The sequence below is a fragment of the Gemmiger qucibialis genome (genome assembly GCF_027689445.1).
In the GTDB taxonomy this organism is placed as follows: Bacteria; Bacillota; Clostridia; order Oscillospirales; family Ruminococcaceae; genus Gemmiger; species Gemmiger qucibialis.
This window is the reverse complement of sequence record NZ_JAQFEN010000008.1, coordinates 1-57,671: the sequence shown is the minus strand read 5'-3', so window position 1 is coordinate 57,671 and position 57,671 is coordinate 1. Positions and strand designations below refer to the sequence as shown.

Annotated in this window: 52 protein-coding genes and 1 pseudogene (1 of these 53 running past the window's edge); 19 read left to right on the top strand and 34 right to left on the bottom strand. The window is 55.0% G+C overall.

Features of this window, described 5'->3' with window-relative positions; genetic code table 11:
- From PG062_RS11680 to PG062_RS11655, 6 genes are all read right to left on the bottom strand, one after another.
- A protein-coding gene (locus PG062_RS11680; RefSeq protein WP_270752421.1) for a LacI family DNA-binding transcriptional regulator crosses the window boundary here: on the bottom strand, positions 1-559 show its 5' portion. It extends 446 nt beyond the left edge of the window; the window shows 559 of its 1,005 coding nt (coding positions 1-559); the start codon lies at positions 557-559; its stop codon lies beyond the left edge, outside the window.
- A 308-nt stretch (positions 560-867) separates the two neighbouring features.
- Positions 868-1,029: a hypothetical protein gene (locus tag PG062_RS11675; protein WP_270752420.1), complete on the bottom strand. Its 162-nt coding sequence runs from the start codon at positions 1,027-1,029 to the stop codon at positions 868-870.
- 177 nt (positions 1,030-1,206) lie between these two features.
- Positions 1,207-1,977 (bottom strand): tRNA threonylcarbamoyladenosine dehydratase, encoded by a 771-nt coding sequence (locus PG062_RS11670; protein ID WP_270752419.1) that lies wholly within the window; start codon positions 1,975-1,977, stop codon positions 1,207-1,209.
- Between the two features lie 163 nt (positions 1,978-2,140).
- Positions 2,141-3,469, bottom strand: coding sequence for a GH1 family beta-glucosidase (locus tag PG062_RS11665; RefSeq protein ID WP_270752418.1), 1,329 nt, complete (start codon positions 3,467-3,469; stop codon positions 2,141-2,143).
- A 261-nt stretch (positions 3,470-3,730) separates the two neighbouring features.
- Entirely contained in the window at positions 3,731-5,413 is a 1,683-nt protein-coding gene (locus tag PG062_RS11660) for a phospho-sugar mutase (protein WP_270752417.1), read from the bottom strand.
- 160 nt (positions 5,414-5,573) lie between these two features.
- Entirely contained in the window at positions 5,574-6,110 is a 537-nt protein-coding gene (locus tag PG062_RS11655; RefSeq protein WP_199488121.1) for an ECF transporter S component, read from the bottom strand.
- A 398-nt stretch (positions 6,111-6,508) separates the two neighbouring features.
- Between PG062_RS11655 and PG062_RS11650 the strand changes: the two genes are divergently transcribed.
- The 6 genes from PG062_RS11650 (at position 6,509) to PG062_RS11625 (ending at position 12,680) form a co-directional block, all read left to right on the top strand.
- Entirely contained in the window at positions 6,509-6,916 is a 408-nt protein-coding gene (locus PG062_RS11650) for a DUF3842 family protein (protein ID WP_114000918.1), read from the top strand.
- Between the two features lie 252 nt (positions 6,917-7,168).
- The gene (gene yfcE / locus PG062_RS11645) at positions 7,169-7,732 is read left to right on the top strand and encodes a phosphodiesterase (RefSeq protein WP_270752416.1); all 564 of its coding nucleotides are present in this window, start codon (positions 7,169-7,171) and stop codon (positions 7,730-7,732) included.
- 284 nt (positions 7,733-8,016) lie between these two features.
- Positions 8,017-9,324 (top strand): M18 family aminopeptidase, encoded by a 1,308-nt coding sequence (locus tag PG062_RS11640; protein ID WP_114000920.1) that lies wholly within the window; start codon positions 8,017-8,019, stop codon positions 9,322-9,324.
- Positions 9,321-10,265 (top strand): tRNA glutamyl-Q(34) synthetase GluQRS, encoded by a 945-nt coding sequence (gene gluQRS / locus PG062_RS11635; RefSeq protein WP_270752415.1) that lies wholly within the window; start codon positions 9,321-9,323, stop codon positions 10,263-10,265. The genes PG062_RS11640 and gluQRS overlap by 4 nt, the downstream gene beginning before the upstream one ends.
- 100 nt (positions 10,266-10,365) lie before the next feature.
- Positions 10,366-12,399: a heavy metal translocating P-type ATPase gene (locus PG062_RS11630; RefSeq protein WP_270752414.1), complete on the top strand. Its 2,034-nt coding sequence runs from the start codon at positions 10,366-10,368 to the stop codon at positions 12,397-12,399.
- Positions 12,396-12,680 (top strand): acylphosphatase, encoded by a 285-nt coding sequence (locus PG062_RS11625; protein WP_114000923.1) that lies wholly within the window; start codon positions 12,396-12,398, stop codon positions 12,678-12,680. The genes PG062_RS11630 and PG062_RS11625 overlap by 4 nt, the downstream gene beginning before the upstream one ends.
- Positions 12,681-13,236: 556 nt before the next feature.
- Here the strand turns inward: PG062_RS11625 and PG062_RS11620 are convergent.
- The 12 genes from PG062_RS11620 to PG062_RS11565 form a co-directional block, all read right to left on the bottom strand.
- The gene (locus PG062_RS11620; RefSeq protein WP_270752413.1) at positions 13,237-13,992 is read right to left on the bottom strand and encodes a LamB/YcsF family protein; all 756 of its coding nucleotides are present in this window, start codon (positions 13,990-13,992) and stop codon (positions 13,237-13,239) included.
- Positions 13,993-14,081: 89 nt separating this feature from the next.
- Positions 14,082-14,873, bottom strand: a complete 792-nt coding sequence (locus tag PG062_RS11615) for a putative hydro-lyase (RefSeq protein ID WP_114000818.1) — start codon at positions 14,871-14,873, stop codon at positions 14,082-14,084.
- A complete protein-coding gene (locus PG062_RS11610; protein WP_270752412.1) occupies positions 14,873-15,871 on the bottom strand; it encodes a 5-oxoprolinase subunit C family protein in 999 nt (332 codons plus the stop codon). The genes PG062_RS11615 and PG062_RS11610 overlap by 1 nt, the downstream gene beginning before the upstream one ends.
- Positions 15,868-16,563 (bottom strand): 5-oxoprolinase subunit PxpB, encoded by a 696-nt coding sequence (pxpB, locus tag PG062_RS11605; RefSeq protein ID WP_199488118.1) that lies wholly within the window; start codon positions 16,561-16,563, stop codon positions 15,868-15,870. The genes PG062_RS11610 and pxpB overlap by 4 nt, the downstream gene beginning before the upstream one ends.
- A 348-nt stretch (positions 16,564-16,911) precedes the next feature.
- Positions 16,912-17,982, bottom strand: a complete 1,071-nt coding sequence (locus PG062_RS11600; protein WP_158538902.1) for a DUF4392 domain-containing protein — start codon at positions 17,980-17,982, stop codon at positions 16,912-16,914.
- A 16-nt stretch (positions 17,983-17,998) separates the two neighbouring features.
- Entirely contained in the window at positions 17,999-18,856 is an 858-nt protein-coding gene (locus tag PG062_RS11595; protein ID WP_270752411.1) for an aminotransferase class IV, read from the bottom strand.
- 43 nt (positions 18,857-18,899) lie between these two features.
- Positions 18,900-19,547: a cytidylate kinase-like family protein gene (locus PG062_RS11590; protein WP_270752410.1), complete on the bottom strand. Its 648-nt coding sequence runs from the start codon at positions 19,545-19,547 to the stop codon at positions 18,900-18,902.
- Between the two features lie 13 nt (positions 19,548-19,560).
- Positions 19,561-20,259 carry an ABC transporter ATP-binding protein gene (locus PG062_RS11585; protein ID WP_114000813.1) on the bottom strand — a complete coding sequence of 233 codons (699 nt, stop codon included), beginning with the start codon at positions 20,257-20,259 and terminating at the stop codon, positions 19,561-19,563.
- Positions 20,252-21,046, bottom strand: coding sequence for an ABC transporter ATP-binding protein (locus PG062_RS11580; protein ID WP_114000812.1), 795 nt, complete (start codon positions 21,044-21,046; stop codon positions 20,252-20,254). Before PG062_RS11580 ends, PG062_RS11585 begins: the two co-directional genes overlap by 8 nt.
- Positions 21,047-21,049: 3 nt before the next feature.
- Complete coding sequence (locus PG062_RS11575) at positions 21,050-22,054, bottom strand: branched-chain amino acid ABC transporter permease (protein WP_270752409.1); 1,005 nt, start codon at positions 22,052-22,054, stop codon at positions 21,050-21,052.
- 16 nt (positions 22,055-22,070) lie between these two features.
- Positions 22,071-22,961 carry a branched-chain amino acid ABC transporter permease gene (locus PG062_RS11570; RefSeq protein WP_114000810.1) on the bottom strand — a complete coding sequence of 297 codons (891 nt, stop codon included), beginning with the start codon at positions 22,959-22,961 and terminating at the stop codon, positions 22,071-22,073.
- A 147-nt stretch (positions 22,962-23,108) separates the two neighbouring features.
- Positions 23,109-24,344: an ABC transporter substrate-binding protein gene (locus PG062_RS11565; protein ID WP_270752408.1), complete on the bottom strand. Its 1,236-nt coding sequence runs from the start codon at positions 24,342-24,344 to the stop codon at positions 23,109-23,111.
- Between the two features lie 1,032 nt (positions 24,345-25,376).
- On the opposite strand from PG062_RS11565, the gene PG062_RS11560 reads away from it, so the two are divergent.
- Positions 25,377-25,817 carry an Hsp20/alpha crystallin family protein gene (locus tag PG062_RS11560; protein ID WP_114001099.1) on the top strand — a complete coding sequence of 147 codons (441 nt, stop codon included), beginning with the start codon at positions 25,377-25,379 and terminating at the stop codon, positions 25,815-25,817.
- A 328-nt stretch (positions 25,818-26,145) separates the two neighbouring features.
- Entirely contained in the window at positions 26,146-28,620 is a 2,475-nt protein-coding gene (locus PG062_RS11555) for an excinuclease ABC subunit UvrA (protein WP_270752407.1), read from the top strand.
- 75 nt (positions 28,621-28,695) lie between these two features.
- Here the strand turns inward: PG062_RS11555 and PG062_RS11550 are convergent, their stop codons facing one another.
- From PG062_RS11550 to PG062_RS11495, 12 genes and pseudogenes are all read right to left on the bottom strand, one after another.
- Positions 28,696-29,601: a tRNA lysidine(34) synthetase gene (locus PG062_RS11550; RefSeq protein ID WP_114001101.1), complete on the bottom strand. Its 906-nt coding sequence runs from the start codon at positions 29,599-29,601 to the stop codon at positions 28,696-28,698.
- Between the two features lie 3 nt (positions 29,602-29,604).
- Positions 29,605-30,732, bottom strand: a complete 1,128-nt coding sequence (locus PG062_RS11545) for a cysteine desulfurase family protein (RefSeq protein WP_270752406.1) — start codon at positions 30,730-30,732, stop codon at positions 29,605-29,607.
- A gap of 276 nt (positions 30,733-31,008) precedes the next feature.
- Positions 31,009-31,686: an alpha/beta fold hydrolase gene (locus PG062_RS11540; protein ID WP_270752405.1), complete on the bottom strand. Its 678-nt coding sequence runs from the start codon at positions 31,684-31,686 to the stop codon at positions 31,009-31,011.
- Positions 31,687-31,916: 230 nt separating this feature from the next.
- A complete protein-coding gene (locus tag PG062_RS11535) occupies positions 31,917-33,218 on the bottom strand; it encodes an HlyC/CorC family transporter (protein WP_270752404.1) in 1,302 nt (433 codons plus the stop codon).
- Between the two features lie 660 nt (positions 33,219-33,878).
- Positions 33,879-34,109 (bottom strand): cysteine-rich KTR domain-containing protein, encoded by a 231-nt coding sequence (locus PG062_RS11530; protein ID WP_309439690.1) that lies wholly within the window; start codon positions 34,107-34,109, stop codon positions 33,879-33,881.
- Positions 34,110-34,766: a ribulose-phosphate 3-epimerase gene (locus PG062_RS11525; protein ID WP_270752403.1), complete on the bottom strand. Its 657-nt coding sequence runs from the start codon at positions 34,764-34,766 to the stop codon at positions 34,110-34,112.
- Positions 34,766-35,197 carry a ribose 5-phosphate isomerase B gene (gene rpiB, locus PG062_RS11520; protein ID WP_114000677.1) on the bottom strand — a complete coding sequence of 144 codons (432 nt, stop codon included), beginning with the start codon at positions 35,195-35,197 and terminating at the stop codon, positions 34,766-34,768. Before rpiB ends, PG062_RS11525 begins: the two co-directional genes overlap by 1 nt.
- Before the next feature lies 1 nt (position 35,198).
- A complete protein-coding gene (locus PG062_RS11515) occupies positions 35,199-36,137 on the bottom strand; it encodes a transketolase family protein (protein WP_270752402.1) in 939 nt (312 codons plus the stop codon).
- On the bottom strand, positions 36,134-36,985 hold the full coding sequence (locus PG062_RS11510) for a transketolase (protein ID WP_270752401.1): 852 nt from the start codon (positions 36,983-36,985) through the stop codon (positions 36,134-36,136). Before PG062_RS11510 ends, PG062_RS11515 begins: the two co-directional genes overlap by 4 nt.
- Position 36,986: 1 nt before the next feature.
- Complete coding sequence (fsa, locus tag PG062_RS11505; protein WP_114000680.1) at positions 36,987-37,646, bottom strand: fructose-6-phosphate aldolase; 660 nt, start codon at positions 37,644-37,646, stop codon at positions 36,987-36,989.
- A gap of 25 nt (positions 37,647-37,671) precedes the next feature.
- Positions 37,672-37,935: pseudogene (locus PG062_RS11500) on the bottom strand (fucose isomerase); the annotation flags it as partial.
- Positions 37,821-38,375 (bottom strand): FGGY family carbohydrate kinase, encoded by a 555-nt coding sequence (locus PG062_RS11495; protein ID WP_270752457.1) that lies wholly within the window; start codon positions 38,373-38,375, stop codon positions 37,821-37,823. The gene PG062_RS11495 and the pseudogene PG062_RS11500, both read right to left, overlap by 115 nt.
- 354 nt (positions 38,376-38,729) lie before the next feature.
- Here PG062_RS11495 and PG062_RS15930 point away from each other — a divergent pair, with 354 nt between their 5' ends.
- Genes PG062_RS15930 through PG062_RS11485 form a run of 3 tightly spaced genes read left to right on the top strand, consistent with a single transcriptional unit; the run spans position 38,730 to position 41,458 of the window.
- Positions 38,730-39,074: a winged helix-turn-helix transcriptional regulator gene (locus PG062_RS15930; RefSeq protein ID WP_408611415.1), complete on the top strand. Its 345-nt coding sequence runs from the start codon at positions 38,730-38,732 to the stop codon at positions 39,072-39,074.
- Positions 38,992-40,179, top strand: coding sequence for an ROK family protein (locus PG062_RS11490; protein WP_270752400.1), 1,188 nt, complete (start codon positions 38,992-38,994; stop codon positions 40,177-40,179). Before PG062_RS15930 ends, PG062_RS11490 begins: the two co-directional genes overlap by 83 nt.
- A 34-nt stretch (positions 40,180-40,213) precedes the next feature.
- The gene (locus PG062_RS11485; RefSeq protein ID WP_270752399.1) at positions 40,214-41,458 is read left to right on the top strand and encodes a cupin domain-containing protein; all 1,245 of its coding nucleotides are present in this window, start codon (positions 40,214-40,216) and stop codon (positions 41,456-41,458) included.
- Between the two features lie 529 nt (positions 41,459-41,987).
- Here the strand turns inward: PG062_RS11485 and PG062_RS11480 are convergent.
- The gene (locus PG062_RS11480) at positions 41,988-42,197 is read right to left on the bottom strand and encodes a hypothetical protein (protein WP_270752398.1); all 210 of its coding nucleotides are present in this window, start codon (positions 42,195-42,197) and stop codon (positions 41,988-41,990) included.
- Between the two features lie 91 nt (positions 42,198-42,288).
- On the opposite strand from PG062_RS11480, the gene PG062_RS11475 reads away from it, so the two are divergent.
- Together PG062_RS11475 and PG062_RS11470 are read left to right on the top strand one after the other, a co-directional pair.
- On the top strand, positions 42,289-43,449 hold the full coding sequence (locus tag PG062_RS11475) for a family 8 glycosyl hydrolase (protein WP_270752397.1): 1,161 nt from the start codon (positions 42,289-42,291) through the stop codon (positions 43,447-43,449).
- Positions 43,450-43,458: 9 nt separating this feature from the next.
- Positions 43,459-43,674: an alpha-L-arabinofuranosidase C-terminal domain-containing protein gene (locus PG062_RS11470; protein ID WP_270752396.1), complete on the top strand. Its 216-nt coding sequence runs from the start codon at positions 43,459-43,461 to the stop codon at positions 43,672-43,674.
- A 73-nt stretch (positions 43,675-43,747) separates the two neighbouring features.
- Here PG062_RS11470 and PG062_RS11465 read toward each other — a convergent pair whose 3' ends face one another.
- Entirely contained in the window at positions 43,748-44,440 is a 693-nt protein-coding gene (locus PG062_RS11465; RefSeq protein ID WP_178845307.1) for a YesL family protein, read from the bottom strand.
- Between the two features lie 186 nt (positions 44,441-44,626).
- Between PG062_RS11465 and PG062_RS11460 the strand changes: the two genes are divergently transcribed.
- The 6 genes from PG062_RS11460 (at position 44,627) to PG062_RS11435 (ending at position 53,685) form a co-directional block, all read left to right on the top strand.
- Positions 44,627-46,393: a sensor histidine kinase gene (locus tag PG062_RS11460; protein WP_270752395.1), complete on the top strand. Its 1,767-nt coding sequence runs from the start codon at positions 44,627-44,629 to the stop codon at positions 46,391-46,393.
- 1 nt (position 46,394) lies between these two features.
- On the top strand, positions 46,395-48,002 hold the full coding sequence (locus PG062_RS11455; RefSeq protein WP_270752394.1) for a response regulator: 1,608 nt from the start codon (positions 46,395-46,397) through the stop codon (positions 48,000-48,002).
- A 298-nt stretch (positions 48,003-48,300) separates the two neighbouring features.
- Positions 48,301-49,959, top strand: a complete 1,659-nt coding sequence (locus PG062_RS11450; RefSeq protein WP_270752393.1) for a type 2 periplasmic-binding domain-containing protein — start codon at positions 48,301-48,303, stop codon at positions 49,957-49,959.
- Positions 49,960-50,123: 164 nt separating this feature from the next.
- The gene (locus PG062_RS11445; RefSeq protein WP_270752392.1) at positions 50,124-51,047 is read left to right on the top strand and encodes an ABC transporter permease; all 924 of its coding nucleotides are present in this window, start codon (positions 50,124-50,126) and stop codon (positions 51,045-51,047) included.
- A 13-nt stretch (positions 51,048-51,060) separates the two neighbouring features.
- Entirely contained in the window at positions 51,061-51,948 is an 888-nt protein-coding gene (locus PG062_RS11440; protein ID WP_270752391.1) for a carbohydrate ABC transporter permease, read from the top strand.
- A gap of 174 nt (positions 51,949-52,122) precedes the next feature.
- Complete coding sequence (locus PG062_RS11435) at positions 52,123-53,685, top strand: glycoside hydrolase family 43 protein (protein WP_270752390.1); 1,563 nt, start codon at positions 52,123-52,125, stop codon at positions 53,683-53,685.
- Between the two features lie 681 nt (positions 53,686-54,366).
- On the opposite strand, the gene PG062_RS11430 is transcribed toward PG062_RS11435, so the two are convergent.
- Both PG062_RS11430 and PG062_RS11425 read right to left on the bottom strand, forming a co-directional pair.
- Positions 54,367-55,719, bottom strand: a complete 1,353-nt coding sequence (locus PG062_RS11430; protein WP_270752389.1) for an MATE family efflux transporter — start codon at positions 55,717-55,719, stop codon at positions 54,367-54,369.
- Between the two features lie 1,368 nt (positions 55,720-57,087).
- Positions 57,088-57,429 carry a DUF1648 domain-containing protein gene (locus tag PG062_RS11425; RefSeq protein WP_114000588.1) on the bottom strand — a complete coding sequence of 114 codons (342 nt, stop codon included), beginning with the start codon at positions 57,427-57,429 and terminating at the stop codon, positions 57,088-57,090.
- Positions 57,430-57,671 lie beyond the last annotated feature (242 nt).

The following is a 57,671-nucleotide window of genomic DNA, read 5'->3' as shown; positions in this document are numbered from 1 at the left end:
CAATGCGGCGCATGCCCAGCTGCAGCAGCAGGCGGGTCATCTCGGCAGACGCTCCTACCTGGTCGTTATCCACCTGGGGCACCTTATCGTCATCCACGCGGCCAATGGCCACAAAAGGCACATTGTGGCGCTGCAAAGTCTGCACACATTCATCGTGCAGCATCGTACGGGACAAAATCACGCCATCCACCTTGTGGGATTCCAGCTGGCGTTCCAGCTGGCCAACATCGGTTTCTCCCGCATAGCACAGCAGCAGGTCATACCCGCGCTGGGCTGCCATGTTCCACACACCGCCCATGCACTTGCGCAGGAACGGCAAGTCCAGCCGCATAAAATGCTTGGGGATCACCAGCGCAAGGTTGTTGGTTGGGCCCTGCTGCGCAGTGCGCAGCGGCGCAGTTGCATCCTGGCGGCCCTTGCCGATATAATCGAACACACGCGCGCGGGTAGCCTCGCTCACGCGGCCCTTGCCGGATATTGCGCGTGATACCGTTGTTTTTGATATATTCAATGCCTCCGCCACTTCCGCGATGGTCACTTCATCACGCTTACCCGCCATTCAGCACCCTCCTTTTCCCATGTTGCGCAGGCATTGCGCACTAATAACAGCATATGTGTTTGTTGTACATTTGTCAATCTGCAAACAGCACAAAAAAAGCCTGCCAGATTTGGCAGGCTTGCCGCGCAGTACAGCCGTTCCAAGCATAGGCGTATGGCCGCCGCCCGGAATCTCTCCCGAAATTTTTCGTGTATTAAAAATTCTGTTGGGAGCATAGGGGCGCACATTGTGCGCCCCACGCCTTGACATAGCAACGCATATTTATGTCATGCACATGGCAAACGTCCGTTGGTGAACACTGTTCACCCTTACGGAGCATCTTTGTTTTCCTGACGTTTTCGATAGGTGTTGTGCTGCTTATGGCAACACCGCACAATTCCCGCCTTGCGGCTTAAGCACCGCTCCGGCAGCTGCGGCACGGCATCTGCGTTGCCAAAATGCTCGATAATGTCGGGTTGCGGTACCCGCATCGTGCTTCGGGGGGCAAAAGCCCCTCGCACTCTGCGACCGCTGCCCCTGCTTCGGTTCGCTGTTTCCGCCACTGGCGGCGCTCACCTTTGCAGCATCCAGTATTATCTGCGCTTTTGGCTTGGCATCTGCCGCACCTCGCTCGCCGTATCGGCACTTAGAATTATACGGTGTTGCCCTTATTTTTTCTGCGGTTCGCCGTTGGCAATATCGCGCACAACCTCACCCGCAATGATCAGCCCCGCGGCGGCGGGCACAAAGGCGTTGCTGCCGGGAACCTGGCGGCGCTGGGTACATTTGCGGGCCGTGTTGGGCGGGCAGATGCAATGAGTGCGGCAGCTGATGGTCATATCTTCAATGGGGGTCAGTGCAGGCTCTTTGGAGTATACCACCTTCAGGTGCTTGACCCCGCGCTTGCGCAGCTCGGCGCGCATTACGCGGGCCAGCGGGCAGACGGAGGTATCGTAAATATCCGCAACCTCCAGGGCGGAAGCATCCAGCTTGTTGCCCGCGCCCATGCAGCTGATGATGGGCGTGCCCGTTGCCTGCGCCTGCATGACCAGTTCCAGCTTGCCCTTTACCGTGTCGATGGCATCGACCACATAGTCGTACTGGCTGAAATCGAACTGGTCGGCGGTGTCTGGCATGTAGAACGTCTTGTAGGTGTTCACCACGGCGTCCGGGTTGATATCATGGATGCGCTCTTCCGCCACATCCACCTTGTATTTGCCCACCGTTTTGCGGGTGGCCAGGATCTGGCGGTTCAGGTTGGTCAGGCAGACCTTGTCGTCATCAATCAGGTCCAGCGTGCCAATGCCGCTGCGTGCCAGTGCTTCCACCGTATAGCCTCCAACACCGCCAACGCCAAACACGGCCACACGGGCGTTGTACAGGCGCTCCATTGCCTCCTTGCCAAACAACAACTGCGTTCTTGAAAACTGATTCAGCATACTGCCTGCTCCCCCACGGTTTTGTAAATTAACAAACAAATGGGCGGGTTCGCGCCCGCCCAACCTATCAAATCGGTAGTCTTTTCAAATTATAAAGCGCAGCATACAAAAAGTCAAGGGGAAGCCCTGCGCAGAGCTTCCCCCCTGACATATGTTTTGCATTTTACAGCTCGCTGCCGTTTGTGGCGATCACATGGGCGTACCACGCAGCGGAATCCTTGGGGATGCGTTCCATGGTGCGGTAGTCCACATAAATCAGCCCAAAGCGCTTGCTGTAGCCTTCGGCCCACTCATAGTTATCCATGATCGACCAGTAGGTATAACCGATCAGCGGGTAGCCCTCCTGCAAGGCACGGCGGGCGGCCAGCAGGTGGCGGTGCACATAATCAATGCGCTGCGGGTCGTGCACTTTACCGTCCAGCATCACAAAATCTGTGTTGGCCATGCCGTTCTCGGTAATCAGGATGGGCCGGCCATACCGCTGGTTCAAAAAGCGGATGGCCCAATAGATGCAGTCCGGCGTGATGGGCCATTCCATCGCAGTGCGCGGGCTGCCCTGCCAGGTGTTGGCGGTATACTCGCTGCCCGGCTGCTGGGCCGCGCAGGCATTGTAGACGTTAAAGCCCAGGTAATCCAGCGGCTGGTGCAGCAGCTCCAGTTCCTGCGGGGTGAACACATCCGCCCCCAGGGCTTTGGCCATCGGTTCCGGCACCCTGCCCAGCAGAACGGGGTCGCACCACCAGCTGATGGAATAGCAGCCTTCCACCTCCATCGTCCGGCGGTAAGCTTCGGCGATGGCGGCTTCGCTTTCGTCCCCGCAGGGCGAAAACACCGGTCCGGTGGGAGCATACCCCACCTTAGGCGGCAGCTTTGCATACTGGCGGATGGTCTGTACCGCTTTGGCATGGGCCAAAAGTACATGGCGGGTCACGGGGCGCAGGCTGGCCGGTTCATCAAGGAACGGCGCATGCCGCCCCTGCAGATGGCCGATGCCCACAAAGCACTGCGGCTCGTTCAGGGTCATCCAATACTGTACCTGGTCAGACAGGGCTTCCACCACAATTTTGGTGTACGCTGCAAACCAATCCGGGATCTGCGGGTTTTTCCATCCGCCCTGCAAATACAGCGCATACGGCAAATCCCAATGGTACAGCGTTACCATCGGCTCAATGCCCGCGGCTTTCAGCTCCCGCACAAGGCTTTGATAGAACTCAATGCCTTTCTGGTTGATTTTTTCCGTGCCATCGGGCAGGATGCGGGACCAGCTGACCGAGAAGCGGTAGCTTTTCAGCCCCATCTTTTTCATCAGGACCACATCTTCACGGTAGCGGTGGTAGTGGTCACACGCCTGCAAAGGGCCCTCGTTATATTTGGTGTGGCCGGGGTACAGCATATCCCAGATGCTCGGTCCGCGGCCATCTTCATTCCAGGCGCCTTCCACCTGTGCCGCTGCCGATGCCGCACCCCACAAAAAGTCTTTCGGGAATTCCATTTTGTCACCTCTGTGGCTGAGATATTTTATCAATCTATTTTGTGTATCCTAGGGTGTATCTGAAAAAGTAAAAGCATCAAGAAGTCAAAAATTCATAGAGAAATCAGAAATCGCGAAAACCGCATTAGAAATTGTATTTAGGGCAACACCGCACAATTCCCGCCTGACGGCTTAAGCACCGCTCCGGCGGGAATTGTGCGGTGTTGCCCTAATTACTCATTCCTGATTTCTAATTTTTCCTTCCAACTCCTAACTTCCAACTCACTTCATGAGCATTTCCGCCGCCTTCGCCAGCTCCGCGTTTACCGCATCGGCTTCCGCTTCGCTCTTGCCCACGGCGGACAGATACACTTTGATTTTCGGCTCGGTGCCGGAGGGGCGCACCATCAGCTTGTGGCCGCCCGCCAGGTGGTATTCCAGCACGTTGGCGCGGGGCAGGCCGGTGCCATCGGTATCATAATCCGCAACACGCTCCACCGCATAGCCCGCAATCTCTTTGGGCGGGTCGGCGCGCAGAGTCTTCATCAGGTTCTGCATGGTGTACATGCCGGTTTCGCCCTCAAAGGCAAAGCTACACAGAGCGTTGCGGTAATAGCCAAACTCTTTGTACAGCGCTTCAATGGCATCCAGCAGCGTCATGCCCTGCTGGGCATACCAGGCGGCGGCTTCACACACCAGCAATGTGGCGTTCACGGCATCCTTATCCCGCACATGTCCGCCGGACAGGTAACCATAGCTCTCCTCAAAGCCAAAGATATAGCGTTCCACATGGCCCTCTGCTTCCAGCTTGCCGATCTGCTCGCCGATGAACTTAAAGCCCGTCAGGGTGCGGCGCAGCTCCACGCCGTACTTTTTGGCAACCGGCGTTGCCATATCGGTGGAAACAATGGTGGTCACGGCCACGGGATCCTTGGGCATGGTGCCGCGGGCCAGGCGTGTGCGGCAGATATAATCCAGCAGGATAATGCCCATCTCGTTGCCGGTGATCAGCCGGTAGCCGCCCTTGCCGTCCGGCACAGCGGTGCCGCAGCGATCACAGTCGGGGTCGGTACCAAGCAGTAGATCCGGGTGTACTTTATCGCACAGTTCCAGGCCCTTCTGCATGGCTTCGCGGATTTCCGGGTTGGGATACGGGCAGGTGGGGAAGTTCCCATCCGGTGTTTCCTGCTCCGGCACCACCGTCACATGGGTCACACCCAGCTTGGCCAGCAGTTTTTTTACGCACTCCAGGCCGGTGCCGTTCAGCGGGGTGTACACCAGCTTGAGCTGCTCAATGCCGGTGCCATCGCCAACGCGTTGGTCATATACAGCCTGTACAAAATCATCCAGGCATTTGTCGTCAATGCTCACAATGCGGCCTGCCTGCACACCGGCTTCATAATCCACCAGCTTTACGCCGTCAAAGCAGTCCACTTTTTCGATTGCGGCCAGAATTTTATCTGCCACTTCCAGCGTGATCTGGCAGCCATCGGTGCCATACACTTTATAGCCGTTGTACTTGGCCGGGTTGTGGCTGGCTGTAATGCAGACGCCTGCCCCGCAGCCCAGATAGCGCACCGCCCAGGAAAGTGCGGGCGTGGGCTCCAGCCGCGGGTACACGCAGGCGGTAATGCCGTTTGCCGCCAGCACGCGGGCAGCTTCGCGGGTGAACAGTTCGCCGTTATTGCGGCTGTCATGCGCAATGGCGATCTTTTTGGGCAGGTCGGTCGCGTTCAGGTAATCGGCCAGGCCCTGGGTGGCCTTGCGCACCGTGTACAGGTTCATGCGGTTGGTGCCCGCCCCCAGCACACCGCGCAGGCCGCCGGTGCCAAATTCCAAGTCACGGTAAAAACGGTCCGTGATAGCGGCATCATCCCCGGCAATACCGTGCAGTTCTTCCGCCACAGCGGTATCCAGTTCCGGCTGGGCCAGCCAACGGTCATACAGTTCTTTCGCTGTATTCATAACAGCACCTTCTTCCTCAAAGTCAGTTTCAGGAAGTGTTCGTTATTTATCAAACATTTACACAGCCTTTATTATAGCAGATACTTGGCCGCAAAAAAAGCCGCGGCAGGTAAAAATTTTACCAGCCGCGGAAATTATACATTTTGTATTATTCTTTTGTTTACACCGTATCACGCAGCACACCGGCGTGTTCCAGCCCCACCATCACCACGGGGATCAGCACCAGCTGCAACACAATGCCCGGCAGCGCGGTGGCAAATGCACCGGCAATGAACATCTGCATGGTAAAGCCATTGCCGCCAAGGCCCAGCAGCACGGTTTGGGCCACGCCCCACACAGCGCGCCCGGCCAGCATGGCGGGCACCAGCGCCATATAAACGCCCGCCACGCCGCGCTTGTTCAGCTTGGCATACAGCAGGCCGATCACCGCGCCATAGGCAGCCAGCTCAAACGCCATGCCAATGCCGGTGGGGTACAGCACCGGCATGCCAAACAGCAGCCCGCGCAGCAGCGGCATTACCGCGCCAACGGCCAGGCCATACGGCCAGCCGCATACCATGCCGCACAGCAGCACGGGAATGTGCATCGGCAGCAGCATTTTGCCGATCTGCGGGATCTGCCCGGTGATAAGCGGCAGCACCAGGCCCAGGGCCAAAAACAGAGCGGAAAGGGTCAGCTTACGGGTGGATGTTTTCATGATTCAAACTCCTCACATTCTATTTTTTTATTTGATTCCACAGTTTGACAGCAGCAGAACACCATGATACGATGATGGTAAAACAGAGATAAGGCAATACCGCATAATTCTAAGTGCCGATACGGCGAGCGAGGTGCGGCAGATGCCAAGCCAAAAGCGCAGATAATCCCGGATGCTGCAAAGGTGAGCGCCGCCAGTGGCGGAAACAGCGAACCGAAGCAGGGGCAGCGGTCGCAGAGTGCGAGGGGCTTTTGACCCCGAAGCACGATGCGGGTACCGCAACCCGACATTATCGAGCATTTTGGCAACGCAGATGCCGTGCCGCAGCTGCCGGAGCGGTGCTTAAGCCGCAAGGCGGGAATTGTGCGGTGTTGCCCTAAAGAAAGAGGTTTTCTTTTATGGAAATTCTTGTGATTGACGGACAGGGCGGCGGGCTGGGCCGCCAGCTGGTTGCCGCCGTTAAAAAGGCCGTTCCGCAGGCGGTGGTAACGGCCATCGGCACCAACAGCGCGGCCACTTCCGCCATGCTGAAAGCCGGGGCTGACCGCGCTGCCACCGGCGAGAACGCCGTGGTGGTGGGCTGCCGCCGGGCGGATGTCATTTTGGGGCCCATCGGCATTGTGATGGCCGACGCCCTGCTGGGCGAAATCACCCCCGCCATGGCGCAGGCCGTAGCCCAAAGCGATGCCCGCCGCATCCTGATCCCCGCCAACCGGTGCGATACCCTGGTGGTTGGGGTGAGCGCCCCCATCGGCACCCTGGTGGAGCAGGCCGCCGCGGCCGTGCTGGACGGCTGCCGGAACTAAAGCGTATCGGAAAACCGCATAAAAATCCACAAAAACAAAATGCAGAAAATATCCCGTCCCCCTGCTGGGGAACACGATACCTTCTGCATATCTATCATCAAAGCAATATCAAGTTGTCATCTACCATACGGTGCAGCATGCACCAGGATGTTGGGCGCTTCTGCGCCGCAAGGCCGGTTTCCTGCCGGTCGATTGATATTATTATAGTATAAGGCAGTGTGCTGCGTCAAGCCCACCGCCGGAGGAACTGCCATGAAACTGATGATTGCATCCGACCTGCACGGTTCGGCTTTTTATTGCAGGCAGCTGCTTGCCGCCATGGAGCGCGAGCAGCCGGACAAGCTGTTGCTGCTGGGGGATATTCTATACCACGGTCCCCGCAACGACCTGCCGGAGGGCTATGCCCCCAAAGAGGTAATTGCCATGCTGAATCCCCTGCGGGAGCGGCTGCTGTGCGTGCGCGGCAACTGCGATACCGAGGTGGACCAGATGGTGCTGGGCTTCCCGATTTTGGCCGACTATGCCCTGCTGTATGCCGGTTCCCGCACAGTGTTTGCCACCCACGGCCACCATTACAACACGGCCTGCCCGCCGCCGCTTGCCAAGGGGGATATTTTGCTGCACGGCCACACCCATGTGCCCGCCTGGCAGGAATTTGGCAGCGGCAATTTGTATCTGAACCCTGGTTCCGTTGCCATCCCGAAGGAAAACAGCGCCCATTCCTATATGATGCTGACCGATTCCGGCTTTGCCTGGAAAGATCTTGAAGGCAGCATATACCATACACTCGCATTGGATTGCCCAAACTGCGGTTGAATCAATCGCTTGTGCGGTGTAAAATAAAGTGGGGTGGGATTCTTTTGTCCCACGCGCCAACAACCATACAGATTTCATCATATAAAGGCAATACCGCATAATTCTAAGTGCCGATACGGCGAGCGAGGTGCGGCAGATGCTAAGCCAAAAGCGCAGATAATACTGGATGTCTTATCGAGCATTTTGGCAACGCAGATGCCGTGCCGCAGCCGCCGGAGCGGTGCTTAAGCCGTAAGGCGGGAATTGTGCGATGTTGCCTAAACATAAAAGGATGGTTCTATCCCATGCAAATTGAACAGCTTTTTGATTTTCTGCACCGGTCAGTGTCGCCGTTCCACGCGGTACACACTGCAGCCCAGCTGCTGGATGCCGCCGGTTACACCCGCCTGGAGGAAGCCGAATACTGGAATTTGGAACCGGAACACGGTTATTATGTGACCCGCAACGAAAGTTCCATCATTGCCTGGCGGGTGCCTGCCCACGCCATTGGCGGCTGGCGCATTGCTGCCAGCCATTCCGACTCCCCCACCTGGCGCATCAAGAACACCAACGTGAACGCTGCGGGCTGCATCAAGCTGAACGTGGAAGGCTACGGCGGAATGATTATGTCCACCTGGCTGGACCGTCCGCTCTCCGCCGCCGGGCGTGTGCTGGTGCGGGATGAAGCCGCCGGTACGCTGGAAAGCCGTCTGGTGGACCTGGACCGTGATCTGCTGGTCATCCCATCGCTGGCCATCCACATGGACCGCACGCTGAACAGCGGCCACGCCTTTAACCCCCAGGTGGACATGCAGCCCCTATACGGGCTGGAGGGTTCCAAGCCCTTCCCCGCCCTGCTGGCTGAGGCCGCCGGTGTGAAAGAAGAGGACATTGTGGACTTTGACCTTTCGCTTTACACCCGCCAGGCACCCACCCGCATTGGGCCGGACGGCGAGCTGTTCATGGCCCCCCGCATTGACGACCTGGAGTGCGCCGCCACCACCCTGTACGGCTTTTTGGACGCCGCCCCTGAGACCGACAGCGCTTGCGCCCCGGTCTGGGCAATGTTTGATAACGAAGAAGTGGGCAGCAGCACCCGCCAGGGCGCAGACAGCAGCTTTTTGCGCGATGTGCTCGACCGCATCCTGAATGCGATCCCCCACAGTGCCCAGGCACAGGCCCAGGCATTTGCCAACAGCTTTGTGCTCAGCGCCGATAATGCCCACGCCGTTCACCCCAATTTTGCTGATAAGGCTGACCCCTGCAACAAGGTCATTTTGGGCAAGGGTGTTGTGGTCAAAGTCAATGCCAGCCAGAAATACACCACCAGCGGCCTGACCGGCGCGATTTTTAAGGAGATCTGCCGCAAGAACAACGTTCCTGTGCAGGTGTTTGCCAACCGTGCCGACCTGCCGGGCGGCAGCACGCTGGGCAACCTGCAAAGCCATACCGTGCCAGTTCCCATGGTAGATATTGGCCTGGCCCAGCTGGCCATGCACAGTGCGGTGGAAACCGCCGCGGTGGCCGATGCTGACGCCATGGTGCGGGCCGTTGCCGGGTTCTACCGCGTCCACCTGCGCAGCCTGGGCGATGCCCGCTATACGCTGGAATGAGCAGCACAGTCGGGCGCTATGCGCCAAGCCCCAGCGGGCGGATGCACCTGGGCAACCTGTGCTGCTGCCTGCTGGCGTGGCTTTCGGCCAAAAGCAGCGGCGGCAAGGTTGTGCTGCGCATTGAGGATCTGGATGCCGTGCGCTGCCCGCGCGAATTTGCTGATCTGCTGGAAGCCGACCTTGCCTGGCTCGGCCTTGCTGCAGATGAAGGCGGCAGCAAGGGCGGCCCTCGCGGCCCCTATTACCAGAGCGAGCGCAGCGCTATCTATGAAGAATATTACCAAAAGCTGGTGCGCAAAGGGCTGGTTTACCCCTGCTTTTGCAGCCGCAGCCAGCTGCACGCCGCCGATGCCCCCCACCGCTCCGATGGGAAGGTGGTATACGCCGGGACCTGCCGGAACCTGACGCCGGAAGAGATCGTTCTGCGCACCGCCAGGCGCAAGCCAGCCTGGCGGGTGATGGTGCCGGACGAAACCATTTCCTTTGTGGACGGCCACATGGGCCCCTATGCTGAGAATCTGGCGCAGGACTGCGGGGATTTTTACCTGCGGCGGGCGGACGGTGTGTTTGCCTACCAGCTGGCCGTGGTGGTGGATGATGCCCTGATGGGCGTTACCCAGGTAGTGCGCGGGGCAGACCTTTTGTCCAGCACGCCGCGCCAGCTGTGGCTCTACCGGGAACTGGGCCTGCCCGCGCCGGAATTTTATCACATGCCGCTGCTGCTGGCCGTGGATGGGCGGCGGCTTTCCAAACGGGATGGGGACGAAAGCCTGGAGCATTTACAGGCGCGCTATACGCCGGAGCAGATCATTGGCCGTTTGGCCTATGCCTGCGGGCTGCAAAACGCCCCGGACCCCCGCACCCCTGCCGAGCTGGCCGACGGCTTCAGCTGGCAGCGCGTGCCGCAAAACGACATTATTCTGCCGGAAGGTCTGTTTTAATGGTAGGGGTGTGCCGTCAGGCACCCCGGCCCAATCATCGGCTTTCTTCCACCAACATCTCCTGACGCTTGCAACTCTTATTTGATACGGGAGTGTTCCAATGCAAAATTTTGAACCTACCGGGGCCGCTGCCGCCATGCCGGGCAGCGCTGTTCCCCAGATCAAGCGGCGGCTGGTCATCAGTGCCTGCCTGCTGATTCCGCTTTTTTACCTTGGCCTTGGCGCTGCTTTCGGGTTGCCACTGCCGCCGTTCCTGACCGGTGATAACGCCATGTGGTGCGGCATTGTGCAGCTGGTGCTCACCGTGCCGGTCTGCTGGCTGAACCGTTCCTATTTTATCAACGGCTGCAAGAGCATCCGCGCCCCCGGGCCGGATACGCTGGTGGCGCTCAGTTCCGGGGCGGCGCTGGTTTACGGCATAATCGCCATTTTTACACAGGATGCCCCGCAGGAGCTGTTCCTGCCCTCTGCCGCCGCTATTTTGATCTTTGCCGCAGCCTGCCAGCTGCTGGAAGTACGGTTTAAGGCACAAGCCATGGCCCCTCTGCACAGTCTGGCAGAGCGCCTTCCCGAAACCGCCTGCGTGCTGCGCAGCCGCCAGCAGTACACCGTGCCGCTGAATGAAGTCGCGGTGGGCGATATCTTCCTGATTCGTCCCGGCGATGTGATGCCGGTAGATGGCGTTGTCATTGAGGGCGAAACCACGGTGGATGAATCTGCCCTGACCGGTGCCGCCGCCCCCGTGGCCAAACACAAAGGCAGCACTGTTTACACCGCCACCGCCAACCAGGGCGGCGCCCTGATCTGCCGTGCCACCCGCATCGGGCCAGATTCCACCGCCGCCCAGCTGGTACATACCGTGCAGACCACTGCCGCTGCCAAGGTGCCGTTGAGTTCCCTGGCCGATAAGGTACGCAGCGTGTTTGTGCCCGCCGTTATCGGCGTTGCCTGCGTGGTGCTCATCATCTGGCTGCTGCTGGGGCAGAGCTTTGCTTTTGCGCTGGCCCGCGCCATCAGCGTGCTGGCTGTCAGCAGTCCCTGTGTGCTGGCGCTGGCAGCTTCGGCTGCCATCATGTCCGGTGCCAGCGTGGGTGCCAAGCACGGCATCGTGTTCAAAACAGCCGCCAGCCTGCAGTCCATCGGTACCCTGCACACCGCCGTGCTGGATAAAGCCGGAACAATCACCAACGGCGAGCCGGAAGTGGTCACCATTGTGGGCACCCGCAGCGTGCCCGCCAAGTTCCTGCTTGGCATGGCTGCCGGGCTGGAAAGCCAGAGCCAGGACCCACTGGCCCGCGCCGTGATGCGCAAAGCCGCTGCGGAGAACATCAAGCTGAGCGCCGTTAAGGACATTACCATTCTGGACGGCCAGGGCCTGACCGGCAAAATGGCCGGCAAGGTGATGGCAGGCGGCAGCGCAGAGTTTATTGTCGCCCAGTGCGAGCTGACCCCCGATTTGCAGCAGGCTGGCGAGCAGCTGGCCGCTGACGGCATTGCCCCGCTTTACTTTTCGCTCGACGGCCACGCAGCCGGTTTGATCGGCGTTGCCGATGCCGTAAAGCCCGCCAGCAAAGCCGCCCTTGACGCGCTGAAAGCCCTTGGGCTGGATGTGATCCTGTTGACAGGCGACAGCCGCACCAATGCAGACCGCGTTGCCGCTCAGGTTGGGCTGGATGACGCCCACGTGGTATCCGGCCTTGCCCCCGCAGAGCTGGAAGCCGAACTGCGCCGCCTGCAAACAAACGGCCCTGCCGCCATGATAGGCAGTACTTCTGCCGCCGCGGCACTGGCCTGTGCCGATGTCGGCATTGGCATGGGAGCCGAGCCGCTGCCCGCCGCCGATGTGATGCTGCTTCGGGACGATTTGGCCGATGCCGCTGCCGCGGTGCGCATTTCCCGCGCGGTGGATGCCCGCATTGCCCAGAACACCCGCATGGCGCTGGTTTACAGCGCGCTGCTGCCGCTGCTGGCCGCCGGTGTGCTTTACCCGCTGAACTTTGTGCTGCACCCGATCGATTCCGTCATTCTTATGACGCTGTTTGTGGCGTGGCTGCTGTCCGGCACGGCCCGGCTGAACAGCTTTGACCCAAAACCCGCCAGCCAGAGCGAACCGCAGAAGGAGCCCGCAGAATGAGCGCCGCCGTGGAACGCCGCCACTGGCATTTTACCGGCAGCGTGCAGGGGGTTGGCTTCCGCTACCGTGCGCAGTATGCCGCCCAGCTGCTGGATCTGACCGGCTGGGTGGAAAACAACTGGGACGGCACAGTGGACCTAGAAGCCCAGGGTTCCGCTGCCCAGCTGGATCGCCTGGTGCCCACCATTACCGGCACCAGCCATTGGATCCACATTGAAACCTTTACCTGCAAATCCATCCCCCCGGACCCTGCCGAGCGCAGCTTCCGCGTGCGGGGATAAGCATAGAAAAAGGCGCGTGCCTTGCCCCCATGGGCTGGCACGCGCCTTTTTGTTTTTATTATCCGCAATTTTAAGGCAATACCGCATAATTCTAAGTGCCGATACGGCGAGCGAGGTGCGGCAGATGCCAAGCCAAAAGCGCAGATAATACTGGATGTCTTATCGAGCATTTTGGCAACGCAGATGCCGTGCCGCAGCTGCCGGAGCGGTGCTTAAGCCGCAAGGCGGGAATTGTGCGGTGTTGCCTTAATTTTGGCGGCAGGGAGCCACCCCTCACCGGCTTTCGCCGGAGCTCCCCTCCAGGGGAGCCAATATCTTACTTTAGGTATGCGATGGCTCCCCTGGAGGGGAGCTGGACGCGAAGCGGCCTGAGGGGCGGTTTCCCGCTGCCAGGCTAAAAATTTGCAGGGAACGACACCTGCATCGTCCCGCATGACGGGCTTTGCCGGGTATTTCACTTCATCACCCGGCGCACACCTGCGGGCGCACACTGTGCGCCCTTACGGTCCCTACAGAGGAAAACGGCATTTGCTGAACGGTGCCCCTGCTCATTTTCTCAAAACGCCTTCAATTCCACCCCGGCTGCCTGCAGGGCCGCGCCGATCTTTTCTACAAAGGCCAGAGCCTTGGGGCCGTCGCCGTGTACGCAGACGGAATCCGCCTGGATGGCAATGTCCGTACCGTCGTTGACGGTCACTTTGCCCTCGGTTACCATGCGGATCACACGGGCAATGGCTTCGTCCTCATCCTCAATCATGGCGCCGGGGGTTCCGCGGGGCACAAGGCTGCCATCCGGGCGGTAGCCGCGGTCGGCAAACACCTCGTTGGCAACCGGCAGGCCGATGGCCTGGGCCGCCTTGACCATCTCGCTGCCGGAAAGCGCCAGCAGCACTGCGCCGGGGGCGCTTTCCTTCACCGCGGCGCAGATGGCATCCGCCAGCGCGCGGTCCTTGCCCGCCATGTTGTACAAAGCGCCGTGGGGCTTTACATGGTGCAGCGGCACACCGGCGGCATCGCAGAACGCTTTCAGCGCACCGATCTGATACTGCACACAGGCCTTGGCTTCCGCCGGGGTCAGCTTCATCTGGCGGCGGCCAAAGCCCTGCAGATCAGGAAAACCGGGGTGCGCCCCCACCGCCGCGCCGCTCTGTTTGCACAGCGCCACGGTGCGCTGCATCACCAGCGGATCGCCTGCATGGAAGCCACAGGCCACATTGGCCGATGTGATAAACGGGATCACCTTTTCATCCATTCCGATGGTATACGCGCCAAAGCTTTCGCCCAGGTCACAGTTCAAATCAATATACGGCATGGCTCAATCCTCCACTTTCAGGCATAAGGCAATGCTTCTGCCCCGCAGGGGCGCACAGTGTGCGCCCCTGCGGTTTTTACTATCTGCTCTTAATATTTCAGCTCCACATTTTTTACGTCGGTCACAAACATGTGCCCCGGCGCATGGGTGATGCAGAACTCCGGCTTGGAGTGCATCACAACGTTCTGCGGGGTCACGCCGCAGGGCCAGAACACCGGTGTTTCGCCGGGGTTGATGGTCACGGCATCGCCGTAATCCGGGTGAGCCAAATCATGGATGCCGATGGCTTCCGGCTCACCGATTTGCACCGGCATACCGTGCACGCGGGGCATGCCCGCTGTAATGGCAGCTGCCGCCGGGACCTGCCGGTACGGGATGGGCCGCATGCTGACCACCATGTTTCCGCTGAACACCCCCGCCGGGGTACAGGGAATGTTGGTGTTGTACATCGGCACATTCACGCCCTCTTCGATCTGGCGCACCGGGATGCCCGCTTCCAGCAGTTCAGATTCAAAGGAGAAGCTGCACCCGATCAAAAAGCTGACCAGGTCGTTCCTCTCCTCAAAGAATTTGCTCACATCGGTGTATTCCCCGGTCAGCTCGCCGTGTTCGTACACCCGGTAGCGCGGGATATCGGTAGCAATATCGCTGCCTTTGCCAAATTGGGCAAAGGTTCGCTCGCCTGCGTCCGCCACTTCCAGCAGCGGGCAGGCTTTGGGGTTGCGCTGGCAGAACAGCAAAAAGTCCCACGCCAGCGCCTTGGGCAGCACCACAAGGTTGCCCTGGGCATAACCGTTGCACATGCCGGTGGTCGGGCCGGTCAGTTCGCCCTTGCGGATCAGCCCGCGCAGGTCGGCCGGTTTCATGGCTGCAAAGTCCATTATTTCATCCGCTCCCTGATTTTGTCAAGCACGGCCGCCTGCGCCCTGGCTCCTGCAACAGCCTGCGCCGCGGTCACATATTGGAACGCCAGCTTTTCGCCGGGGCGCAGCTGCGCCATGGCCGAAAGGTCAGCGCTGATGACGGTTGCAATTTTGGCATACCCGCCGGTGGTCTGGTGGTCAGCCAGCATCACAATGGGCTGCCCGTTGGCCGATACCTGCACCGAACCCGCCACAATGCCGTCCGATACAATGTCCGACCCATCCACAGTCTCGATCTGCGGCCCCTGCAATTTGCAGGCCATGCGGTCACAGTCTGCTGTCAAAGCATATACCCCGTGTACAAATGCGGCCTGCCCCACTGCGGTAAAGGCATCGGTCTGGGGGCCGGGCACCGCACGGAACAGCGGCAGCTTCCGCCCGCCCAAAAAGCGCCACGGCCTTGCGGGGGTGCGCGCCGTGCCCAGCGGGCGGTTTGCCCCTTTGGCGCAGATCTGCTGCCAGCGCTGTTCCACCATGGCGGGTGCCGCCCCAATGGGCAGCACATCCCCAGCTTTCAGTGCGCGGCCATCCAGCCCGCCCATCCGGCATTTTAAGTCGGTGGAGCGGCTGCCCAGCACGGGCGGGGTATCCACGCCGCCAAACACAGCCAGGTAGCCGCGCAGCCCGCTGCGGGCCGCGCCGATTGCCAGCACCTGCCCCGCGCGGGCCAAAAGCGGCGTATAGGCGGGCACCGGGCAGCCATCCAGCGCGGCGGGCATATCGGCCCCCGCCAGGGCAAAAACAGCGTCCCCGTCAAACTGATACTTGCCGCCCTGCAGGGTCATTTCCAGCACGGCGGCAACGGCTGCCTGGGGGTTGCCCGCCAGCAGGTTGGCGGTCCGCATAGCGTAACCATCCGCCGCTCCACAGGTGCGGAACCCCCGCGCGGCATAGCCGGTGCGGCCTGCATCCTGCACGGTGGTCAGCGGGCCGGGGCTTATCACATGCAAGTTCATAGTGCCGCCCCCTGTTCTTTCTGGATGGTTTCAAACTTTTCCGGGCTGATGGGCACAAACCGGATGCGGTCCCCCGCCGCGTAAGGCAGTTTGCCGCCGCCAGCCGGGTCAAACAGGCGCAGCGGCGTGCGGCCGATCAGCTGCCACCCGCCGGGGGAAGCCAGCGGGTAGATGCCCGTCTGCTTGCCGCCAATGCCCACCGCCCCCGCGGGGATCTTGGTGCGCGGGGTCTGCAACCGGGGGCAGACAATGCGTTCATCCATGCCGCCCAGGTACGGGAACCCCGGCAGAAACCCCAGCATAAAAATGCGGTAGTCCCGCCCGCAGTGGATGTCGATGACCTGCTGTTCGGTCAGCCCGGCGTGCTGTGCCACAAAGGCCAGGTCGGGGCCGTAATCTCCGCCGTAACACACCGGCACCTCCACCAGCCGCCCGGCCGCGGTGCTGCTGACCGGGGGCAAAGCGTCCCACAGACGGCGCAGCGCGGGGATCAGGGTATCGGCATCGGTCTGCAAAGGGTCCAGCGTGACCAGCAGCGCCGCATAGGTGGGCACTGTTTCCACCACGCCGGGCAGCTGCGCCGCCTGCACAGCGGCATCCAGCGCCATAACCTGCGCGTTCACCTGTTCACTGATCTCACTGCCGCAGACGGCCAGCACGCCGCTGTCCCCCACGGGGGTAAACTGGATCATAACAAAAATCCCCTTTGCGTCCGGTATTTTGGGGCTGGTCAGGAAGTGTGCTGTACCTTTAGGTTAGCGGGCGCACATTGTGCGCCCCTACGTTCTCTATAAGGCAAACATATCGTTTTGAGTATACCGCTCTACCCCATTTGTAGGGGACGATGCTTGCATCGTCCCGCATGTCGAACCGATACGTTTTCGCAGGGGCGGGCATTGCTCGCCCGCCGACGTTTGGGCTGCGAAACGCTTTAAGGGTTCGCGGGCGCACATTGTGCGCCCCTACGGTCCCTAAACGTGCCGTTTTGGGTTCACTGCTTCCTGACCAAGGCCAATGTGCCTATTATAGCACAACCTGCTTTATGCCTGCTCAAAAAATTTCTTTGCCAGCACCGGGCCGAACCAGTGGTCCGAATTGTGGGAATACCGCACCGCATACGCCGTGCACTGCCGCATCATGCTGACAATGCCAACGTTCATGCGGGTATCAAACCCATCCACACCCGGCAGCAGCGAGCCTGTCATATCGATCATGCCATTGCGGGAAAGCACCCGCATGACCTCGCTTTCCATCTCCTCCCGGTGCAGGATGTCCATATCCTTTTTCAGGTAGGCCAGCGCGGCCATCAGCGCATAGCAGCCCCAGTCAGAGCAGGTTGCCGTGATGATGTTATCGGTGCTGCTTGCGGCCAGAATGCCGCCGCAGCAGCCGTCCTGGCATTCGCCGGGGGCGGTGAAGGGCACATATTTTTTAATGTGCTCCCCAATGGTGCCCATGCCGATCTCATTGCCCAGATCGCCGATGGCCACATTGGGCACGCCGCGGGCGCGCAGTTCGTTCCACAGCACATCGCTTTTGGCTTCCAGTGCGGTCACATCCTTGCCCACCGCATTGTGGTAAACACCCTTGGCGTTGCCGCCGCAGGCTTCCACCGAGATTACCGCTGCTGGTAAAATCTTATCCGCCAGCGCTTTGGCCTGGGCGGGGGCTTTGGCCTTATCTTTGGTAAAGGCCACAACGCCAAGGCTCAGCGGCAGCTCCATGGCGGTATCCAGGTCCTCATACACATGCAGACCCACCACATTGCCGCATTTCTTAAAGGCTTCCACGCTGTCCTGCGGGCAGACGATGATCGGCTTTGCCCCAAAGGCCAATACCAGAGACCGCGCCAGCAGAATTGCGCTGACAGAACCGTCCATTTCCGGCACCTTGTGGGGCAGCAATACAAACCCGACCAGGATATACACCGGATCGCCGGGGTGGATAGCTTTGCACAACGCTTCGGCTGCGTGCATAGCGGTCGGCTCCCCGGTATATGCCCGGCTGCCCGCGTACAAAATGCGGCACACCCCGTAACCGCGGGGGTCCAGACACATGATGGCATCCAGGTTTTCGCCTACATTGCGTTTTTCCAGTTCGTCACGGGTCATGGTGTTTTCCCCCTTTTCAGCCCCACAGACTTTCGCAGCCGGTATAGTCATAGAACTCTTTCAGCACTTCATCCTGGATGGCTTTCAGGGTAGCGGGGTCCTTGCCGCCGGCGGGCTTGCCCTCAAACTCGCAGGCATGCAGGCAGAAGTTGGAGGAGGAGGTCACGATGATCTCATCCGCATCGCGCAGGAAATCCACCGTGAACGGTTTTTCCATCACGGTAATGCCCAGGCGGTAGCAGGCCTGCAGCATATGGGTCTTGGCAATGCCGCGCAAAATCAGTTCATCGTTCGGGTGGGAATAGAAAATCCCGTCTTTCAGCACTGAAACGTTGGAATGCGCACATTCCGTTACAATATCCCCGCGGTGGAACACGGTCTCGCTCATGCCGGCCAGCTTGGCGCGCTGGGCGGTCATAACGCTGGGCAGCAGGTTCAGCGTTTTGATGTTGCAGTGGTAAAAGCGAGTGTCCTCCTCAGAGTTCAGGCGGATGGGCTTGTCGGGGTCGTTCAGGGTGTTGGGCCGGATGGAAACCCACAGCTTGCCGGGCACGCCTTCCTCATACACATGGTTGCGGGGCTCCACACCGCGGGTGACCTGCCAGTATACAAAGTTGACCTTGCTGTCCACCTTGGCCAGCAGGTCGGTCAGCAGCCTGCCCAGCTCGGCCTTGCTCATCGGGATGTTGATATCCAGTGCCTTGGCGCTGGTAAAAAAGCGGTCCAGGTGGTCCTGCAGCAGGTATACCTTGCCGTTCGCGCCAACGGTGGCATCGTAGCAGCCATCGCCAAAAAAGTGAACGCGATCATTGAACGGCACCATCAATTCTTCCGGTGCGCCGATTTTGCCATCATAATATGCAATGGATTCCATTTTCCCTTACTCCTCTCATCTTGGTTGCCTTTATGTTCAGCCGTTATTTGGCTTTCCCATCAAATTTCAGTTCAATCACTTTTTTAATCAGCTCCACGCAGTTATCCAGCCCAATGGCGGCGGAATCCAGGCAGAGGTCATAATTTTCCACCCGCTTCCACTGGCGGCCGGTGTGGTATTTGTAATAGCTTTCACGGTAGCGGTCCAGCTTGTCAATATAGTGCTTGGCCTGGCTGCTGCCAATGCCCTGGCGCTTCATCTCGCGCTCCACACGCCAGTCATAGGGGGCATCCACATACACGGTCAGCACGTTGGGCTTATCCCGCAGAACAAAGTCCGCCGCGCGGCCCACGCAGATATAGCTTTCCTCGTTCAGCAGCTCCCGCAGCACCTTGGCCTGGTAGTTGAACAGGTTTTCATCGCTGATAAAGTTGCCGCTTTCCGGCGGGATGATGCTGCCGTCATACACCCGTTCCGAAACCCGGTACAGCATGGTTTTGCGGGTGTTCTCATCGGCGTGGGCAAACAGTTCCTCGCTGATGCCGCTGTCCTCTGAGGCAAGGCGCAGCAGCTTGCGGTCATACAGGTCAATGTCAAATGCCTTTGCCAGCTGCTTGCCAATGTAGCTGCCGCCGCCCGAACCACAGGTGCGGGTAATGGCGACTGCAAAATACGGATAATTGGGATACATTTTCCACCCCTCCTTACTGGCCCAGATAGGCTTTCTTCACGCGCGGGTCGTTCAGCAGATCCGCGGCGTTGCCCTCAATGCTGATGTTGCCGGTTTCCAGCACATAGGCGCGGTCCGAGATGGCCAGCGCCATCTTTGCGTTCTGCTCCACCAGCAGGATCGTGATGCCCTGCTTGTTTACTTCCTGAATGATGGCAAAGATCTCTTTGACCAGCAGGGGCGAAAGGCCCATCGAAGGTTCATCCATCAAAATCATTTTGGGCTTTGCCATCAGGGCGCGGCCTACGGCCAGCATCTGCTGCTCGCCGCCGGAAAGTGTGCCCGCCAGCTGGCGGCGGCGCTCTTCCAGACGGGGGAAGCGCTTATACACATCCTTCATCGTCTCTTCCATCCCGGCCGGGTCGGCATAAGCGCCCATTTCCAGGTTTTCTTCCACCGTCATCTGGGGGAAGATATGCCGCCCTTCCGGCACATGGGCCAGCTTGTAGGTAATGATCTTGCTGGGTTCCGCCTTGCGCAGGTCGTGCCCGTCAAACATCACGCTGCCGGACGCAGCTTTTTCCAGCCCGGTAATGGTGCGCAGGGTGGTGGTTTTGCCCGCGCCGTTTGCCCCGATCAGGGATACGATCTCGCCGTCATCCACATGCAGCGATATGCCGTTCAGCGCGTGTACCGCGCCGTAATTGACATGAAGGTCTTTTACTTCAAGCATCCGCTTCGACCTCCTCCTCTTTGTCTTTGCCCAGGTATGCTTCAATCACATGGGGGTCATTGGCGATCTCTGCCGGTGTGCCGGAAGCGATCGTGGTACCAAAGTCCAGCACCTGGATTCGCTCGCAGATTTTCATGACCAAACTCATGTCATGCTCGATCAGCAGCACCGATACCTTGAATTCGCTCCGGATATAATCAATAATCTCCAGCAGTTCCTCCGTTTCAGTCGGGTTCATACCGGCGGCCGGTTCGTCCAGCAGCAGCAGCTTCATGTTGGTGGCCAGCGCGCGGGCAATCTCCAGGCGGCGCTGCTCACCATAGGGCAGGTTGTCGGCCTCCAGGTCCTCCTTGCCGGAAAGGTGCACCACCTGCAGCAGCTCTTTGGCGCGTGCGGTGGCGGCGGCTTCCTGCTGCCAGTACGCCTTGGTGCGGAAGATGGCCTGCGGCATGTTGTAGGTCAGTTCTTCCAGCATGGCAGCTTTGACGTTTTCGATCACCGTCATTTTTTTGAACAGGCGGATATTCTGGAAAGTTCTGGCAATGCCTGCATGAACGATCTGGTGGGTCTTTTTGCCGTTCATCCGCTCACCATTCAGGTAAAGGGAGCCTTCGGTCGGCTTATACACACCAGTGATCAGGTTGAACACGGTGGTTTTGCCTGCGCCGTTGGGGCCGATCAGCCCCACCAGCTCGGATTCGCCGATTTCCATATTAAAATCATCCACGGCTTTCAGGCCGCCAAACTGGATGCCAAGGTGCTGGCATTTCAAAACGGGTTGTGCCATGGTTCAGGCCCCCTTTTCTGCTTTTGCTTTTACCGTGCCGCGGCCGGTCAGTTTTTCCAGCGCGCGGGTCAGGCTGAACTCCCACCGGCCAAAGATGCCGCCGGGACGGAACAGCATGACCAGCACCAGAACCACCGAGTAGGCCAGCATGCGGTAGGTAGAAAATTCACGCATCAGTTCCGGTAAAGCGCTCAGGAACGCTGCGCCGATGATGGAACCGGTCAGCGAACCGGTGCCGCCGATGATCACTTCGCTCAACAGCTCTGCGGAATAGTTAAAGTTGAAGTTGGTGGGGATCATTGCCGTCATGTAATGGGCATAAATACCGCCGCCGATGCCGGCAAAGAATGCGCTGATGGCAAAGGTCATGACCTTGTAATAGGTCACGTTGATGCCGGAAGCCGAAGCCGCGATGTAGTCCTCACGGATGGCCTGCACGGTGCGGCCATATTTGCTGCGGACGAACAGGTACATGATGGCAACGCAGACCACCATGATCCAGAATACCCGCGGGAAGGTGGACAGCTTGAGGATGCCGCTCATTGTTTTACCGCCGCCGGTGATGGAAAAGTTGCAGAAGCAGACGCGGATGATTTCGGCAAACGCCATGGTGACAATGGCGAGATAGTCGCCGCGCAGGCGCAGCGCCGGGATGCCGACCAGTACGCCCATGATGCCCGCAGCCAGGCCGCCGACCAGCAGCGCGATCAGGAACAGCCCCAGATCCGAAAGCCCTTTGCCTGCCAGCGCGCCGGATACAATGGCGGAGACATAAGCGCCGACCGAAACAAACCCCGCATGCCCCAAGGAGAACTCGCCCATAAAGCCAACTACCAGGTTCAGCGATGTGACCATGATGATGGTGTAGCAGGCGGTGGTGCAGATGCCCTGAATATAGGTGGTGGAGGTGCCGAACGCATTGGCGGCGAACAGCCCTGTCAACAGGGCAAACACCAGCGCCACGCCCACAGCGTCCAAAAGATAGGAGCCTTTTATTTTTTTACTCATTGCTCTGCTCCCTCCCTTACACTTTTTCGCCGGTGTTCTTGCCCAGGATACCGGCGGGCTTGACCAGCAGGATCACGATCAATGTGCCGTAAGTAACGGCTTCGTACCAGCCGGGGGCAAACAGCTTGACAAAAATTTCAATCAGGCCGACCAGAATGCCGCCGATCATGGCGCCGGGGATGATGCCAATGCCGCCCAGAACTGCGGCGATGAAGGCTTTCATGCCCATCATGGAGCCCATATCGGTGGTAACGCGGGGGTAGGTAGAGCAGTACATCAGCGCTGCCACCGCCGCCAGACCGGAGCCGATGGCAAAGGTCAGGGTGATGATCTTGTTCACGTTGATGCCCACCAGGGTGGAAGCATCCTTATCCTGCGGGACGGCGCGCATGGCCTTGCCCAGCTTGGTCTTTTTTACAAACAGCTGCATGCAAAGCATCATCGCAACGCCGATGCCAATGGTCAGCAGCACGTTCAGCGGCAGCGATACCCCGCCGACCGTAATGGTGGGCAGGCTGAAAATAGCCTGCACGTTGTGCGGCTTGGCGCCAAACAGCACCATGGCCAGGTTTTCCAAAAAGATGCTCATGGCCAGTGCGGTAATCAAGGCGGACATGGGCCCGGCCTTGCGCACCGGGCGGTAAGCCAGGATCTCAACCAGCACACCAACCAGCGCGCACACCGCAACGGCCACAATCACGGCCATCCAGGCGGGCATTCCCGCATCGACCATCAGCGGGATGGTGTAAAACAATGTGTAAGCACCGATCATGATAAAATCGCCGTGGGCAAAGTTGATCATGCGGATGATACCGTAAACCATGGTGTAGCCCAACGCGATCAGCGCATAAATAGCGCCCTGGTTCAGGCCGTTGATCAGGCCCTGAACAAATAATGATGCAGTCATGGTCCATTCACCTTTCCTATCATTTTTTGTGAATGTTTGATTCGGGGGAATCAAAAAAAATAAAAAAGTGCGCGCGGCTGCTTGCATTGCCGCGCGCACCATTGCGCCTTTGCTCTGGAGGGGGTGTTTAGGGAAAACTAAAAAACTTTACTCAGCGGAGGAAACCAGGTTGCCATCGGAATCCAGCGTCTCAGACCACTTGACCTTGCCGTCAACAAAGGTGTTGAATGCAATGCTCTTGATGGCGTCGCCGTTTTCGTCCAGCTTGATCTTGCCGCCAACGCCGGTAAACTCCATACCGGTCATGCCTTTTACCAGGCTTGCGGTATCGGTGCCGCCACCATTCTCGGCAGCTTGCAGCAGCATGTAGATGGCGTCATAGTACAGGGCCGCGCAGGCGTTCAGGCTTTCGGTGCCGTACTTTTCGGTGTACTTCTGTACAAAGTTCTGAACGGCGGGGGCGGTATCCTCGCTGGAGTAGTGGTTGGTAAAGTAGCAGTCATCAAACTTGTCTTCCAGGCCGGTGGTATCCGCGCCATCCCAGGCATCGCCGCCCATGATGGTACCGGTAAAGCCCGCATTGCGCGCTGCGCCTACAAACAGCGGTACCGTATCCAGGAAGCAGGGATAATACAAAAACTCTGCGCCGGAAGCCACGGCCTGTGCTGCCTGGGAGGAAAAGTCAGTATCAGTGCTCATGCACTCGCCGGTATAGGTAATTTCAATGCCGTTGGCCTCGCAGTTTTCTACAAAAGCGTCCTTCAGGCCGTTGGAATAGTCATCATCCTTGGCATAAATCACGGCTACCTTGCTGAATCCCTTGCTCTTAACAAACAGGGCGGCCATCTTGCCCTGATACGGGTCAATGAAACAGTTACGGAAGATCGTGGAGCCTTTCTGGGTCACATCCACGTTGGTAGCGCCGGTTGCCAGCAGCAGCATTCCGTCATTGGCAGCCTGGGTCGCCATAGGCAGTGTAACGGAAGAGAAGAAGCTGCCCACGATAGCGGCCGGGGAATCTGCCATGACCTTGTTGTAAGCGTTCATGGCCTGCTTGGCGTCCTTGGCATCGTCAGCCACCTTGCCGCCGTTGACGATCTCGACCGTGTAGCCGGAATCGCCGGAGTTGATCTCCTCCACAGCCATATCCACCGCGTTCTGGGCACCCTCGCCGTAAATAGCGGAGCCGCCGGTCATGGAGCAGACCACACCAACGCGGATCACATTACCGCTGTCCGCGCTGGATGCTGTGGTGGAAGCGGCACTGGAAGTATCTGCCGTGCTGGCTGTGCCGCCCTGTGCGCTGGAAGAACAGCCGCCCAAAACGCCTGCCGCCATCGCCGCCGCCATGGTAAGAGAAAGAACCCGTGTTGCCTTTTTCATCGTAAGCCCCTCTTTCTTTCATGTTCGTTCTGCTTTCTTCTCTCAGGGCAATACCGCATAATTCTAAGTGCCGATACGGCGAGCGAGGTGCGGCAGATGCCAAGCCAAAAGCGCAGATAATACTGGATGTCTTATCGAGCATTTTGGCAACGCAGATGCCGTGCCGCAGCTGCCGGAGCGGTGCTTAAGCCGCAAGGCGGGAATTGTGCGGTGTTGCCTCGGATATCTCCTGACCAAACAAAAAGCGCGCAGCCCCGCCGTCAAGCGGGTGCCGCACGCCTTTGTGCAAAAGCAAAATCTCTTTTGTTCTTTTTATGCTTTTGTCTCCAGAATCAGAACGGGGTCCGCAGCTTTTGCACTGCGGACCCCGTTGTCCTTGCTCCGTGTTTGGATTGTTCTGATTATAGCATACTGCCAAAATTTTGCAAGCACTTTTTGTCGGCATCAGGGGGATTTTTGCCGCCGATCGCCTTATTCTATTAAGCTGTTTCTTCGTTTTTCATCTCGCATCCCCGTTTTTGCTTTCTTTTTTTCCGTCAAATTGTCCTTTGGGCTAAATAACTTCAAAATCACAGCTTTTCCCCCGCACCACTGGGTCATGCCGGGCAGCGGACGGCCCAGTTCGGCAGCCTTATTCCGCTGTTTCTCCCCGCCTTACGTTGTCACAGCCTTGTTTATCGAATAGTTTCTCTGCCAATTTTTTATGTTATCCAAAATCCAGCATTGTTTCTCGCTTTATCGCACCATGGTTTTATATCGAATGTTCGTCTTATTTTGTGGCGGGTTTTTCCGCCATTTTCCAATATTATATATTTTGTGAACAATCATTGCATAGGTTGTAAACATTAGCACTCTGCTATTGACAGTGCTAATTTTAGGGTTATAATAAAAGCGTACCTTGAAAGAGGGGGTGCGGAACGCAAGAGCGTTCCGGGAAACACCGCCAAGGAGCCGCAAGGCTCGGGAAGCGTCAGACTTCCCGGAGAGGCACCAAATAAAATTCCAGATTTTTACAAAGTGAGGTTATGACTTATGTTGCCGACTGTTTTTGGTGAAAATCTTTTTGATGATTTCTTTGACGATTCCTTTGGTATGATGAACGCACGCAACCCGCTGTACGGCAAGCATGCACGCAACCTGATGAAGACTGATATCCGCGAGACCGATACCAACTATGAGCTGGCCATTGATCTGCCGGGCTTCAAGAAGGATGAGATCCACATTGAGCTGAAAAACGGCTACCTGACCATCAGCGCCGCCAAGGGCCTGGATAAAGACGAAAAGGCCCCCGAAGGCAAGTATATCCGCCAGGAGCGTTACACCGGCGCCTGCAGCCGCAGCTTCTATGTTGGCACCGACCTGCAGCCCAAGGATGTCAGCGCCAAGTTCACCGATGGCATCCTGGAGTTGACCTTCCCGAAGGAAGCTCCCAAGAAGGAACCTGATGTGACCCGCGTTGAAATTGGTGAATAACCGATCTGCCTTTGCGGCATAACTGAATAAGTCTCAGCGGTGCCCCGCCCTTGACCCCAATCGGTCAGGGCGGGGCACCGCTTTTTTTGTTTTGTTGCACCCCTGTGGTATAATGGTTTTAAGGCAATACCGCATAATTCTAAGTGCCGATACGGCGAGCGAGGTGCGGCAGATGCCAAGCCAAAAGCGCAGATAATACTGGATGTCTTATCGAGCATTTTGGCAACGCAGATGCCGTGCCGCAGCTGCCGGAGCGGTGCTTAAGCCGCAAGGCGGGAATTATGCGGTATTGCCTTATAATAAATCCAACTGGGGGGCTGCTGTTTGTATGGTCGATCATATTGAGATCCGCGGGGCACGGGTACACAACCTAAAAAATATTGATGTCGATGTGCCGCTGAACAAAATCGTCGGCATTGCGGGTGTATCCGGTTCCGGCAAATCTTCGCTGGCGCTGGGCGTGCTGTATGCCGAAGGTTCGCGCCGGTATCTGGACGCACTTTCCACCTACACGCGCCGCCGCATGACCCAGGCCCCCAAAGCTGATGTGGACGAGGTTCTGTATGTTCCCGCCGCGTTGGCGCTGCACCAGCGGCCGGGGGTGCCGGGCATCCGCAGCACCTTTGGCACCGGCACCGAGCTGCTGAACAGCCTGCGGCTGATGTATTCCCGCCTTGCCAGCCACCGCTGCCCCAACGGGCATTATCTTGCGCCCACCCTGGCCGTGGCCGCCGGGCAGGAGCTGATCTGCCCCGAATGCGGGGCCCGCTTTTACGCCCCTTCGGCGGAAGAGCTTGCCTTTAACAGCCAGGGTGCCTGCCGCACCTGCGGCGGCACCGGCACCGTACAGACCGTTGACCGCGCCACCCTTGTGCCGGACGAAAGCCTGACCATTGACGAGGGCGCTGTGGCCCCCTGGAACTCTTTGATGTGGTCGCTGATGACCGATGTCTGTCGCGCCATGGGGGTGCGCACCGATGTGCCGTTCCGCGACCTGACCGATGTGGAGAAAGAGATCGTCTATGACGGCCCGGCTGAGAAGAAGCACATTTTCTACCACTCCAAAAACAGCGAGCAGGCCGGGGAACTGGATTTTACCTATTACAGCGCCGTACGCACGGTGGAAAATGCACTCTCCAAAGTCAAGGACGAAAAAGGCATGAAGCGGGTGGAAAAGTTTTTGCGTCAGGATATCTGCCCGGACTGCGGCGGTTCCCGGCTGTGCGCTGCAGCCCGCGCGCCCAGGCTGCAGGGTATCCCGCTGGATGAAGCCTGCCGCATGACCCTTTCCGACCTGGTTGCCTGGGTAAGCGGGGTTCCCGCCGCCCTGCCGGAAGAAATGCGCCCCATGGCGCAGAGCATCTGTGAATCGTTCCAAACGGTGGCCAAGCGGCTGATGGACCTGGGGCTGGGCTACCTGGCGTTGGACCGCGCCGCGGCTACCCTTTCCACCGGCGAGCGCCAGCGCATGCAGCTGGCCCGCGCGGTGCGCAACCGCACTACCGGCGTTCTGTATGTGCTGGATGAACCCTCTATTGGGCTTCACCCCGCCAACATCACCGGCCTGACCGGCGTGATGCAGGACCTGATCCACGATGGCAACTCGGTCATTCTGGTGGACCATGATACCCAGATTCTATCCGAAGCCGATTGGCTGATTGAGATGGGGCCGCAGGCCGGTGCGGGCGGCGGCCAGGTGATTGCCCAGGGCAGCATCCTGGCCATTGAAGCAAACGCCGCTTCCCGCATTGGGCCGTTCCTGGCGGGCAAAGCGCAGTGCCTGCGACCCCAGGCCCCGCAAAGCGAGTTGTTCGCGCTGGGGCGCATTCAGCTTTCCACCAATGCCATCCACACCGTAAAGCCGCTGGACATCGAAATTCCCAAGGGGCGGCTGACTGTGGTGACCGGGGTTTCCGGCTCCGGCAAGACCACCCTTGTGCTGGAAAGCCTGGTTCCCGGCCTGAACGCCGCCATCCACGGCCAAAATCTACCGGAGCATATACGCTCTATTGTGCCGGACGGCATCACCCAGGTCAAGCTGATCGATGCCGCACCCATTGGCATCAATGTGCGCTCCACCGTGGCCACCTATGCCAATGTGCATGATGAGCTGCGCAAAAAGTTTGCCGCCACCCCGGATGCCAGGCAGGCCGGGTATAAAGCGGGCGATTTTTCCTACAACACGGGCAAGCTGCGCTGCCCCGTGTGCGATGGCACCGGCAGCATCAGCCTGGATGTACAGTTTTTGCCGGATGTGGAGATTCCCTGCCCCGAATGCCGCGGTTCCCGCTATGCCAAGGAGGCCGGGCAGATTTTTTACACCAGCAAGTCCGGAACCAGATATTCCCTGCCGCAGCTGATGGATATGGATGTGAACACTGCCCTGACCGCCTGTGCCGACTGGCCGGTGGTGCGCCAGCGGCTGACTGTTTTACAGGAACTCGGCCTTGGCTACCTGACCCTTGGCGAGGAAACGCCCGGCCTTTCCGGCGGCGAGGCCCAGCGCCTGAAGCTGGCCAGCGAAATGGGCAAAGCCCAGTCGGACTCTCTGTTTGTCTTTGATGAGCCCACCATCGGCCTGCACCCCGCCGATGTGCAGGTTCTGCTCGGCGTGTTCCAGACCCTGATCGAGCACGGCGCCACCGTCATCGTCATTGAGCATGACCTGGATGTGATCCGCAACGCAGACTACATCATTGATATGGGCCCGGGCGGCGGTGCCCAGGGCGGCACGGTGGTGGCCGCCGGCACGCCGGACGTTATCCGCCACACCCCCGCCAGCCAGACCGGCAAATTTATCTGATTTTATATCTTTATAAACAAGCACATCCCTCGGCAGCGCCGTATTGGGCGGCCCGCCGGGGGATGTGTTTTGCTTTTATTCGGTTTTATCTGCTTCCTGCTTCTGCTTTTCTTTTAACTCTTTTTGCAGCTCTGCTTCCACGCGGTCAAAGCGCTCCAAAAAGCTATGTTCCTGCCCTTCGGTCTTGTAGCCGGGCATGGTATCCAGCGCAACGCCGTGGATGCTGCGGAAAATGCTGTTCTCAATGTTGGGGTTATCCCGCTTTAGGCGGCGCAGCAGCACCTTGACTTCCTGCCGCTTGGAGCCACCGCCGCCGTTGTCGCAGGTGGTGCAGTTTTCGGTAAAGCGGCAGGCGCACTGGATGAATTCCAGGTCGTTATAGCGTTTCCAGGCAATGATATCTTCCTCCCGCACGCAGTACAGCGGACGGATCAGCACCATGCCGGGAAAGTTGGTGCTGTGCAGCTTGGGCGGCATAGCCTGCAGCTGGGAGCCATAGAACATGCTCATCACGGTTGTTTCGATCACATCATTAAAATGGTGCCCCAGTGCAATTTTGTTGCAGCCCAGCTCCTGAGCCTTCTTGTACAGGTAGCCGCGGCGCATGCGGGCGCACAGGTAACAGGGGGATTTATCGCTGTTGTTGGCGACCGCAAACACATCCGTCTCAAAAATTGTGATGGGGATATTCAGCAGTGCGGCGTTGCTTTCGATCTTCTGGCGGTTGATCTCATTATAGCCGGGGTCCATCACCAAAAACACCAACTCAAAGGGCACATCGCTGTGGCGCTGCAGCTCCTGCATCAGTTTAGCCATCAGCATGCTGTCCTTGCCGCCGGAAATGCACACGGCAATTTTATCTCCCGCCTGCACCAGTTCATAGCGCTTGACCGCCACAATAAAAGGGGTCCACAACTCTTTGCGGTATTTTTTGATAATGCTGCGTTCAATCAGCTGGCAGGGTTCCATCTGGCGTTCCAATGGTCATTTCTCCTTTTGCAAATCCTTCAGGCAGCGGTCAAATGCTGCCAAAAATCCGTTCAGTTCCTCTTCGGTGGTCAGGTGGCTCAGGCTGATGCGCCATGAGCTGAGCGCATTTTTGCGGTCCCGGCTGACGGCAAACACCGCCTTGGACGGTGTGCCGTCAGTGGAGCAGGCCGATTTGACGGACACACATACCCCCTGCCCGCTCAACGCCTGCTGGAACACCCCGGCCTTGATGCCCGCCACGCTCACGTTTACAATGTGCGGCACCGCACCCGCCGGGCTGTTGATGCGCACGCCGGGGCGCTTTTGCAGCTCTGCGCACAAAGTATCATGCAGTGCCTGTACACAGGCGCAGCGCTGGGGCTGTTCATCCAGCGCAAGGTCCAGCGCCGCCTGCAAAGCCGCGGCAAGGCCCAGGGTGGGGGTGCCGCTGCGGTAAATGGTAGTGCTGGCCCCGCCGTTCATCTGGGGTTCGATCACCAGCCCTTTGCGCTTGTACAGCACGCCAATGCCGTTGGGGCCGTAAAACTTGTGGGCGGTAAAGCTCATGGTATCCACACAGTCCAGCCAGAGGGCCGTTTTGCCCACGGCCTGGGTGGCATCCACATGCAGGCAGCAGTTGGGGCAGCGGTGCACCAGCGCGGCGATCTCCCGCACCGGCTGCACGGTGCCCAGTTCACTGTCCACCCCGCAGATGGAAACCAGTACGGTATCCTTGCGCAGCAGCTCTTCCAGCTGTTCCAGGTCAATTCTGCCATCCCGGCCAATGTTCAGCAGATCGATCTCGTACCCCTGCTGCTGCAAGGCCGTCAATGTTGCCCCCACGCTGGAATGCTCCAGCGGGGTGGAGATGATATGCCGCCCCACATGCCGGGCCGCGCGGGCCATGCCCTTTAAGGCAAGGTTGTTGGCTTCCGTTGCGCCGGATGTATAAATGATTTCCTCCGGCAGCACCCCCAGCTGTGCCGCAATCAGGCCGGTCACACGGTTCATCTCCTGTCGGGCGGCCTGCCCGGCGCAGTGGGTGGAATTGGGGTTGCCGATAAAATTCTGCTCGGTGCGGCAGTATACTTCCAGCACACGGGGGTCCACCGGCGTGTTGGCCGAATAATCCAGATATATCATGCGCAAATCCCCCTGTTTCGTTGCCTGAAATTTAAGGCAACACCGCACAATTCCCGCCTTGCGGCTTAAGCACCGCTCCGGCAGCTGCGGCACGGCATCTGTGTTGCCAAAATGCTCGATAAGACATCCAGTATTATCTGCGCTTTTGGCTTGGCATCTGCCGCACCTCGCTCGCCGTATCGGCACTTAGAATTATGCGGTATTGCCTTAATTATACCACCATTTCCTACCGCGTCAATGGGTTGCAATGCGCCGTGCCGGATCCCTCGCCGAGCGTCAGCTTTTCATAAAGGCGATGATGTCCCTTGCCATCACATCCAGGTGGCCAATGATGTCGCCGTGGCCGTACCCGACAAAGGGGTGGTCCTGCGCGTTGGGGTAGGCGCGTTTTAATTTCTGCATCGCTTTTTTCATGTTCGGCTCGTTGGAACCGTACCAGATGGCCACCTTCGCTTCCGGGTCAGGGGCAAAAGTGTCGATCACGGGATACAGGCGCAGGGCTTCCTTGGTGGCATTTTCCAATGTAGCAAGCGAGATATTTTTTGCCACATATTGGAACTGGTTCAGCAGCTTTTGGTCGTCCCCGCGGGTATACAGCCGCAGCATCCACGGCAGCTTATCCACAGACTGAATCTTCTTTGTCAGGTTATACTGGCTGCGCGGCACAATGGCGGTCAGCACCCAGCTGAACATACCAAGGTTCATGTACTGCGGGCCGCTCAAAATCATAGCGCCTACCTTAACTTTTTGCCGGTGGAACAGCATACCTGCCGTTGCGCCGCCCATGGATTCGCCAAGCACCAGGTCGATGGCACCATCCTGTTCTTCTTTGATATACTGTTCCAGCTTTTCGGCCATTGCTTCCGCCGTGGTAAAGGTAGTTTTGCCGGTATCATCATAGCCGTCCGTGCTGACGGCGATCACATGGTACTGCTTTTCCAGCAGCGGAATCACCGCTTCAAACTAGCGCCAGCTCATCATGTTGCCGGGCAGCAGCATAATTTTGCGGCTGTTCTGTTTGCCAAATTCCTGTACTTCCATATAAACGTTCCCTCCTCAGACCCCTGCGTTATTTTTGACTAACTCCTATCTCCATCATACCAGAACCCGCCTCAAAAATCCACAAAAAAGAACCTGGGAAGTTTGTTCTTCCCAGGTTCTCTGTTGCATTATTTATCGCGTTCTCAGTCTTTGTCGCGGTCGCGGCGGTCCGGCTTTTTGGTTTCCGGCTCCGGCGGGCGGCTTACCAGGCGTACTTCCTGCACGCGGCGGTTGGTGGCACGGGTCACGGTACCGTCAAAGCTGCCCCACACAAAATGGTCTCCCACTTTGGGCAGGCGGCTGAGCTTTTCCTGCACCAGGCCGCCGATGGCCACCGCGTCGATTTCCTCTTTATCGCGGATATCCAGCTCCTCGGCCACATCGTCCACGCTGGCACCGCCGGCAATCAGCCAGCTGCCATCGCTCTGCTGGCGGATATCCTCCACCACTTCATCATGTTCATCCCAGATCTCGCCAACCAGCTCTTCCAGGATATCCTCCAGCGTGATGATGCCCGCAGTGCCGCCGTATTCATCCACCACAACTGCCATATGGTGCTTGCTTTCCCGCAAAGTGCGCAGCAAAGCGGAGATGGGGGTCACGCTGGTTGTGTACAGCGTGGGGCCGATCAGGCTTTCCAGCTTGACATCTTCATCGCCCTTGCGCATGGCGGCAAAACAATCTTTTTCATGTACCACGCCAATGATGTTATCAATGGTTTCGTGGTATACCGGCAGGCGGGAATAGCCGCTGTCGGCAAAAGTTTCGGTCACTTCGTCCATGGGGGTATCATCCGCCACGGCGATCACATCCACACGCGGGGTCAGAACGTCCTGGGCTTCCACATCGTCAAATTCAATGGCGCTGCGGATCAGCTCGCTTTCGCGGTTGGTCAGCTCACCGTCTTTTTCGGCTTCGCTCACCATGGTTACCAACTCACCTTCGGTAATGGTGTCCTTTTCGTCGGTATAAAAGCGGCCGGCCAAAAAGCTTTTCCATTTGCCAAAAATAAAGTTCAGCGGCCCAAATACCGCCACAAGGGCACCAAGCGCCGGCGCAAAGGCCATTGCAATGGATTCCGGCATTTCCTTCGCCATGCTTTTGGGGGTGATTTCGCCAAACGTCAAAACCAGTAAGGTCATGACAATGGTGGAAGCCGTGGGGCCGTAAGCATTGCCCAACAACCGGCTGAACAGCACCGTTGCAAGCGAAGACGCACCGATGTTTACAATGTTGTTGCCGATCAGAATGGTGCTCAGCAGGCTGTCATACCGTTCAGCCAGGGCCAGAACCTTGGCTGCCTGCTTATCGCCATCCTCCGCGCGGCTTTTTAAGCGGATCATGTTCAGCGAGGAATATGCTGTTTCCGATGCCGAAAAAAAGGCCGACAACATGATCAAAACGATCAGTGCGGTGATCATAAATATACTACTGCCATCGTCCATTGGAGAACCATCAACTCTTTCTTTTGTTTTTTGGCTGCCTGTGCGGCAGCGTTATCAGTATTGTATGCAGGGTATACTACACACATTATAGGTTATTATAGCATACTGTCTCCAAAAGCGCAAACGCTGCAAAGGCTTTTTGCACAAAACAGTCGTTTCAGCCAAAATGTGTGCCCATTTGGCCGCCCGCTTTGCTATACCTGCATACAAAAAGGCCCCCGCCTTACAGCAGAGGGTTTTGCACACAATACCGGAAATTATTCCTATGGCAACACCGCATAATTCCCGCCTTACGGCTTAAGCACCGCTCCGGCGGCTGCGGCACGGCATCTGCGTTGCCAAAATGCTCGATAATACACAAAGTATTATCTGCGCTTTTGGCTTAGCAGCTGCCGCACCTCGCTCGCTGTATCGGCACTTAGAATTATGCGGTATTGCCCTATACTTTTTTGCTTCCCTCTCCGGGAAGATGATTTTGTTGACAAAGAAGAAGATCAGCATCAAAATGTCACCGTTGAGCATCGTGGTTCCGATGTTATAGATAAAGTCCGGCACCAGCAGGCCCGCAACCGCCGCTCACACGCGGTTGATGAAGTTAACGAAGCAGGTGATCAGACAGAATGGCCCGCTTTTCAGTTGCATGAAAAGCGGGCCTTGCTGCTATTTATAGACCTTTGTGCAGGGATAGATTTTTCTTCGGATGATATCTACCCGCATTTCCTTTTTGCATTTCGGGCAATACATCGGGAAACGAAGCGCCAATGTATCTTGATAAATCTTTGTTTTCGTCTTATTGTGGCAAACTGGGCAATTAACCCATACAGATTTTGCGGTACATTCATTTGCCAAACAGTCTACTCTTTTTTTGGTGCCGCCTTTTACTACAAACATCTACGGTTTTGCCTTCTCCGAACGCAATGCACACACATTTTGATATATGTTTCCATAGAAAAACGCACTACCCGCCACAATGCTCCGTGCCCCGGCCACATAGGCGCCGGGCAGGGTACCGGGGGTGATGCCGCCATCCACCTGGATGACGGTATTGCTCCCCTGCCCTTGCAGCAGACTTTTGGCAGCAGCGATCTTCTCGTTGCTGCCGGGCAGATAGACCTGCCCGCCGCGACCGGGGTATACCGTCATCAGCAGCAGCTGCGAAATTTGGGCCAGGTACGGCAGGGCCGATTCCACCGGCGTTTCGGGGTTGAGTACCAGCCCGGCTTGCATCCCGGCGGCGCAGATGGCCCGCAGGGCCGCTTCCGGCCCGCCCGGAATCTCGTAATGGACCGAGACCCGCTTTACCCCCAGTTCCTCCAGTTCCGGCAGAAAATCCAGCGGCTTTTCCACCATCAGGTGAACGTCTAGGGGTTTGGTGGTCAGGCGTTCCATCGTACGCACCATGCCCGTACCAAAGGAGATGGCCGGCACAAAGTGCCCGTCCATCACGTCGATGTGAAAGGCATCCACACCGGCGGCATTGGCCGCCCGCATGTCCCGCTCCAGATTGGCAAAGTCGGCGGCCAGAATGGATGCACACAGTTCAAACATTATTCTTCCTCCAGCTGGGATACCCGACGGCTGTGACGCTCCTCCTCCGAGAAAGGCGTGTCCAGGAAGATGTCCACGATTTCCAGCGCCAGGCCGGGTCCGGTGACCAGCGCGCCCAGAGCAAGCACGTTGGCGTTGTTGTGCAGGCGGGTGGCTTTGGCAGAGAAGCAATCCCCGCACAGCGCGCAGCGGATGCTGGGCACCTTGTTGGCGGCGATGGAGATGCCGATGCCGGTACTACAGATGACGATACCTTTTTCGCACTCGCCCGATGCCACGGCATGGGCCACCGCCTTGCCATAGACGGGGTAATCCACCGAAGCGGTAGAATCACAGCCGAAGTCCCGGTATTCCAGTCCGCGCTGCCGCAGGTGAGCCAAAATCTTCTGCTTGAGTTCGTATCCGCCGTGGTCGCAGCCGATGGCGATCATCTTACACCAGCTCCTTTACAGCGGCGATGATGGCGTCGGAACGCAGGCCGAACTGCTCCAACAGTTCCCATGCGGGGCCGGAGTGGCCGAACACGTCCTTGACGCCCACGCGGCGCATGGGGACGGGGCACTGTTCGCCCAGCACGGCGGCCACGGCCTCGCCCAGACCGCCCAGGATGCTGTGCTCCTCGCAGGTGACGACGGCACCGCACTCTTTGGCCGCTTTGACGACCAGTTCCTCATCCAGCGGCTTGATGGTGCACAGGTTGATCACCCGGGCCTGGATGCCCTCGTTCTTCAGCTGCTCGGCGGCAATGAGGGCCTCGTTCACTTCCAGGCCGGTGGCGATGATGGCCACATCGCTGCCCTCGGTGAGCTGTTCGCCCTTGCCGATCTCGAACTTGAAGGTAGCTTCATCATGGAACACTGGCAGGGCCAGGCGGCCGAAGCGCAGGTAGACGGGGCCTTCGTGCTCATAGGCAGCCTTGACGGCAGCCTTGGCCTCCACATCGTCGGCAGGGCAAAGCACCGTCATGCCGGGGATGGAGCGCATAAGGGCGAAATCCTCGCAGCACTGGTGAGAGGCGCCATCCTCGCCCACCGAGATGCCGCCGTGGGTGGCACCGATCTTGACGTTCAGGTGGGGGTAGCCGATGGAGTTGCGGACCTGCTCAAAGGCGCGGCCTGCGGCGAACATGGCAAAGCTGGAGGCAAAGGGCACCAGCCCCATAGCCGCCATACCGGCGGCGGTGGCCATCATGTTGCTCTCGGCAATGCCGCAGTCAAAATGGCGGTCGGGATAGGCTTTTTTGAAGACGCCGGTCTTGGTGGCGGCGGCCAAATCGGCGTCCAGCACCACCACGTCGGGGTGATCTTTTGCCAGTTCTACCAGCGCGGCGCCGTAGCTGTCGCGGGTGGCAATTTTTTTGACCTCACTCATACCTGCGCCTCCAGTTCTGCCAGTTGAGCGTTCAGCTCGTCCATGGCAATCTTGTATTCCTCGTCGTTGGGGGCCTTGCCGTGCCAGCCTACCTGGTTTTCCATGTAGCTGACGCCCTTGCCCTTGGTAGTATTCATCAGGACGGCTGTGGGGGCGCCTGTCTGGTTGTGGAAATACTGGAACGCATCTTCGATTTGGGCGAAGTCGTGACCGTCAATGGTGACGGTACGGAACCCGAAGTCCCGCATCTTGGCATCCACCGGGTCGGTGGGCATCACTTCGCTGGTGGGGCCGTCGATCTGCAGCCCGTTCAGGTCAATAATGACACAGAGATTATCCAGTTTGTACTTGGCGGCGAAAAGGAACGCTTCCCACACTTCCCCCTCCTCGATCTCACCATCGCCCAGGAGAGCATACACACGCACATCATCCTTGTGCAGGTACTTGGCGGCTTTGGCCATGCCTGCCGCACAGGAGATGCCCTGGCCCAGGCTGCCGGTGGACATATCCACACCGGGCACCGTGTTCATATTGGGGTGGCCCTGCAGATAGCTGTCAATGTGGCGCAGGGTGGGCAGGTCCTCCACCGGGAAAAATCCCCGGTAGGCCAGCGCGCTGTACAGCCCCGGCGCGGTATGTCCCTTGGAGAGCACGAACCGGTCCCGGTTCTCCCATTTCGGGTTGGTTGGGTCGACGCGCATTTCCTTATTATAAAGGTAAGTAAACATATCGGCGGCGGACAGGCTGCCGCCGGGGTGCCCGGCTTTGGCACCGTGGGTGGATTCAATCACGCCCATACGCACCTTGCAGGCTGCGATCTGCAGCTTCAGACGTTCTTTCTTTGTCATATCACTCACCAAACACCTTGCAGTAATCTTCCTTGAACTTCTCGATGCCGGAATCGGTCAGCGGATGATGCAGCATCTGCTCAATGACCTTGTAGGGCACGGTGGCGATGTCGGCACCGGCCAGGGCACAGTCGGTCACGTGCATGGGGTTGCGCACGCTGGCCGCGATGATCTGGGTCTCGATGTCGGGGTAGTTGAGGAACATGTCGTGGATGGTCTCGATGAGCTCGATGCCCCGCTGGGAGATATCGTCCAGGCGCCCCAGGAAGGGGCTGACGTAGGTGGCACCGGCGCGGGCGGCCAGCAACGCCTGGTTGGCGCTGAAAATCAGGGTGCAGTTGGTGGGGATGCCCTTGGCGGACAAGGCTTTGATGGCCTTGAGGCCCTCGGCGGTCATGGGGATTTTTACGACCATGTGCTTGGGGTCCAGGGCGTAGATGGCCTCGCCCTCCTTGACCATCGTCTCGGCATCGGTGGTGGTGGCTTTCACCTCACCGCTGATGGGGCCGTCCACGATGGTGGCAATTTCAGCCAGCGTCTCGGCGTAGTCCCGGCCCTCCTTGGCGATGAGGCTGGGGTTGGTGGTGACGCCTGCGATGACGCCCATGTCGTTTGCGGCGCGGATCTCGTTGACGTTCGCGGTATCAATAAAGAATTTCATAACAAAAGACTTCCTTTCTAATCAATCAACCCCAGGGATTCTCGGTGGGATAGGGCAGGCTGTCGGGCTGGTTGTAGGCAATGTCGCCGATGCCCAGGAACTTGAACACCTCAAACAGCGCCTTGCCGTAATGGCCGAAGGCCACGGCGCCGTGGTGGGGGTAGCGCTTCTGGATCAGCACATGGCGGTAGAAGCGGCCCATCTCGGGGATGGCAAAGATGCCGATGCCGCCGAAAGAACGGGTGGCCACAGGCAGAACTTCGCCCTGGGCGATGTAGGCGCGGAGGTTGCCCTCGCTGTCACACTGCAGGCCCAGAGGTATGCATCGTCCCCGCCCTTGATGGGCATATTCGGCTTGTCGGTGTTGGTTCCCTTGGGAAGAGCCACCAGCACCTTGAATCCGTTGGCGGGGTCGGTGTGGCAGGGGGCGTAGTGCAGGGTGGTGGCGTAGACTTCCAGCAGAGCCGGGATGCCATCCAGGCATGCCTGCCACCAGGAGGAAGGATCCTGTTCGCTCCATCCCGTATGAGGCATACTTAGAGGATATTCCCGGGAAACCTGGTTGCACACCTTGCCGGTTTCGTCCACCAGAAGAAATTTACACGCCGAGGTACCCAGATCCACGGCTTGCGCATTCGGCTGGCGATCATGTCCTTGGAAGAAATTTGCACGCCGAGGTACCCAGATCCACGCCGATATACAACATAAGAATACCGCCTTTCCAGCCATTCTTTCGTAAAGAACATTTATATAAGTTCTTTACACAAGATACTGCAAGTATACATCACTGTCAATCATCAAAACCAACAAAAAGCAGTCGAAAAATATTGCCATATATCCACATGAATTTCTGATTCGGTTGACTTTTTTGTTGTGGTTGGGTAAGATGAAAGTGTTTTACATTGATTTCACTTTTGAAAAGTTAAGGCAATACCGCATAATTCTAAGTGCCGATACGGCGAGCGAGGTGCGGCAAATGCTAAGCCAAAAGCGCAGATAATACTGGATGTCTTATCGAGCATTTTGGCAACGCAGATGCCGTGCCGCAGCCGCCGGAGCGGTGCTTAAGCCGTAAGGCGGGAATTGTGCGGTGTTGCCTTAAAGGAATTATATATAAAAAAGCTTTCTCTTCCGCCTACCGAACGGCGTCGCTTGACCCGGAACCAGATTTATCAATATATTTACAAGGCACCCGGATGTTCTAAGCAGGAGATTGCTGACAGCCTCAATTTCAGTATGCCAACTGTACATCAAAATCTGAACGAACTGACACAAGCGGGGTTGGTGCGCATCGATGGCGTTGGAGAATCTACGGGTGGGCGCCGGCCTCTTCAATTGACCATTAATGAAAATGCGCATTTTTTCTGTAGGAATTTCTGTCACCGACGATCATTTTCGGATCATTGCTGCGAACCTCCGGCTGGATGAAATCGCACATCAAAAGTATCCTCATCCCCATTGCAACAACATGAAGGAGATGGGGCACTTCCTTGCAGCCGATTTGGAAAATTTTCTAAGGCAACACCGCACAATTCCCGCCTTGCGGCTTAAGCACCGCTCCGGCAGCTGCGGCACGGCATCTGCGTTGCCAAAATGCTCGATAATGTCGGGTTGCGGTACCTGCATCGTGCTTCGGGGGCAAAAGCCCCTCGCACTCTGCGACCGCTGCCCCTGCTTCGGTTCGCTGTTTCCGCCACTGGCGGCGCTCACCTTTGCAGCATCCAGTATTATCTGCGCTTTTGGCTTGGCATCTGCCGCACCTCGTTCGCCGTATCGGCACTTAGAATTATGCGGTATTGCCCTAAACAGATTTGGTCTGAACCGCGAAAAACTGCTGGGGGTCGGGATCGCGCTACCAGCCATTTTTAATACCGACAGAACTTGTGTGGTCACAGCACCGACACTTAATTTGAGGGATCAAAGTATTCGTCCGCTGATTTGCAGCATTCCTTACCCTGTTTCCGTTTGCAATGATGCGACCAGCGGCGGGTATGCTGAATGGTACGTTCAGCAAGATTCCGATTGCATGGCATATATTTCCTTAGAAGGTGGCGTAGGTGGCGCTATCCTTATGAACGGTGTTCCTTATACCGGTCTGAATGGCCGCAGCGGCGAGTTCGGGCACATTTGTGTGCAGCCGGAAGGGCTTTCCTGTAAGTGTGGTTTGCGTGGCTGTCTGGAAGCTTACTGTTCTTCTGATCGAATTTCTACCGATTTGGGTATCTCCGTGGAGCAGTTTTTTGCTGGCTTGGAAGCCGGGAACTTAGCGTACCAAACGTTATGGAAAGATTATCTCAACCATTTGGCATCAGCGCTTGCCACGATCCGTATGGTTTTTGACTGTCGCATTGTGCTGGGCGGGTATATCGCTCAATATCTCACGCCTTTTTTAAAGGAGCTACGGGGGCTGACGGCCAGCCGCGATCCGTTTGATGAGGAAGCTGAATATATTTCCCTTTGCCATTACCTCAAGCACGCGGTTCCGCTTGGTGCAGCATTGCATTTTATCAATCTTTTCGTTGAGGAGTTATGATTGCGGCTGCCGTCACGTTTAAGAGGAATTGGCTATGATTGAAAAATTGAACGGTACCACCGAAACTGTAAACTTTACACTCGCTTCCAACATCCGGTTATATCACAACAATTCAGCGGAAGACTTCCCGTTACACTGGCATGTCCCCGGGGAGATTATCTGCCCGATCCAAAACACCTATAATGTGACCGTTGCAGACGAAATTCTTTATTTGAAACCCCATGACATACTGTTCATCGGCTCAGGGGAATTGCACAGCATTACAGCTCCAAAGGAGGGCGAGCGGTACATTTTGAATTTTAGTACCGCAATGTTTGAGCCGTTCCACGAGCTTGCGCTTTTTTTTGCCACCCTGCATCCCTTCAAGCTGTTACGCTATCAGGATCAACCGCAGTTCAACGACCAGCTTCTGGCCCTGATGACCCAGATGGAAAAAGAATACTTTGGTGCGGCGGTCTTTCAGGATTGCGAGTTGTCTTCGCTGATGTTGCACTTTTTCGCAATCATAGGCCGCAAGCTCCATCAGAATGCACCGCATGAAAACATCTCTTCCCTGCGGCAAAAAGAACAGCAAGAGCGTTTTTCCATGTTATGCAATTACATTAATGCTCACTGCACAGAAGATCTGTCTTTGGACGAATTGGCCAATGAAGCAGGATTCAGTAAGTACCACTTCGCAAGGCTTTTTACTCAAGCAAGAGCGTGCGATCATTGCGTTATACTGCGGCGTATCAAATTCAACCGGCGGATCCGGATCAAATCGCGGCGCATGGTATCCGTCATGAAGGTAAAATTTGACCGTCACAAGGGCCGTGTCTTCTTCACAGGGGAGTTCTATCAAGAACTTGCCGGGAACAGCATCCGTATCTTGTTCCTCTACGCAAGCCATTTCCAGGATCGTTTCGACGCCGTTGGTACGCAGAGAAATCTTGCCGCTGCCTCCTTCTGTGCCATGTTCCCCCGAAAAATACATGCTAAAGACGGCCGCTTTATCAGGCGCATCACTGACAACGCTCACACCAATGCTGTGAACCAACCGGCGGAAGCCTTTAGCTGTCTGCAGCATTTGCAGAATGTTCTCGTCCTGAACGCCACCCACGATTTTTGCGAATGTTACCAAACGCTCATCGTTCAAGAAAACAGGAAATCGGTTGGCTTCTGCATCGGAGCCCCCGCCGCCGACGGGCTTATCAACCAGAATATACAGAGCCTCTCGCTGAGGGATGGGATCCCGTGGAGCAATTCGTTGATCTCGCATATTTCCTTTACCTTTTCATGATAAAATTTTTGCTTTCTGGCAATTTTTCTCTATCATAAATCCTTATGTATGAGTGCGCTTCTCATTTTTTGCTATACGAATTCTTGTATTTTGCTTTTTTGTTTTCCGTAGCGGATTAACCGCTCTGATTGAAATGTCAGCAATTTTTGATCAATTTGCTTATACCGCCAAGAAGACGCCACAACCCTGCCGCCATTCATAGTTGATTCTGATTTTGTAAAGTTGTTTCCCGTTTGCCCTTACTCCGCTACTGTTGCTACCATTTATTATTTAATTTAGGGCAATACCGCATAATTCTAAGTGCCGATACGGCGAGCGAGGTGCGGCAGCCGCTAAGCCAAAAGCGCAGATAATACTGGATGCTGCAAAGGTGAGCGCCGCCAGTGGCGGAAACAGCGAACCGAAGCAGGGGCAGCGGTCGCAGAGTGCGAGGGGCTTTTGCCCCCGAAGCGCGATGCGGGTACCGCAACCCGACATTATCGAGCATTTTGGCAACGCAGATGCCGTGCCGCAGCTGCCGGAGCGGTGCTTAAGCCGTAAGGCGGGAATTGTGCGGTGTTGCCTTAGAGAACCATGATGAAAAATAAGGATAGGCGAATGTTGCGGTTTCTGTTTGTTTCTCTGATTCTTGAAAAAGATATAGGATGAAACAGTCTTCCTCATTTATTGCTGTATTCCAGAGAGTTTTCAAATGGCTGACAGCTTTTCGCCATACCCGTGCCATTTTTGCACTTGCCATGCAATCGAAAAACTGCTATAGTGAGTTACAAGAACAGCAGACCGAGTAAATCGGTTGCGCCTTACACGATTCAAAAGGAGCTGAAATTATTATGGAAGGTGCCTACTATAACGGGCAATATTTGAACAGACTGGAACGGCTTGGATATTCGCAGGCCGAAATTGACAACAAGCTGGAAAGCACATTTGAGGAGATGTTCTATGGTCCGGAGGGGGTTCGCCTTTGCCATTGTGCCGGACCTGACATGATGTACATAGAGGATACGGGGAACCATGACGTCCGTACCGAGGGCATGTCCTACGCAATGATGTTCTGCGTACAAATGAATCGCCAGAAGGAATTCGACTGCCTGTGGCGATGGGTCGTGACCCACATGTACCTCACCGAAGGGGAAAACGCCGGCTATTTTGCCTGGTCCTGTCATACTGACGGCAGCAAAAATTCCGATGGACCCGCCCCTGACGGCGAAGAATTTTTTGCCATGTCCCTGTTTTTTGCGGCCAACCGCTGGGGTTCCGGCGAAGGAGTACTGGATTACGCTTCCTGGGCACGGCGCATCTTGCACGCATGTGTACACAAAGGCGAAGAAGCCGGTTCCGGATTTCCCATGTGGAACCCCGAAAACCATCTCATCAAATTCGTTCCCAACTGTGAATTTACCGATCCCTCTTATCATTTGCCGCATTTCTATGAACTTTTTGCTCTGTGGAGCGACGAATGCGACCGTCCTTTCTGGCATGCAGCCGCAGCGGCCAGCCGCCAGTACCTGCGCAAAGCCTGCCACACCCGTACCGGATTGAGTGCCGAATATGCCGAGTACGACGGCCGCCCGCATCGGGGTGATCAGCCGGACCGTCACGACTGGTTCTTCAGCGATGCATACCGCACGTTGGGCAACATTGCTTTGGATGCCCAATGGTTCGGGGACAAAGACGGTTGGGCCCAAGAAACAGCTGCACATATTCAGCAATTTTTTGAAGAAAAGGAACACGGGCAAACAAACGGCATCTATCTGATCGACGGCACACCCGTTGAAGGAAATGCTCTGCATCCTGTAGGGCTTCTGGCTACCATTGCGCAGGGTTCCCTGATTCTGGATGACGCCTGCGCGGATGAATGGCTCCGCCGGTTCTTTAGCACTCCGCTCCGTTCCGGACCGCGGCGTTATTATGACAATTGCCTGTATCTTTTTGCGCTGCTTGCTTTAAGCGGGCATTACCGCATCTGGTTCCCGCAAGAAGCAACGGTATAATGTACCCTTGTGCCTGTTGAAATTCACTGGGATGGCCTGAGCAAGTTTACTTCCATCACTGGTCAGGTGCTTAGCGGTGATGGTGCCGGCGCGGCTGCCTACAATACGTTCGATAATCCCCATCAAGTCGAGCCGAAGCCGTTGACAAACATAACTGTTGGTACCAACAGTTTTACTTTCCTCTTGCCCGCATGCAGCGCTGCTGCCTTTACGTTGAAAGCCTGATTTCCAGACCAAAGCAAAAGAGCGCCGAAGATGACTTCTGCGCTCTTTTGCTTTTTTCTATGCCGTCAAACGGTTACTTTTTGCCGTCTGAATTCTCCGTAGTATCCTGAGACTGCTCCTGATTTATCTGAGAAGAGTACTGCTCTGAGCACTTCATGAAAACGCCATTTAAAACAGATGCATTTGCATAAGCGATCGAAGAGAACCCCAGCGCAAACCACAAAAACAATCCATAGCGCAATGTGGTCTGTGTATACAGGGTAAGTGCTACACATGCGCCTATCAACAACAACATGGAAAAGGTTTGGGGCAAAGAGGTCACAGACATGATAAACGCATTCCGTATGGTACCTAAAACCGTATTGTTGAATCTTGCAAGCAGCGGGAAAGCATATACGAAGGTCATCATATAAGCGATTGCTGCCACGGGAATCAAAATCTTAAAGATGCTGTTTTGGAAATTTCCGGAATGCCATAGAAGATAGATATCATAGCCCAGAAATCCCCCTGCGGCCCCAAAAAGAATTCCCATCAGCACGCCCTGGCGGAAATTTGCCCGGAATGACTTGAAAAAATTGCCGACCACCGGAGTGCCGTCTTTTTCACCCGCCATTTTTGTGGTGACATAATGTAAAGCCGTGATGGCAGGGCCAATGGTGACCACCGGAATGCAGCAAACCAGGAACAGCAGATTCAGGACAATAAGATCCCACACAACGCCCAGGGCGCGCATCATGGGGCTGTCCGGATTAAAAACGCCTCTCAATGAGTTCTCCTCCTTTTTTCAGGATGTAAATATTCACAAAAAACAGCGATTCAGATTGTGCACTATTCAATCTGTTATTTGATTGACAATGGTTCTGTGGCTGAATTATACTGATACTGGCATTATACTTTGCACCGCTAAAAATAGCAAGGTCATTTTGCAACATTCACCGGTAAGGAGCTTTGTATGAACCGGTTTCATCATGTCAGAATCAAGCTGGAAAGTTTTCTCAATAACTTAAGCCTGAAGAAAAAACTTAGATATCTTTATTTTTTATGTATTCTGGTCCCCATATTTTTGACCGATATTGTAATTTTACATGCATTAACCAAGAACGAGCATGCCGAGCAGCTGCACCAGATGGAAAAAATAGCCAAATCAGTGCAGTCGATGCTTTCCGCCGCCACAGAAGATTCCGCGCTGATTTCTACCAGCCTGTATATGGATAACTCCCTTCAGGATTTTGTGAGCCGGCAATATGCCAGTCCCCAGGACTATTTTTCAAGTTACCGAGAATACATCCACAATTCTTTGCTGCAGGGTGTTTCCCGGATCACAAATTCTGTCATACGGGTGTATGCAGACAATGAAACCCTGATAAACGGCAGTGAATTTGCACGGTTATCCACCGTTTCGCAGGAGCCCTGGTATCAGCAGTATACTGCGGATGGCTACAGCCCGCGGCTTCTTTTTTCTTATGATGAAACAGATGGGCGCCAGGTGTTGTTTTTACGTGGGATGAATGGCCTTTACAGCGATAAGGCGGAGTGCCTTTTGTGTATTGGAATCAATTACAGCACGCTGGACCGCGATTTTCAGAACATGGGGTATAACGATTCAGTTTATGTATGCAGCGGTAACCGGATTTTGTTTACGAACGCAATGCCCAATTATCGTTGGCAGCCTTATGACACATTCTCCCCGTCTGATTCGGTAGGCTTGTCCCAGCATGTTACCCTTTACGGGGAAGATCTGGACATCTATGTGATGGAACCAAGCGGCAACGTTTTAGCCCTGATTCGCCAAAACATCTATATCCTGATCCTGCTGCTGATCCTGAACATTATTCCCCCGCAGCTTTTGATGAATCTGCTGGAGAATTCCATTACTTCTCGTCTTTCCCGTCTGGAAAAAGTCTTCAACCAGATAGACAGCGACGTGTTGATCAAGATTTCCGGGCCAAGCGGTCAAGATGAGATCGGCAGTCTGATGGACAACTACAACCGCATGGCTGACCGGATGAACAGCCTGATTGACACCGCCTACCGATGCCGACTGAAAGAGCAGAAGATGGATATTGCCCGGCAGAACGCAGAGCTGATGGCTTTATACAGCCAAATCAATCCCCATTTTCTGTTCAACGCACTGGAAAGCATCCGTATGCACAGCATCCTGAAAAAAGAAGAAGAAACCGCCGATATGATACAGAAATTGGCCATAATGGTGCGCCAAAACGTGGATTGGTCCTCGGATTCCAATACCATTAAGCGTGAGCTGGCGTTTGTTGAAGCGTACCTGTCCTTGCAAAAATATCGCTTCGGGGAGCGCCTTTCGTATCAAATCAATGCGCAGGAAGATTGCCAGAACATCCTGGTTCCGAAATTGACCATTACCACCTTTGTGGAAAATGCCTGTGTGCACGGTATTGAAGCAAAATCTTTTCCCGGTTGGATTTTTGTACGCGTGTATACAGAAAACGATGCGCTTTGCATGGAAATTGAAGATACCGGTGGCGGTATGGACGAGGCCGAGGTAGAACGTATTCAAGACCGGATGCGCAACGCCAGCCTGAAAATGTTAAAAGAAAAAGGACGCGTAGGCATGGTGAACACCTGCCTGCGCATCCGCATGATGACGGAGGATACTGCACAGTTCTCGGTGGAAAGCGAGCCGGGCATTGGAACACTTGTTTCGATTCGGTTCCCTCTAAACAAAGCAATAAGGGCGGAGTGACATGTTAAAAGTTATTATCGTAGATGATGAGCAGTTTATTGCGCAAGGTTTGCAGGCGTTGATTGACTGGAACGCCGCAGGCTATGAAGTGGCTGCCGTTTTGTCCGACGGACAGGAGGCTTTGGAGTACATAAAAAAGTTACCCGTTGACCTTGTCATTACCGACGTTATGATGCCAAAAATGACCGGACTTGAATTACTGGAAACTGTTCGCCGGGAGAATCTTTCCAACGCCGGTTTCGTGATTCTGAGCGGATACAGTGAGTTTTCCTATGCTCAAAAAGCGCTGCGCTACGGGTGTATCGACTATCTTCTCAAACCGGTGGAAAAGCAAGATCTGTTATCCATTCTCAGCAAATACAATAACATCTCGCAAAACAGCAAAATGGAGGAGCAGTACGAACTGGCCTATCAGGCCCGGTGTTTGATCTCGTTGCTGTTCGGCAAATATGATCCCAACGGCGTGGATTATCTGCATAAGCATCTGGATTTTTCGGGCGGCGTTCGTTACATTGAAATTTCCGCTTGCCATTCTTCGGACAACGAAGATGACGATGATGAGAACCACTTCCGTATGGTGCAGCGTGACCTGTACCAAAGCTGTGTGCAAATTTTAGGCGAGGACCGGAGCCGGTGTTTCTATGACGCTTCGTTGGATCGCGTTGGGTATGGGATTGCTTTTGTTTACAGCGGTGCGCTTGCCCGAAATGCCGGCTGTTCCGAAACACAGTATATCCAGGATTTTTATAAGAAATTGGGTGTTTCGACACAACACGAATTGCGATTTCTGGTTGGCAAAAAAGTGGACGATATCACCACTGTTTCTGAATCGTATGATACCGTCTGCGGGCTGAAAAACCTTTGCGCCTTCCGCCAGCAAAAATCAATCTATTATTACGAGGAAGAGTTATCGGTTCCGCAAGAAAGAGCCGTTTTGTGCAAAGATACCCTGGATCAGTTGATTACCGCCATTGAACTGAATGAGCAGGAACGCATCGGCTCCGAAATAGACGATTTGTTTGCCGAAATGCAGCAGCGTGGCGTACATGACAAAGATATCAACCTGAACTTAAATTATCTTTTGTTCCGGCTTATGCATCTTGCATCCAATTTGGACAACGAAGCCAACCAGAAGGAAATGCTGCAATTTATCAGCGCGCAGTCTTTCCGGGAAGGAATTTCCCGCGGGAGCCGACAGCATCTGTTCCGCTTTGCACGCGAGTATGCAGACTATCTTTCCCTTCTGCGAAAAAATATCTCCATCGATATTTTGGATTCTATCGACAAGGAAATTCAGGAACACTACTCGGAAAACCTGACGTTGCAGGGCTTGGGCAAAAAATACTATATCAACAGTGCATACTTAGGGCAAATCTTCCGCAAAAAATACGGACAGTCCTTTAAAAACTATTTGTGTTCTTACCGTATTAACGAAGCGTGCCGCCAGCTATTGTACACAAACAAGCAGATCGGCCACATTGCCGAAGATGTGGGCTATAAAGATGTGGATTATTTCCTTTGCAAATTTATCGAGCTGAAAGGCTGTACGCCTTCCCATTTTCGGAAGAGCAAAACCGAGAAACCACATTCTGAATTTCCCGGGAAATAATTCACACCAGAATAATCATACACTTGCTTTTTGTTTTTGCATTCTTAAAAAACAACGATAAGCCAAACAAAAGTGCAGGCATGTTGCCTTCCAAAATACTTCAAGGATGGGGGACTGCCTGTCTTTTTTGTATCATTGTTTCGCTGTTTAGCGCGATTTCCTCTTCCGTTGAATTTGCAAAGCTATAATTTTCAGGGGTTTTTACTGGAATTTGTCGGTTGTGTAAAACATTTTTGGTATATATACTTAAATCAGGAAGCCCACAAGGGGCGGAAAATCTATCTACAGGAGGCCAATTATGAAAGTAAAATTGTGGCGGCGCGTATTTGCGGCAAGCATGTCTGCGGCCATGCTGCTGGGCTTAACAGCATGTGGCGGCTCTAATTCCACCGAATCGTCCGATGGGATCAAATCATTTACGATGTTTACCGCAATGCCCGGTTCCGAAATCAATGATGACAACGATGTTATGAACATCATTGCCGAAAAGACCGGTGCCAAACTGAAAGAGACCTGGCTGACCGGCCAGACCGACGCAGAAGCCATCGGCACAATCATCGCGGGCGGTGAGTATCCGGACTTCATCAATGGCGGCGATGCCATGATGTCTCTTTACGATGCAGGCGTCTTGGTGCCTTGGGATGATTACCTGGAAAAGTATCCCAACCTGAAAGAGATGTACACCGACGAAGAGTGGGACAACTTCCGCCAGGCGGACGGCAAAATCTATTGGGCCAACGTATTCCAGAACACCTATGGCGAAGATCGTGCCACCACCCATAACGATGAAGCCTTCTGGATTCAGGCGCGTGTTCTGGAATGGGCCGGTTACCCCGAAATCAAAACCCTGGACCAGTATTTCGATCTGCTGGAAAGCTATGCCGATGCCAACCCCACCATGGCAAACGGTACCAAGAACATTCCCTACACGGCACTTTGCGAAGACTGGCGCTATTTCTGCATCGAGAATGCACCCCAGTTCCTTGATGGTTATCCCAACGACGGCTCTGTCATTGTAGACAAGGATACGATGCAGGTGGTTGACTACAATACCACGCCTACTGCCAAGAGGTATTTCCAGAAATTGAACGAAGAATACCAGAAAGGCTGCGTGGACGTAGAATTCGCCACCCAGACCTACGATGAATACATCGCCAAGCTTTCCACCGGCGCTGTGCTGGGCATGTGCGACCAGTGGTGGGACTTCGCGAACGATGTCAATGATGTTTTCAAACAGCAGGGTTTGGACGAGCAGGGCTGCAACTACGTTCCGCTGGGCCTGACCATTGACGAAGGAATGGAAAACCGCTGGCACACCTACGGCGATACCCTGAACAATTCCAGCGGCGTGGCCGTTACCACCAGCTGCTCCGATATTGACGGTGCATTTAAGTTTATGAACGATCTGCTGGATCAGGAAATCCACGATCTTCGCTTCTGGGGCGTTGAAGGTGAGGATTACCTGGTTGATGAAAACGGCCTGTATTACCGCACCGATGAAATGCGGACGAAATGCGCGGATCCCACCTACCAGGCCTCTCACCTGTGCAGCTATTCCTACATGCCGCAGTGGCTGGGCACCAGCCGGGACGGCAAGAACGCCATGAAGCCCGAGCAGCAGGCAAGCGAATTCCTGGACGGCCTGTCCACCCCCCTGCAGAAAGTGTTTGATGCCTACGGCGTAGACAGCTACGTCGATATGATCGGTTCTGTGGAAGAAGAACAGGGTCCCTGGTTCCCGATGTATTCTTACTCCGGTTCAATGACTACCGCAACCCCCGGTGGTGTTGCCTGGGTCAAGATGGGCGAAGTCAAACACGAATGGCTGCCCAAAGTTGTTATGGCGCCTGATTTTGAAAGCACCTGGAATGAATACATGACTGCGTACAACGCAGCCAATCCGCAGGATTTCTTGGCAGAAATGCAAACTGAGCTTGAGCGCCGTGCCGGTCTTTGATGCCCGTTATTGCAGGCGACATAGACGTTGACACATACAAGTGGCCACGGTTGCACGGTGTAGCTGTGGCCACTTTTTTATGAAATGCATTCAACCCGCAAGCTCCTTAAACGTTAGTTTGCAACACATGATTCGCCATACACGTTCCTTAGGAGGACTCTCCAATGAAAAATCCATCAAAGCGTATTACATGGAAAGAGATTTCACGCCAGAAATTTCTGATGGTCTGTGCGGCTATCTTTTTTGTATACGGCATCGTATTTTATTACGTTCCACTGGCAGGCTGGGTAATGGCCTTTCAGAACTACAAACCCAAAGACGGCCTCTTCGGATCTAAATTCGTAGGACTGGAAAAGTTTAAATTCCTGTTCTCTGACGACGTCTTTTTGCGTGATATCCGTAACACTCTGGCCATGGGCGTTCTCAATCTGGTGACCACCTTTTTAATGGCCATTATCTTCGCCATCCTGCTGAACGAAGTACGCAACATGTTCGGCAAAAAGCTTGTTCAAACGATTTCCTATCTGCCCCACTTCCTTTCCTGGATCGTTGTCACCGGTATTCTGCACGATGCGCTGTCTTCCACCGGTATCGTCAATGAGCTGCTGGCGAACCTGGGCATTCTGGATTCGCCCATCAACTTCTTCGCCAATCCGGGTTATTTTTGGCCAATCGTTGCATTTGCCAATGTTTGGAAGGAAACCGGCTGGAATGCCATTGTCTACCTGGCCGCCATTACCTCCATCGATCCCAGCCTGTATGAGGCAGCCACTTTGGATGGTGCCGGCCGGTGGGGCAAAATCTGGCACGTCACGCTTCCTGGCATCAAGTCCACCATTATGATTCTGCTGATCATGAATATTGGCAACGTATTGAATGCAGGCTTTGAAGTCCAGTATCTGCTTGGCAACGGCCTGGTCAAGAGTGTTTCGGAAACCATTGATATCTACACCTTGACCTGGGGCATCAGCCAGAACGATTATTCTTTGGGTACTGCAGCCGGTATCTTCAAGAGCGTCGTTGCAATTATTCTGATTCTCGGCGCAAACTGGATTGCCAAACGTGCCGGTGAAGACAGATTGTTCTAAGGGGAGGGTACACATGAAAATCAAATCATCCACCATGGACAAAGTCTTTGTTACCTGCAATACCATTTTCCTGGTTTTGTTCGTCACCATTACGCTGTATCCTGTTCTGAACACGGTGGCGCTTTCTTTCAACGACGGTGTCGACGCCGTACGCGGTGGCATCCATCTGTGGCCGCGCATCTTTACGCTCTCGAACTATAAAACGGTTCTGCATCAGCAGAACATCCTCACCGGTGCAGTGGTTTCGGTGGCCAGAACTGTGTTGGGAACCATCTTCGCCCTGGTAACGAACGCACTTTTGGCCTACATCATCAGCCGCAAACGCTTTTTGTTCCGTTCCCAGTTGTCTTTGTTCTGGGTCATCACCATGTACGTGAACGGCGGTATGATCCCCACCTTGATTTTGTACCGCAACATGAACCTGACCAACTCTTTCTGGGTATACGTCATTCCGGGCATGGTCAGCGCATTTAACGTTCTGGTTATGCGCACTTTCATGGAAGGTCTGCCCAGCGCGCTGGAAGAATCCGCCATGATTGACGGTGCCAACGATTTCACCATCTTTACCCGTATCATCTCGCCCCTGTGCAAGCCGGTATATGCCACCGTCGCCCTGTTCGTAGCTGTCGGACAGTGGAACTCCTGGTTCGATGCTATGTTGTACAACCGGATGAACACCCAGTATACGACCCTGCAATATGAGTTGATGAAGCTTCTTTCCTCTGTCATGCAGCAAAGCGGCAGTGCCACCACCGGCGGCAACACCGCTACCGCAGCCGTCACGCCGGTTACCGTGCGTTCCGCCGCTACTGTGGTGACGATGCTTCCCATCATTCTGCTTTATCCCTTCCTGCAAAGATACTTTGTATCCGGCATGACCATTGGCAGTGTAAAAGAGTAAAATCCTTTTCCTGCCATCCGCCCCTGTTTTCCAGTGCCTGTAATCCGAAAAGTCAGTTCGGCGGCACCATCCAATAGCTATGGCCGTTGCATCTGTTTTTCCTCTTGGATGCAGCGGCCATAGCTCTATATTTTTGCATGCAGAATATCACACCTTTATACCTGGAGGTTTTCTATGCTTTCCGTTAAAAATCCTATCATGACAGGCTTCTTTCCCGACCCTTCGATTTGCCGGGTAGGGAACAAATTCTATACGGTTCATTCGACATTTGCGTATTTTCCCGGCGTGCCGGTTTTTGAGAGCGAAGATCTTGTCCACTGGAATTTGATCAGCAATGTGCTCGATCGTGATTCTCAGGTTCCTTTGTCCGGCTGTCAGCATTCCCAGGGGATTTTTGCCCCTACCATTCGTTACCATAAGGGCACCTGGTATATGATTACCACCAACGTGTCCGACCAAGGAAATTTTATCGTCACTGCAAAAGATCCGCGCGGCCCCTGGTCCGAGCCTTACTATTTGGGTGAGTCTACCGGCGGCATTGATCCCAGTCTCTTTTTTGACGATGACGGTACCTGCTATTATATCGGCCAACGGCCGCGTTCTGCCGGGTACCGCTACAATGGCGACTGCGAAATTTGGATTCAAACTTTGGATCTGGACACGATGCAGTTAAAGCCCGATGCCACCATTGTACTTACCGGATTCCAGCGCAAAGCCATTTGGCCGGAGGGACCTCACCTGTACAAAAAGGACGGTTACTATTACATTTTGCATGCGGAAAGCGGTACTTCCATCCACCACAGCGTCATGATCGCGCGCAGCAAAAATGTGTTTGGTCCCTACGAGTACTGCCCCTGCAACCCCATTCTGACGCATCGCCATTTGGGAGCCCAATATCCTGTTACCTGCGTCGGTCATGCCGACTTAGTGGATGACGGAAACGGCAACTGGTATATGGTTGTATTGGCTTGCCGGCCGAACCAAGGGTACACGTTGTTGGGGCGTGAAACCTTTTTGGCAAAGGTCACCTGGGAAGATGGTTGGCCGGTTGTAAATGCGGGGGTCGGTCATCTTGAAGAAGTAGTCACGCTGCCTTACGAGGGGCAGCCTTCTGACGACGTACCCCAATGTAAAACCTATACGTTTGATACACCTTCTCTGCCGCTGGAATTGCTGACTTTGCGCAATCACCGCGATCACGAACTGGAACTGCACGCAGAAGAGCATATTGTTCGTCTTTTCCATCGTTGCGACAGCTTGAAGGATTGCGGTGAGCCTGCATACCTCGCGCTGCGTCAGCAACACTGGAATTGCGAATTTGAAACCAGCTTTATCCCGCATTTCTGCAAAGAGAGTGATTGCGCCGGTATTGCCATGGTTCAAAGCAACGAAAACCATCTGCGGGCAGAGTGCTATCCCCAGGATTCGGGGGTCAAACTTGTTGTTTCTCTTTGCAAAGATGGTAAAGACAGCTGTTTGGCGCGAATGGATCTGCCGGCTGCACTCCCCATCAAACTGAAGTTGCGCGTAGAAGGGCTTGTGGCCAGTGTTCTTTACCAAAGCAATAGTGAATGGAAACCGGTTATCTCCGACATTGATCTGCGCTCTTTAAGCACGGAACATGCCGGCGGTTTTGTCGGCTGTACACTGGGGTTATACGCTTCCGGCAATGGAGAGGACGCTGGTGGTTATTCTGATTTTGAAAGAATGACCTATCGCGAACTTCCCACCAATTAATCCTTCACGAATCATTCGGTAGCGGCTGCCAAATGGGGAGAGAATGTCCAGCCGGTGAGGAGCCCGCCCACAAATAAAAAGCCATACGAATCCGCGAAAAGCCCAGCGGATGTGGGTGTTTGGAAACCGAATCTCCCGGATCGATACCTGCGTAACCCGTCCATACTCTTCCCTATCGCAAATACAAAAAGCAGACCCGTGGACTCACGGGTCTGCTTTTTGTATGCACGATTCATTTACAAAACGAAACGCTTGATTGCTCCGCAACACAATAGGCTTATAGTTTTCAACTCATCTTTTTCAAAGTTGTACAGAGACGTCGGTATTTTCTCCGGTCAATCCAATATACCTTGCATGGGAATACGATGCATTGTGTGATGCCTGGAGGGCTGTGTAACGTCGTTTTTGCTTCTTGTAAACCCCTTTGTCATCTGGCACTGAAACGTGCTGTATGGTGCCTTAAAATCGATCCTGTGGCATGGCCGGAATTGATTCGAGAAGAAGTGTTTATGGTTACACAGTTCAGACATAAACGTCTGATGGGCAAACTGTTCATCCTGCATGGCGATCATGGCGATTCGCATTTCGTCGGAATTCTGGTCGATGACATTGCGGAGATTGCCAAGACGTTCCTTCAGACAGAACCCACTGGCAGAGACCCCGATAATCTTCTGAGATGGATCATCTCGCACTTTTTGAGCAATGTTTTTGCTGGTGTTCCCAACGAAAATAAAATCCGCAGAAAAGGCTGCACGCAACGATCCAGGTAATAGGATTGGTTAGACAAATACACCAGAAACCGAAAGGTTGAAGCAGAAAATGAATGCACAAAAAACGGCAAAGAAGCTCGGCCACGCCACCAATTATGGTGATAAGGCCGTTCCCGAGCCCAACCAAAGCATTGCGGAACAGAAAAATCCATGCCAAAAATAAAAGGAACCACACGCTTGTGTAGAGATATTGCAGTGCATAATGTACCATTTCGGGCGAGGGATCACTCAAAAATATCCGCAGAATGGCTTTGGAGGCAATTCCATACAAAGCCATACCCAGAATTGCAGCACCAAGGGAAAGGAGCATCGTGCTGCGTACACCAGCAAAAATGCGTTTTGTTTTCCTGGCTCCTATGTTTTGTGCGCAATACGTAGAAATGCCCGAGCCCAGTGCGATCATAGGTTGCATCACCAAGGATTCAAGCTTAGAAGCGGCAGTATAGGCCGCCATTACGGAAGAACCGAATTGATTGATGCCGCTCTGCAGAATCATAATTCCAAACGCAGTAACGGTTTGGTTTAAAGCCATGGGAATGCCGCTTTGTATCATACACAGAATCCGATAAGGATCGGGGTACAGATCGCGGATACTGAGACGTAGATTGTTGTAGTTGTGAAACATGTACCAAAAGCATAGCAGTGCAGAAATTCCCTGTGACAACACCGTTGCCCAAGCGGCGCCTGCAGTTCCCATATGTAGTGTCGCGATAAAAAATATATCCAAAACAATATTCAAGAATGACGACAAAATGAGGAAATATAAAGGTGTGCGGCTGTCACCCAAAGAGCGAAGGATACTGGCTGCAATATTGTAGGCCATCGTACACAGGATACCGCCAAAGATGACGCGAAGATATTCGTGTGCGTAGAGGAGTACGTTCGAAGGGGTGTGCAACGCTAACAGAATCTGGCGGCTAAAAGAAACGGTAGGAATCGTGAGGATAACTGAAAACACCACTGTGAGCAAGAGTGCTGTGCCAACTACCTTCTTTAGTTCGTTCAGACGGTGCCCGCCAAATGCCTGTGAGACTAAAATACCGCAGCCCTGGGTAAGGCCGGAAGCAAAGCCAATTACAAGATATACAGTGCTTCCGGTCGCCCCCACGGCAGCAAGGGCGTCTTCACCCAAAAATTGCCCGACAATGATCGTATCGGCCATGTTATATATTTGCTGGAATAGGGTTCCAAGCAAGACGGGTACGGAGAAAAAGAAGATGGTTTTGGTGGGGCTGCCTACGGTCATATCTTTTGTCTTGTTCATGGCATAATCCTCGGATCAATCCCAAACTCTGTGTGATCCACATTCAGGGTGCAGATAGAGCAAAAATTATTCGAGGCGGCATCAAGCTTGTCCGGCTGCCGTCTCGTTGGCATCATAACACCGAGGGGGGTGGATGTCAAGGGGGGAAAATATAGTTCATTTCACCCTTGACTTCTGACCCCGACAGCATTATTGAGCATTGATGATTTGGTACGAACCAACACCAGAAATCACTCCTTTTAGGCTACGCTTTGGCCCACAATAAAGCTCCCAACTGCTAAGCAGCCAGGTTTTTCGTTCTGGGTCAAATTGTTTTGAAACAAAAAAGAGAAGGCTTGCGCCTTCCCTTTACAACTGCATATTACCATGCAACAAGTCTACACCAACACCTTTACACAAATAACCTGCCTTTGCGTTTTTATTTTAGCAGTTTACTTGATGTAGATTAAGTACAAGTTTTGAAGTCAAGAATTACTTCGGTCTTTTCGTCGTAAGGAGAAACATCGAAGCCATCTACGATTTTCAAAAGTTCTTGTAACAGCTTGTGTTTTGATTCATCATTCTAGGTGCTGAAATAACTAGAAAAGGCGCAAGGGCAAAGTATATTCCAATGGACAGAGTATAACACATCACAAAAACGCACGCGTACGATTCTTAACGCGCGCGTGTTTTTTGACGCGTTCTATGTGTGCTATGCCTCTTGACAACCATCTGACCACTCTTTTCTCCCTAGCCGGTTTTATTTGCCGTTTTTCACGCTCCAACGTTTTATTACAACCACCATAAACAGCGCCGGAAGTTGTGCACACCACACAATTTCCGGCGCTGGTTCATTGTATTTTCCTGGCTGTCACAGTTTTCCCTTCTCGGTAGCCTGCAAAACACCGTCCAGCTTGGCGGATTTTAGTTCCGATTTTCATGATACAGCGCTGCCTCCATTTTGTAGACACATTCGAAGCCCTGATATACTATATTCGCTGGTATAAACTAAAAAAGGGAGGCCCGACACTAAGTGTCGATTCTCCCAATATAGATCAACATAAGAAAAGCACCCTGCTTTGCAGCAAGGCGCTTTCTGGTGCACCATGTGGGAGCAAACCCGAACACTTTTGTGTATCCGGGCGGCATTGGCATCACGCGGCTGCTCACCCGGAAGTGATGCCTGTTGTTCCTCCGCGCGAGGATAAAAGAGGGGTGTTGAAACATCAAGGGGCTTTTGCGGCATATCCTCGCTTTGCAAACTGGGCTGCGGTATTCCACAGTCCCCTTGACATTTCCCCATCCCTCTTTTTTAGGCTAATCGCGGAACAACCCACATCTCCTTATCCCGGTGGGATAACAGAATCCAAAATCAAACATGGAACTTGCTTAGTTCAATAGCATCATAGCGATATTCGCACCAATTCCGACACATGAAAAAGCCGCGAAAAAGTAAATTACCGCCTTTTTAATAAATGTTAATGCTACATTATCTCCACTTTTAGACGGATTTGCATTGTAAAAATCAGAATATCCATTCCAAAATATAATCGCTATAAGGCTGCTAACAGGCGGGATTACCACCGCCCATATCTTCGGCAAATAGTTTGTTGCCCCCGCACTGTTCCATTGCACAGCTGCTACATCTGGCAAATACATAAAGGCAACAATGCTAAGAATCACTGTCACTGCAAGAATGAGCAACTGGATTTTTGTCCTCGTATTCTTCATATCTTATCACCTCGATGTCATTCTATCACACGCATCATTCCAATTCAATTATATTTCTGTTAATTGATACGAGCAACACAAAAAATGACCGTCCTGCTAAATACGCAGAACGGTCAAGAAACTGTCACATTAAACGACCTTACACAGTAGGAAATGGTGCAACAAAAAAGCCGCAACATTCGTTGCGGCTTTTTCTGGTGCACCATCGGGGACTCGAACCCAGGACCCACTGATTAAGAGTC

Coding starts and splice junctions, on each gene's coding strand:
- PG062_RS11675 (WP_270752420.1), bottom strand. CDS start 1,029: ATGCGGGTACCGCAACCCGACATTATCGAGCATTTTGGCAACGCAGAT.
- PG062_RS11670 (WP_270752419.1), bottom strand. CDS start 1,977: ATGCTGAATCAGTTTTCAAGAACGCAGTTGTTGTTTGGCAAGGAGGCA.
- PG062_RS11665 (WP_270752418.1), bottom strand. CDS start 3,469: ATGGAATTCCCGAAAGACTTTTTGTGGGGTGCGGCATCGGCAGCGGCA.
- PG062_RS11660 (WP_270752417.1), bottom strand. CDS start 5,413: ATGAATACAGCGAAAGAACTGTATGACCGTTGGCTGGCCCAGCCGGAA.
- PG062_RS11655 (WP_199488121.1), bottom strand. CDS start 6,110: ATGAAAACATCCACCCGTAAGCTGACCCTTTCCGCTCTGTTTTTGGCC.
- PG062_RS11650 (WP_114000918.1), top strand. CDS start 6,509: ATGGAAATTCTTGTGATTGACGGACAGGGCGGCGGGCTGGGCCGCCAG.
- yfcE (WP_270752416.1), top strand. CDS start 7,169: ATGAAACTGATGATTGCATCCGACCTGCACGGTTCGGCTTTTTATTGC.
- PG062_RS11640 (WP_114000920.1), top strand. CDS start 8,017: ATGCAAATTGAACAGCTTTTTGATTTTCTGCACCGGTCAGTGTCGCCG.
- gluQRS (WP_270752415.1), top strand. CDS start 9,321: ATGAGCAGCACAGTCGGGCGCTATGCGCCAAGCCCCAGCGGGCGGATG.
- PG062_RS11630 (WP_270752414.1), top strand. CDS start 10,366: ATGCAAAATTTTGAACCTACCGGGGCCGCTGCCGCCATGCCGGGCAGC.
- PG062_RS11625 (WP_114000923.1), top strand. CDS start 12,396: ATGAGCGCCGCCGTGGAACGCCGCCACTGGCATTTTACCGGCAGCGTG.
- PG062_RS11620 (WP_270752413.1), bottom strand. CDS start 13,992: ATGCCGTATATTGATTTGAACTGTGACCTGGGCGAAAGCTTTGGCGCG.
- PG062_RS11615 (WP_114000818.1), bottom strand. CDS start 14,873: ATGGACTTTGCAGCCATGAAACCGGCCGACCTGCGCGGGCTGATCCGC.
- PG062_RS11610 (WP_270752412.1), bottom strand. CDS start 15,871: ATGAACTTGCATGTGATAAGCCCCGGCCCGCTGACCACCGTGCAGGAT.
- pxpB (WP_199488118.1), bottom strand. CDS start 16,563: ATGATCCAGTTTACCCCCGTGGGGGACAGCGGCGTGCTGGCCGTCTGC.
- PG062_RS11600 (WP_158538902.1), bottom strand. CDS start 17,982: ATGACCCGTGACGAACTGGAAAAACGCAATGTAGGCGAAAACCTGGAT.
- PG062_RS11595 (WP_270752411.1), bottom strand. CDS start 18,856: ATGGAATCCATTGCATATTATGATGGCAAAATCGGCGCACCGGAAGAA.
- PG062_RS11590 (WP_270752410.1), bottom strand. CDS start 19,547: ATGTATCCCAATTATCCGTATTTTGCAGTCGCCATTACCCGCACCTGT.
- PG062_RS11585 (WP_114000813.1), bottom strand. CDS start 20,259: ATGCTTGAAGTAAAAGACCTTCATGTCAATTACGGCGCGGTACACGCG.
- PG062_RS11580 (WP_114000812.1), bottom strand. CDS start 21,046: ATGGCACAACCCGTTTTGAAATGCCAGCACCTTGGCATCCAGTTTGGC.
- PG062_RS11575 (WP_270752409.1), bottom strand. CDS start 22,054: ATGAGTAAAAAAATAAAAGGCTCCTATCTTTTGGACGCTGTGGGCGTG.
- PG062_RS11570 (WP_114000810.1), bottom strand. CDS start 22,961: ATGACTGCATCATTATTTGTTCAGGGCCTGATCAACGGCCTGAACCAG.
- PG062_RS11565 (WP_270752408.1), bottom strand. CDS start 24,344: ATGAAAAAGGCAACACGGGTTCTTTCTCTTACCATGGCGGCGGCGATG.
- PG062_RS11560 (WP_114001099.1), top strand. CDS start 25,377: ATGTTGCCGACTGTTTTTGGTGAAAATCTTTTTGATGATTTCTTTGAC.
- PG062_RS11555 (WP_270752407.1), top strand. CDS start 26,146: ATGGTCGATCATATTGAGATCCGCGGGGCACGGGTACACAACCTAAAA.
- PG062_RS11545 (WP_270752406.1), bottom strand. CDS start 30,732: ATGATATATCTGGATTATTCGGCCAACACGCCGGTGGACCCCCGTGTG.
- PG062_RS11535 (WP_270752404.1), bottom strand. CDS start 33,218: ATGGACGATGGCAGTAGTATATTTATGATCACCGCACTGATCGTTTTG.
- PG062_RS11530 (WP_309439690.1), bottom strand. CDS start 34,109: ATGTTTGTAGTAAAAGGCGGCACCAAAAAAAGAGTAGACTGTTTGGCA.
- PG062_RS11525 (WP_270752403.1), bottom strand. CDS start 34,766: ATGTTTGAACTGTGTGCATCCATTCTGGCCGCCGACTTTGCCAATCTG.
- rpiB (WP_114000677.1), bottom strand. CDS start 35,197: ATGATCGCCATCGGCTGCGACCACGGCGGATACGAACTCAAGCAGAAG.
- PG062_RS11515 (WP_270752402.1), bottom strand. CDS start 36,137: ATGAGTGAGGTCAAAAAAATTGCCACCCGCGACAGCTACGGCGCCGCG.
- PG062_RS11510 (WP_270752401.1), bottom strand. CDS start 36,985: ATGACAAAGAAAGAACGTCTGAAGCTGCAGATCGCAGCCTGCAAGGTG.
- fsa (WP_114000680.1), bottom strand. CDS start 37,646: ATGAAATTCTTTATTGATACCGCGAACGTCAACGAGATCCGCGCCGCA.
- PG062_RS11495 (WP_270752457.1), bottom strand. CDS start 38,375: ATGGCTGGAAAGGCGGTATTCTTATGTTGTATATCGGCGTGGATCTGG.
- PG062_RS11490 (WP_270752400.1), top strand. CDS start 38,992: ATGAAAATGCGCATTTTTTCTGTAGGAATTTCTGTCACCGACGATCAT.
- PG062_RS11485 (WP_270752399.1), top strand. CDS start 40,214: ATGATTGAAAAATTGAACGGTACCACCGAAACTGTAAACTTTACACTC.
- PG062_RS11480 (WP_270752398.1), bottom strand. CDS start 42,197: ATGGCAAGTGCAAAAATGGCACGGGTATGGCGAAAAGCTGTCAGCCAT.
- PG062_RS11475 (WP_270752397.1), top strand. CDS start 42,289: ATGGAAGGTGCCTACTATAACGGGCAATATTTGAACAGACTGGAACGG.
- PG062_RS11460 (WP_270752395.1), top strand. CDS start 44,627: ATGAACCGGTTTCATCATGTCAGAATCAAGCTGGAAAGTTTTCTCAAT.
- PG062_RS11455 (WP_270752394.1), top strand. CDS start 46,395: ATGTTAAAAGTTATTATCGTAGATGATGAGCAGTTTATTGCGCAAGGT.
- PG062_RS11450 (WP_270752393.1), top strand. CDS start 48,301: ATGAAAGTAAAATTGTGGCGGCGCGTATTTGCGGCAAGCATGTCTGCG.
- PG062_RS11445 (WP_270752392.1), top strand. CDS start 50,124: ATGAAAAATCCATCAAAGCGTATTACATGGAAAGAGATTTCACGCCAG.
- PG062_RS11440 (WP_270752391.1), top strand. CDS start 51,061: ATGAAAATCAAATCATCCACCATGGACAAAGTCTTTGTTACCTGCAAT.
- PG062_RS11435 (WP_270752390.1), top strand. CDS start 52,123: ATGCTTTCCGTTAAAAATCCTATCATGACAGGCTTCTTTCCCGACCCT.
- PG062_RS11430 (WP_270752389.1), bottom strand. CDS start 55,719: ATGAACAAGACAAAAGATATGACCGTAGGCAGCCCCACCAAAACCATC.
- PG062_RS11425 (WP_114000588.1), bottom strand. CDS start 57,429: ATGAAGAATACGAGGACAAAAATCCAGTTGCTCATTCTTGCAGTGACA.